37 protein-coding genes and 2 pseudogenes (1 of these 39 cut by a window edge) are annotated in these 43,733 nt (G+C 55.9%); 27 read left to right on the top strand and 12 right to left on the bottom strand.

Translation table 11 applies throughout. From position 1 onward, the window contains the following. The 6 genes from LOC70_RS11725 to LOC70_RS11750 all read left to right on the top strand — a co-directional run. A protein-coding gene (locus LOC70_RS11725; protein WP_230253764.1) for an aldehyde dehydrogenase family protein crosses the window boundary here: on the top strand, positions 1-1,127 show its 3' portion. The gene continues 301 nt to the left of window position 1, outside the view; the window shows 1,127 of its 1,428 coding nt (coding positions 302-1,428); the start codon falls outside the window, past its left edge; it ends in the stop codon at positions 1,125-1,127. A gap of 1 nt (position 1,128) precedes the next feature. Then, entirely contained in the window at positions 1,129-1,437 is a 309-nt protein-coding gene (locus LOC70_RS11730) for a EutN/CcmL family microcompartment protein (RefSeq protein WP_230253765.1), read from the top strand. A gap of 48 nt (positions 1,438-1,485) precedes the next feature. Continuing rightward, positions 1,486-2,133: a hypothetical protein gene (locus LOC70_RS11735; RefSeq protein ID WP_230253766.1), complete on the top strand. Its 648-nt coding sequence runs from the start codon at positions 1,486-1,488 to the stop codon at positions 2,131-2,133. Continuing rightward, positions 2,130-2,432, top strand: a complete 303-nt coding sequence (locus LOC70_RS11740; RefSeq protein ID WP_230253767.1) for a EutN/CcmL family microcompartment protein — start codon at positions 2,130-2,132, stop codon at positions 2,430-2,432. The genes LOC70_RS11735 and LOC70_RS11740 overlap by 4 nt, the downstream gene beginning before the upstream one ends. A 75-nt stretch (positions 2,433-2,507) precedes the next feature. Continuing rightward, a complete protein-coding gene (locus LOC70_RS11745; RefSeq protein ID WP_230253768.1) occupies positions 2,508-3,374 on the top strand; it encodes a class II aldolase/adducin family protein in 867 nt (288 codons plus the stop codon). Positions 3,375-3,552: 178 nt separating this feature from the next. Further along, a complete protein-coding gene (locus LOC70_RS11750; RefSeq protein WP_230253769.1) occupies positions 3,553-4,488 on the top strand; it encodes a lactate/malate dehydrogenase family protein in 936 nt (311 codons plus the stop codon). 142 nt (positions 4,489-4,630) lie between these two features. Here LOC70_RS11750 and LOC70_RS11755 read toward each other — a convergent pair whose 3' ends face one another. The 6 genes from LOC70_RS11755 to LOC70_RS11780 form a co-directional block, all read right to left on the bottom strand. Continuing rightward, a complete protein-coding gene (locus LOC70_RS11755) occupies positions 4,631-5,980 on the bottom strand; it encodes a DUF1015 domain-containing protein (RefSeq protein ID WP_230253770.1) in 1,350 nt (449 codons plus the stop codon). Between the two features lie 48 nt (positions 5,981-6,028). After that, positions 6,029-7,069: an N-acetyl-gamma-glutamyl-phosphate reductase gene (gene argC, locus LOC70_RS11760; RefSeq protein WP_230253771.1), complete on the bottom strand. Its 1,041-nt coding sequence runs from the start codon at positions 7,067-7,069 to the stop codon at positions 6,029-6,031. A 243-nt stretch (positions 7,070-7,312) separates the two neighbouring features. Next, complete coding sequence (locus LOC70_RS11765) at positions 7,313-7,777, bottom strand: response regulator (RefSeq protein WP_230253772.1); 465 nt, start codon at positions 7,775-7,777, stop codon at positions 7,313-7,315. Next, positions 7,774-9,600, bottom strand: a complete 1,827-nt coding sequence (locus LOC70_RS11770) for a sensor histidine kinase (RefSeq protein WP_230253773.1) — start codon at positions 9,598-9,600, stop codon at positions 7,774-7,776. Before LOC70_RS11770 ends, LOC70_RS11765 begins: the two co-directional genes overlap by 4 nt. Before the next feature lie 101 nt (positions 9,601-9,701). Continuing rightward, positions 9,702-10,988, bottom strand: coding sequence for an ABC transporter substrate-binding protein (locus LOC70_RS11775; RefSeq protein ID WP_230253774.1), 1,287 nt, complete (start codon positions 10,986-10,988; stop codon positions 9,702-9,704). A 489-nt stretch (positions 10,989-11,477) separates the two neighbouring features. Then, positions 11,478-13,274: a 30S ribosomal protein S1 gene (locus LOC70_RS11780; RefSeq protein WP_230253775.1), complete on the bottom strand. Its 1,797-nt coding sequence runs from the start codon at positions 13,272-13,274 to the stop codon at positions 11,478-11,480. A gap of 288 nt (positions 13,275-13,562) precedes the next feature. Between LOC70_RS11780 and LOC70_RS11785 the strand changes: the two genes are divergently transcribed. Then, positions 13,563-13,817: a hypothetical protein gene (locus LOC70_RS11785; RefSeq protein ID WP_230253776.1), complete on the top strand. Its 255-nt coding sequence runs from the start codon at positions 13,563-13,565 to the stop codon at positions 13,815-13,817. Positions 13,818-14,210: 393 nt separating this feature from the next. Next, positions 14,211-15,212, top strand: a complete 1,002-nt coding sequence (locus LOC70_RS11790; RefSeq protein WP_230253777.1) for a LacI family DNA-binding transcriptional regulator — start codon at positions 14,211-14,213, stop codon at positions 15,210-15,212. A 180-nt stretch (positions 15,213-15,392) separates the two neighbouring features. Here LOC70_RS11790 and LOC70_RS11795 read toward each other — a convergent pair whose 3' ends face one another. The 4 genes from LOC70_RS11795 to LOC70_RS11810 form a co-directional block, all read right to left on the bottom strand. Beyond that, a complete protein-coding gene (locus tag LOC70_RS11795; RefSeq protein ID WP_230253778.1) occupies positions 15,393-16,886 on the bottom strand; it encodes a DUF389 domain-containing protein in 1,494 nt (497 codons plus the stop codon). Next, positions 16,883-17,620, bottom strand: coding sequence for a glucosamine-6-phosphate deaminase (nagB, locus tag LOC70_RS11800; RefSeq protein WP_315857250.1), 738 nt, complete (start codon positions 17,618-17,620; stop codon positions 16,883-16,885). Before nagB ends, LOC70_RS11795 begins: the two co-directional genes overlap by 4 nt. Before the next feature lie 79 nt (positions 17,621-17,699). Continuing rightward, the gene (locus tag LOC70_RS11805) at positions 17,700-19,106 is read right to left on the bottom strand and encodes an HD domain-containing protein (RefSeq protein WP_230253780.1); all 1,407 of its coding nucleotides are present in this window, start codon (positions 19,104-19,106) and stop codon (positions 17,700-17,702) included. Between the two features lie 11 nt (positions 19,107-19,117). Continuing rightward, positions 19,118-20,074 carry a hypothetical protein gene (locus tag LOC70_RS11810; RefSeq protein WP_230253781.1) on the bottom strand — a complete coding sequence of 319 codons (957 nt, stop codon included), beginning with the start codon at positions 20,072-20,074 and terminating at the stop codon, positions 19,118-19,120. A gap of 763 nt (positions 20,075-20,837) precedes the next feature. Between LOC70_RS11810 and LOC70_RS11815 the strand changes: the two genes are divergently transcribed. The 15 genes and pseudogenes from LOC70_RS11815 to LOC70_RS11885 all read left to right on the top strand — a co-directional run bounded on the left by LOC70_RS11815 (position 20,838) and on the right by LOC70_RS11885 (position 37,516). After that, positions 20,838-21,782 carry a GDP-L-fucose synthase family protein gene (locus LOC70_RS11815; protein ID WP_230253782.1) on the top strand — a complete coding sequence of 315 codons (945 nt, stop codon included), beginning with the start codon at positions 20,838-20,840 and terminating at the stop codon, positions 21,780-21,782. Between the two features lie 314 nt (positions 21,783-22,096). Further along, complete coding sequence (gene gmd / locus LOC70_RS11820; RefSeq protein ID WP_230253783.1) at positions 22,097-23,107, top strand: GDP-mannose 4,6-dehydratase; 1,011 nt, start codon at positions 22,097-22,099, stop codon at positions 23,105-23,107. Between the two features lie 349 nt (positions 23,108-23,456). Then, the gene (locus tag LOC70_RS11825; RefSeq protein WP_230253784.1) at positions 23,457-24,782 is read left to right on the top strand and encodes a nucleotide sugar dehydrogenase; all 1,326 of its coding nucleotides are present in this window, start codon (positions 23,457-23,459) and stop codon (positions 24,780-24,782) included. Positions 24,783-25,147: 365 nt separating this feature from the next. Further along, positions 25,148-26,143 carry a GDP-mannose 4,6-dehydratase gene (locus LOC70_RS11830; RefSeq protein ID WP_230253785.1) on the top strand — a complete coding sequence of 332 codons (996 nt, stop codon included), beginning with the start codon at positions 25,148-25,150 and terminating at the stop codon, positions 26,141-26,143. Between the two features lie 510 nt (positions 26,144-26,653). Then, positions 26,654-27,700, top strand: coding sequence for a dTDP-glucose 4,6-dehydratase (rfbB, locus tag LOC70_RS11835; protein ID WP_230253801.1), 1,047 nt, complete (start codon positions 26,654-26,656; stop codon positions 27,698-27,700). 47 nt (positions 27,701-27,747) lie between these two features. Then, positions 27,748-28,626, top strand: a complete 879-nt coding sequence (locus tag LOC70_RS11840) for an SDR family oxidoreductase (RefSeq protein WP_230253786.1) — start codon at positions 27,748-27,750, stop codon at positions 28,624-28,626. 140 nt (positions 28,627-28,766) lie between these two features. Continuing rightward, on the top strand, positions 28,767-29,681 hold the full coding sequence (gene rfbA / locus LOC70_RS11845) for a glucose-1-phosphate thymidylyltransferase RfbA (protein WP_230253787.1): 915 nt from the start codon (positions 28,767-28,769) through the stop codon (positions 29,679-29,681). 168 nt (positions 29,682-29,849) lie between these two features. Then, positions 29,850-30,878, top strand: a complete 1,029-nt coding sequence (locus LOC70_RS11850; protein WP_230253788.1) for an SDR family oxidoreductase — start codon at positions 29,850-29,852, stop codon at positions 30,876-30,878. Positions 30,879-31,016: 138 nt separating this feature from the next. Continuing rightward, the gene (locus LOC70_RS11855) at positions 31,017-31,580 is read left to right on the top strand and encodes a Uma2 family endonuclease (RefSeq protein ID WP_230253789.1); all 564 of its coding nucleotides are present in this window, start codon (positions 31,017-31,019) and stop codon (positions 31,578-31,580) included. 34 nt (positions 31,581-31,614) lie between these two features. Next, positions 31,615-32,079 (top strand): acyltransferase, encoded by a 465-nt coding sequence (locus LOC70_RS24625; RefSeq protein ID WP_390889033.1) that lies wholly within the window; start codon positions 31,615-31,617, stop codon positions 32,077-32,079. A 3-nt stretch (positions 32,080-32,082) separates the two neighbouring features. Further along, positions 32,083-32,499 (top strand): sugar 3,4-ketoisomerase, encoded by a 417-nt coding sequence (locus LOC70_RS11865; RefSeq protein WP_230253790.1) that lies wholly within the window; start codon positions 32,083-32,085, stop codon positions 32,497-32,499. Beyond that, positions 32,496-33,617 (top strand): DegT/DnrJ/EryC1/StrS family aminotransferase, encoded by a 1,122-nt coding sequence (locus tag LOC70_RS11870; RefSeq protein WP_230253791.1) that lies wholly within the window; start codon positions 32,496-32,498, stop codon positions 33,615-33,617. The genes LOC70_RS11865 and LOC70_RS11870 overlap by 4 nt, the downstream gene beginning before the upstream one ends. Beyond that, a complete protein-coding gene (locus tag LOC70_RS11875; RefSeq protein ID WP_230253792.1) occupies positions 33,610-34,566 on the top strand; it encodes a hypothetical protein in 957 nt (318 codons plus the stop codon). Before LOC70_RS11870 ends, LOC70_RS11875 begins: the two co-directional genes overlap by 8 nt. Further along, positions 34,563-36,116, top strand: coding sequence for an O-antigen translocase (locus tag LOC70_RS11880; RefSeq protein ID WP_255715994.1), 1,554 nt, complete (start codon positions 34,563-34,565; stop codon positions 36,114-36,116). Before LOC70_RS11875 ends, LOC70_RS11880 begins: the two co-directional genes overlap by 4 nt. 296 nt (positions 36,117-36,412) lie before the next feature. Further along, positions 36,413-37,516, top strand: a pseudogene (locus tag LOC70_RS11885) (ISAs1 family transposase). A 485-nt stretch (positions 37,517-38,001) separates the two neighbouring features. Here the strand turns inward: LOC70_RS11885 and LOC70_RS11890 are convergent. Both LOC70_RS11890 and LOC70_RS11895 read right to left on the bottom strand, forming a co-directional pair. Further along, positions 38,002-38,802, bottom strand: coding sequence for an IS5 family transposase (locus tag LOC70_RS11890; protein WP_255716000.1), 801 nt, complete (start codon positions 38,800-38,802; stop codon positions 38,002-38,004). Positions 38,803-39,022: 220 nt separating this feature from the next. Further along, a pseudogene (locus LOC70_RS11895) lies at positions 39,023-39,847 on the bottom strand (IS5 family transposase). Positions 39,848-40,076: 229 nt separating this feature from the next. Between LOC70_RS11895 and LOC70_RS11900 the strand changes: the two are divergent. The 4 genes from LOC70_RS11900 to LOC70_RS11915 all read left to right on the top strand — a co-directional run bounded on the left by LOC70_RS11900 (position 40,077) and on the right by LOC70_RS11915 (position 43,576). Then, positions 40,077-40,400 (top strand): hypothetical protein, encoded by a 324-nt coding sequence (locus LOC70_RS11900; RefSeq protein ID WP_230253793.1) that lies wholly within the window; start codon positions 40,077-40,079, stop codon positions 40,398-40,400. 57 nt (positions 40,401-40,457) lie between these two features. Next, positions 40,458-41,501, top strand: a complete 1,044-nt coding sequence (locus tag LOC70_RS11905; RefSeq protein WP_230253794.1) for a transposase — start codon at positions 40,458-40,460, stop codon at positions 41,499-41,501. Positions 41,502-41,629: 128 nt separating this feature from the next. Beyond that, complete coding sequence (locus LOC70_RS11910; protein WP_230253795.1) at positions 41,630-42,625, top strand: glycosyltransferase family 2 protein; 996 nt, start codon at positions 41,630-41,632, stop codon at positions 42,623-42,625. Continuing rightward, positions 42,626-43,576, top strand: a complete 951-nt coding sequence (locus LOC70_RS11915; RefSeq protein WP_230253796.1) for a glycosyltransferase family 61 protein — start codon at positions 42,626-42,628, stop codon at positions 43,574-43,576. It begins immediately after the preceding gene. The last annotated feature ends 157 nt before the right edge of the window (positions 43,577-43,733 follow it).

The following is a 43,733-nucleotide window of genomic DNA, read 5'->3' on the forward strand; positions in this document are numbered from 1 at the left end:
AGAAACTGCGGACGCTCGGCGAACTATCGCCCGGTACCGAGTTCCTGCAAACCAAAGCCTTCTCTGGCGACCATGGTTTGGCCATCATCGAACGAGCCCCCTTCGGTGTCATCGCGGCCATCACGCCCGTCACTCACAGTTTGCCAACCATCACCGGCAATGCGGTCAGCATGATCGCGGGCGGCAACGCGGTTGTTGTGAACCCTCACCCATCAGGCCGTCTCGTTGCTGCCGAAGGAGTTCGCCGTTTCAACGAAGCCATCGCTCGCGAAGTCGGCATCGACAATCTAATTTGTGTGATCGCCGAACCGACGCTGGAAAGTGCATCGGAACTGTTCGGCCATCGCGACGTCGCGCTGATCTGTGTTACCGGCGGCCCCGCCGTTGGTCGTGCCGCTTTGAACAGTGGCAAGCGAGCCATTGTGGCCGGTCCCGGCAACCCGCCCGTCGTCGTGGACGAAACCGCCGACCTGGACAACGCGGCTCGCTGCATCATCCAAGGTGCCTCGTACGACAACAACTTGTTGTGCATCGCCGAAAAGGAAGTCTTCGTCGTCGATTCGGTCTTCGACAAAATGATGGCTGCCATGCGACGCGCGGGTGCGGTTGAGCTGAACCAATCGCAAATCGCGAAGCTGACTTCCGTCGCAATCGCTCAAGCCGGTGACGACAACCATGACGTCGCTGCGAAAGACTACATCGGAAAAGACGCCTCGGTATTGGCCGCGGCGGCCGGCGTCAAAGTTCCCGAGGAATGCGAACTGGTCTTCGGCGAAACCGACGAACATCACCCGTTTGTCAGCGTTGAACAAATGATGCCGTTCGTTCCCTTTGTGCGAGCCCGCGACGTCGACCACGCCATCGCGATGGCCAAGGAATACGAACACGGCTTTCGCCACACCGCGATCATTCACTCGCGCAACGTCCACAACATGACCAAGATGGGCAAAGAGTTGGACACAACGCTGTACGTGAAGAACGGTCCCTGTATGGCGGCTTTGGGTTTGGGCGGCGAAGGCTACCTGTCGTTCTCCATCGCGGGACCGACCGGCGAAGGCGTCACCACTCCCGACACGTTCACCCGCGAACGACGTTGCAGCATGATCGACGAACTGCGAGTGGTCTGAGATGCAACCGGCATGCGTCATCGGTCACACCCGCGCGACCGTCAAACACGAATCACTCCAAGGGCAACGCCTGATCATCGCCCAACCGACCGGCGTGGATGAGAAACCCGATGGGGCACCTTTGCTCGTGTTGGACGAACTCGGGTGTCGCATCGGCGACCGCGTGATGTTGACCAGCGAAGCCGGACTGATTCGAGACATGACCAGCTCCGAAAAATGCCCCGCACGTTGGAGCGTCATGGGGCTGATCGACGAACCCGTCAAGCAAACCAAACCAAAGCCAAAACGCAAAGCAACTCGCAAAAAGTAACTTTTCTCTCGACTACCAGATTTCAACTCACCTCGTCAAAAGCACCCCATGGCCTCCCACGCAACCCATCACGCCGCCCTCGCCAACGTCGACATCGCGTCGATCGTTGAAAAGGTCATGCGCCGGTTGCAGGAACAATCGCACACCGAAACGAAATCCACCAGCGACGCTCACGTCATCACCGACCGAGTCATCAGCGTCGAAACCATCGAGCATTTGCCCGCCGGTGTTCGTTCGATCGAAGTCGCGGGTGGAATCATCACTCCGGCAGCGAAAGACGAACTGAAATCACGCGGCATCACGCTCGCGAGCTCGACGATCTCCACATCGATCGAAACCGGAGCCACCAGCACAGGCAAACGTTTCGTTCACCTCCAAACCGACCTCACGTCACGCGACATTCGCGACGCCTGGGTTCGTCAATTGAATTCGCGTGGCGTCGATCATTGCCCACGAGCACAACGCACGGTCATCGCGACCAAGCATCCCGCCAAAACACTGCTCGCTCAGATTCAATCGGGTGCCCAAACCGTCCTGATCACGCGACTTTCGGACATTCAGCGGTTTGCTTCCGAGGTCTCGGCAGACACCTTCGTCTTGGACATGGAACGATTGAACCTGATCGAACTGGTCAACGCGGCGGGGTCGATCGCTCGTTTGCCCAAGCGTTCACAGACCGTGGAGGCCACACGATGAAGATCGCTCGAGTGATCGGAACCGTCACGCTGTCTCGCATGCATCCATCCATGCAAGGCTACAAACTTCGCTGCGTCGAAGTCGTTGAAAACGCGGATCAGATCCAAGTCAACGATCCCAAAGCCAAACCGATCGGCGGCGAGACGATTGTCGCGTGGGATCTCGTTGGCAGCGGCCCGGGTGACTGGGTCGCTCTGGCGGAAGGCCCCGAATCGGCCGCACCGTTTCGCCCCGATGTCAAACCGACCGACGCTTCCATCGTCGCAATTTTGGATCACAGCGAAGTCGCCTCCACCTAACCGAACAACTGGATCACGTCGATCCGATTCCCAAACCATTCCTCCCTTCACCTTTTCTGACTCGGACCACCTGTCATGCAAAACATCCACAAGATCAAACAAGACATGTGCGACATCGGTCGCCGAATCTACAACCGTCAATTCGCGGCGGCCAACGACGGCAACATCACCGTCCGAGTCAGCGAGAACGAAGTGCTTTGCACACCAACCCTGCACTGCAAAGGCTTCTTGACGCCAGACGACATTTCCATGATCGATATGACTGGCAAGCAAATCGCCGGTCGCAAGAAACGAAGCAGCGAAGCTTTGCTGCACTTGGAAATTTACAAGCAGCGTGACGACATCAAGTCGGTCGTTCACTGCCACCCGCCACACGCCACCGCTTTCGCGATCGCACGTGAACCCATTCCACAGTGCATCCTTCCCGAAGTCGAAGTGTTCTTGGGCGATGTGCCGATCACGAAATACGAAACTCCCGGCGGACAATCGTTCGCCGACACGATCATCCCGTTCGTCGACAAGACCAACGTGATGATCCTGGCGAACCACGGCACGGTCTCCTACGGCGAGACCGTTGAACAAGCTTACTGGTGGACCGAGATCCTCGACTCCTACTGCCGCATGTTGATGCTGGCCAAACAACTCGGCAACGTTTCGTTCTTGAACGAAGCCAAATCGCGTGAGTTGTTGGATCTGAAACAACAGTGGGGCTACAAGGATCCTCGCAATACAGCCGAGTACGAAGATTGCGACATCTGTGCCAACGACATCTTCCGCGATTCGTGGAAAGAGTCCGGCGTCGAGCGTCGTGCCTTCGCCGCACCACCGCCAATCAAGACTTCCAGCTCGACCGCATCGGCAGCCCCCGCCGGTGTCAACGAAGAACAGTTGGTCAAGCTGATCACCGACGAAGTCATGCGTCAAATGAAAGCTTCCAGCTAGCGTTTGCTCCTCGCAATCCGCGGGTTCGCCAGAACTCTGGAAACAGCAAACCGTAGCCGGATTCGCCAGAATTCGGAATCCTAGCGTCAGGGCGCAAGCCCTCCGGTCCCCCACCGGGCGGCTTGCGCCGCTCCGCTAACAACCCCAACCATCACTCACATCCAACTCAATTGATCTCATGAAAGTTTCCATCATCGGTGCCGGCGGACTCGTCGGATCCTGTGCCGCTTACGCATTGCAGTGCGGCGGTTTGGCTCGCGAAATCGCGTTGTTGGACGTCAACGTTGAAACGGCGGTGGGTCACGCGTTGGATTTGCAACACGGATCGCCCAGCACCGCTGACCAAACGATCGTCGGTGGTGGCTACGAACACATTCCTGACAGCGACATCATCTGCATCACGGCAGGCCTGCGCCGCAAACCGGATGAGTCGCGTTTGGACTTGATCAACCGCAACACGGACTTGTTCGTCCAAATCGTTCGGGACGTGAAAGCCGCGGGACCCAAGTCTTCGGCCATCGTTCTGGTCGTCAGCAACCCCGTCGACATCCTGACTTACGTCGCCGCCGGCATGCTGGGTTTGCCCACCAAACAAGTCATCGGACTGGGAACGCAACTGGACACGATTCGGTTCTGTTCGTTGATCGCTGAGCAGCTGAAGGCACCGCCAACGCAAACCAAAGCGTTGATTTTGGGTGAGCATGGCGACACGATGGTTCCGATTTGGAGCAGTGCCGCGATTGGTAGCTTGCCACTTGAAAAATTCCCCGGCTGGAACCCTTCGCTCGCCAATCAACTGTTCACGCGGACGCGAGGCAGCGGCGCCGAAGTGATCAAACGCAAGGGCGGAGCGGGCTTTGCCGTCGGCATCGCCATTCGTGACGTGATCGACGCGGTGATTCTGGATCGCCAGTGCCTGTTGCCGGTCAGCTCGGTTCAATCCGGATGCTATGGCATTCATGACGTGGCGTTAAGCGTCCCCACCGTGGTTGGACGAACTGGCGTGATCGATCAACTCGAAATCGATCTGTGGCCCAAAGAGGTCCAAGGCCTCCGAGCCAGCGGTGCTGCACTGCGAAAGACTTTGGATACGGTGTTGCCAAGAATCTCCTGACCCAAAGTAGAACGATTGCCCCCAATCGTTCCGCCGATGCACTCGACACGCCGAACCGCGTCGCCAACGCGGCATCGTGGTTCGCACGCCGCGACTCGCTCAACCAGTCAAACTTCACTCCGGAACAGTTGAGACAGCTGTTCTACTCTGACGGTTCCAGGCGGTGAAACGCGAGTCCGCTCAGCAGTTTCGGATAGAAGTACGTGCTCTTGGCCGGCATGCGTTCACCTTCCAAACTGATCGCTCGGACATGGTCCAGCGTCGCTGGCATCACCAAGGCCGCCAGCGTGTAGCTTCCCTCGCCTTCTGATTCGGCGAGCGTTCTCTCACCTCGCAAGCCCTTCACCACCTCCGCCACATCGTGAACGTAAGTTGGCTTGGTCGAACTCCCGATCGACAAACACTGCTCCAGCACCAAACGATGCAGCAGACTCACGCCCAAACCACGCCAAGTCTCACTGCGGTTGGCTGACAACTCACTCATGCGTGCGTGAGCCGCTTCGTTGGCATGTGCCATCACCCAAGTCTCATCCTCCGCTGCGTACATCGCCATCAACGATTGATCACCCGACAAACGCATTCGCATCCAAGCGTCCTGGGCCGCGGTGACTCCACCGGTCAGTTGCTCGCATTCGAACAGGCTTCCCAGAGCGTCCACCAGTTCATCAGCCCGAAACGATTTGCTTCGCAGTAATCGGTGAGTCGGCAAGACAACCATCCCCGGGTCATTCATACCAACCAACATGGTCATCACGTAGTTCGCGGGATGATCTTCATCGAGTCCACCAGCCTGCTCCGCGATGAAGTCTCGATAGGCACACGCGGTTTCGTAGCGATGATGACCATCCGCGACGAACATCGATTTGTCCGAAAGTGAACGAGAAACCTCGTCGATCGCTGCAGCATCGGTGACCGCCCAGACCTGGTGAAGAACGCCCAATTCATCCGTGGCCTCCATGATTGGATCGCCCGATTTGGCGGACTCCAACTTGTCGATCACGCTCTGTTCCGCGTCCTCGTACAGTCCAAAGATGGGACTGTTGTTCTGGCGAGTCGCCTGCATGAGCTTCAGCCGGTCTGCTTTCGCCTTGGCGTGCGTTTCTTCATGAGCGTGCACACTGCCGGTTCCAAATGACTCCAACCGCACTCGGCCCAGAAAGCCCCGACGGGTGAGTTTCTGCGTTTTGCCATCGGAATCGACCTCAAAGGTCTGATGATAAACGTAGAAAGCCGGTTCTGAATCCTGAACCAACACACCTTGCCGCAGCCATTGTTCAACAAAGGCACCGGCACGGTGATAGGTCTCATCCAGCTCGTCCCCCAATTCCTCGCGATTGAGGATCACGCGAATGACATTGGACGGATGCCGTTTGTAGAGTTGATCCTGCAAGTCTGGATCAATCACGTCGTACGGTGGAGCCACCACTTCGGAGAGCGAACGAATGTGCTCCAAGTTGTATCGAACCGCAGCGAACGGGGTGACCTTGGGCATGCAGATTCCTTCCCAAACAAACAATGGCAAATGGAGATTAGAAACGGATCAGACCAGCAGCCCATCCGTTTCCGGCAAACCAAACATGACGTTCATGTTCTGAACGGCCGCACCGCTGGCCCCCTTCGTCAGATTGTCGATGGCACAAACAATCACCACACGATTTCCCGAATGGCGAACCGTCATTTGCACATGATTCGTTCCCGCAACGTGCTTCGTCGCAGGTAAATGATCCACCACATGAACATACGGTGCGTCGGAATAGGTATCACGCAGCAAACTCATCATCGAATCAACCGCCGCATCGATGCCCCCGGCCTTCGCCGAAGGTTTGACGTAGATCGTCGACAAAATCCCCCGGTCCATCGGCGTCAAATGCGGCGTGAACATCAGCTCGATCGGAGTCCCTGAGATTCGTTCGACCAAGTCCATCATTTCCGGTGCATGGCGATGAGTCCCAACGGCATAGGCGGCGATCGATTCGTTGGTCTCGCAATACAACGTGCCCAGTTTGGGTGAGCGACCGGCACCCGACACGCCCGACTTACTGTCGACAATGATGTCATCGGTTTCGATCAGTCCCGATTGAACCAAAGGAGCCAAAGGCATGATCGCCGATGTCGGATAGCACCCCGGATTCGCCACAATATCCGCGGTCTTGATCTCATCGGCGAAGAACTCAGGCATCCCGTAAACGACGTTCCCGATTCGCTCCGGCCAAGGATGCTTCACACCGTACCAGTGCTCGTACGTCTGCAGGCTAGACAAACGGAAATCAGCGCTGAAGTCGATCACTCGCATGCCAGCTTCCGCCAACTCGCGAACGCTTTCTGCGGAAGCACCATGCGGCAAACAACACATCGCCACATCCGCCGCTTTCGCGATTTCGGAAGCGTCCAGCGGCTGCAACAGGACGTCGCATCGCCCAGCCAACATGGGATGAATCTCAGAAAGAGGCTTGCCCTCGTCTTGCCGGCTGGTTGCGACCACAAGATCGGCCCGCGGGTGCGTGAGCAACAGCCTTGCCACTTCCAACGCGGTGTAGCCGGTAGAACCAATCAGAGCGACGCGAAGATTTGATGACGACATGAAGGCAATTGTGATGGGGCGGTGGGGTGCGCGGCAAGCATCTGCGCGGCCATGAGCAGCCCGCGAGACACTTCAAGCATTTTTGCCCATGACGAAGCACGCGACGATGCGATGGACAAATTCTCGCCGCAGTTGTCGCTTTTTCCACCGTCCTCGGCAAGCCACACGATAGACGCCAATTCATCAACTGACGTTCGCGGGCCAATGGCGCGACCAGATTCCGCTCTTCGGGTTGCTTTCGGTTCAGTCGGCCTGGCCGCCGAGCGTCGGAAAGACCAAACGTCCGGCGAAATGACGAGCCATCTCCAGCACCGAATTCAAATCGTCTTTCTCGAAATAACCAGCGACATTTTTGTCATAGGCCAAAGCAATGTCACGTTTGTGACGCGACGTGGTAACGACAAACACAGCCAAGCGTTTCAGCGAATCGTCACGCCGCACCTCGGCCAGGAATTCATGCCCATTCAAACCAGGCATGTTCAGATCCAGAAACGCGAGAACCCCCACGTTTTCATTTCCATCCACCATTTCGCGAAGCTTTTCCAACGCCGCACGTCCGTCCGATGCGTGCACCAATTCGCAATCCACTTGATTGCGTTTCACGGCACGGCGAAACGCTTCCACATCCACCGCATCATCTTCGATCAGCAGAAACGTGGGGCGTCTGGTTTCTTCGTCAGTCATTGGCTCGGAAGAGAACGAGTTCATGTAGCTACGTTGATTGGTGATTCGTCTGTGGAACCTTCACTCGTCGATTGATTCTTCAATTCAATCTCTATCGGCCAAGTGAACGAAAAAGTCGTCCCCTTTCCAACGGAGGATCGCAACTGGATGTTGCCACCATAATGCTCGACGTGCTTCTTGGCGATGGCAAGTCCCATGCCGCTGCCCTCGGAAACGTCAGGAGCAACGCGTTGATACATTTGGAAGACTTTCTCGTGGAAGCGAGGATCGATACCGATCCCATTGTCCGCAACTTCCCATTTGTACCAATCGCCTTGTTTTTCACAACTGACATCAATTCGACCATTCTGGCCTTTGTCGTTGTACTTGACTGCGTTCGTGATCAAATTGAGCAGAACCTGTTTCAACGGCGTACGGACCGTGTCGAAGGTCGGTAGCTCTTCCCAATTGACCTGACAACCATCCGACGTATCCGCCATCTCAACGATGGAACTGACCAATTCTTCGCAATCCACGGTCTCGGGTTGGGCATCCACTCGGCCGACGCGGGAATAGTTCAGCAAATCGTCTAGCAAACATTCCATGCTTCGGACGCGCGATTGCATGTGCGTCAGATGCGATTGCGAGGCTTCGGGAAGGATGTCCTCGCAGTCTTCCTGTACCCAGCTTGCTAAATGTTGGATCCCTCGCAGTGGCGACTTCAAATCGTGAGAAGCAATGTACGCGAAGTTGTCCAATTCGCGGTTTGATTCCACCAATGCGTCCGCTTTCTTCGCCAACTCCTCGCTCAATGACTCGGACCGTTCGAGCAACTGCTTCGTTTCTTGGTTCTTGTCGCTAAAGACGCGAGCCGCACTGATCATTTGGGCGATCTCATCGGTACGTTCACCGTCAGTCGCAATTGACATCGTCTCGCCAGCCGCCAAACGCCGGAACATGTCGGTCAAACGACCAATGGGACCAATCACCGCCATCGACAGACTGGTGGCCAACAAGATGGCCAGCAAGACCGCACCAAATGCGGCGATCACAGCAATGATTCGAGAACGTTGGAACGATGCTTCACGGTTGCGTTGATTCAATACCTTCTGCTGCGAGACGTAGTCTTTCAACTTGGTGGACTGGTAGCTGAACTCAGCGATCTCGCCCGCCATCACGACGTTCGAATAAACCATGTAACCGCGAGTCGCCTGAAACGCTCGAGTCCCGACGCGTTGAAATGCCTGCAAGCTGGCCAACACGTCGCCGATGATCTCTTGAACATCATCCTGCTGATTGGATTCCATTTCTTGCAGCGTGCGACACAACTTACGTGACTTATCCAAGTTTGCCGCCGCAATGTCGAAGCTTGGCGTTTTCGGATTGTTGAAATACTCAAGCAATGCTCGGTGTGCCGACACGTAGGCTCCGCGAGCCCCACCGTGCACGACGATCTGTTGCTCATACTCCACAGGATCTTCCATAAAGTACGCACGCAAGCGATTGAATGCTTGCCGTGTTGTTTCCGCGACCTCAGGCAGCTCGACTTGTACCAATCGCGAACGAAGTTCACGTTCTTCCGCCGCCAGTTTTAGCTGTTCATTCAGGACCTCCAAGTGCCCCTTCATTTGATCCAGCGTGTCTTGAACTCCGAGGTCATCGGCATTCACGTTCTCAATCTCATTCGTCAATTGACTCTGCAGGCTCAATGCAGCTCGATACTGAGACGCTGCACCGGTCAACAGGTATCGCTCGCTACGCGATTTCAGCTCCTGCACTTTGCGATCAATCGCTTCGATCGCGATCGAGGTATTCTCGGCACGTTGGTATTCTTCAAAGCCCTTCAAAAGTGCGGACTGTCCACTCACGCCAATCCACGTGCTCAACACACACAGCGCAACGAAGCACGCACTCGCCAAGTAAATTCTTTGGCGGAGAGTTTGTCTTCCTAAGAGAGCAACCATGGCTTTCATCCGGATAAAAACTCATTCCAGTGGCGCAGGCTGGTTTCGTACGTTTTCATCACCGTGTTCCAAACGGCAACGTTGCTGAATCGCTTGACGTAAGAACCGCCGTCACGTTGTTGCCCTTTGCGAACAACCGTTTTCCCCGACGTGCCTTTCAAGTCCTCCGCCGCGGGCTTGCCTTGATACCAATAGTCCCACTCCGCTTCGCTCAGCTCTTCACGTGAGCGCTGCGGGTTGGAGATGTAGTATCCTTGGCGTGCAATGAAGGCGCCTGGCCAACCGGACAACCACCAATTCATGTATTCGTAAGCCGCGTCCTTCACCATGCCCGTCGTCCGCGACGAAAGGCACATGACACCGTGCCAAGCGCGGTAGCCTTCTTTGGGAGATGCGTAAACGCAATCGATCCCGCGTCCGGTCAAATCAAAAACCGCGGGTGAGAACATGCTTTCGATGACCGCTTCTCCGCGGCTCATCAAATCGACCGATGCCGGCACGCTGCTCCAAGTCCCACGAAAATGTCCTTTGCGTCGATAGCGTTCCAAGATGCCGAAAAGCTTCTCGAGGTCTGATTCGGTCAGAGCACCGATGTCTTCGAATTCGGCCAATCCTTTTGCTTGGACGGCCAACGCCAAGTCGAACAATCCAATGGTGGGCTCGTTCACAATCGCAACCCGGCCTGCCCAACGTTCATCCAGCAACCAACCCCAGGATTCCGTTTCAAATGGCTCGCCTCGTGGAACCACCGCCGCGTCGTAACCAAACGAGTCGACATTGTGCACGTACGGAAGAAACGTCACGTGATCCGTTGCGGAGCCACCCAGCGATCCATCCGGCTGAATGAACAGCAATTTGTTCGGAGCATCGCCGGCACCGATCTTCGCCTTCGGCGTCAGCTTCCCGACTCGCGTGAGCGGATTGATTTCGTCCCAATAGCGAATGCGATTGCGTTCGATCGGCTGAATGGCGCCGGCCTGCCACAACACTCGGATGCTGTTGGACCACTGCTCGTACAGATCAAACGTTTCGGGTCGGGTGGAAGCTTTGTGGAGCACCTCGGCACTTCCACCCGGACTGAATTCAAGTTTGATCCCAAGATCCGCTTCTGCCCGAACGCGTAAATCTTCCTGCAACGTCACGTGTGTCCCCAACACCCGAACCGTTGGCTTGCTGGGAATATGAATCGTCGGCGTGGACAGATCGTTCGATCGAGCCACCTTGGGTGCACTCGCAACCGACGCGGCAGAAGCCAGCGTCATGCCCAGCATATTGCGTCGATTGATTTTCATTGGATCGCGGATTGAAAGGAAAACGTCGATGTCGATCGCGATGGCGAGCGACTCTCCTTGCCCGAACCCTCCACATCGCAAACGTGAACCACACGCGAATCGTCTTCTTCGGCAACATCAACGATGGCCAATTGACCGGACCAATTGATTCGCCACTTGAACGTCGTGCGAGACGCCCCAACTGTTGGAGGGTGTTGCACGGTGCGACGCCGAACGATTCGCTTCCTCATCAATATACGGCGCAAAAGAAAACGGGCGTTTGAAGCAGATCAAACGCCCGTCCCATGTGTCAACTGTTCAATGATCACTGTGCTCAAAACGATCCCACCCGCACTCAGCCGGGCAAGTCGTCCGAGACCTCTGAAGGGAGCGACTGCCCCGCTAACAGTGACGACCGATTCCAACCGAGCAACCCGACGCGAAAAGTGACGGGTTGGACTCGATCAGAAAAATTTTTCGCGAAAACGCATTTCTGCGTCTCGCCATGGATCACTCGGAATCCGAAGTTGGGATCAACGGACCAGCCGATCCCAAACCGCCCTTCAGGTCGCCTTCGTCCATCGGAGTCGGCATGCCCGATTCGGCAGCTTCCGCTGCAGCGGCGTTCTTCTCTTGCTCCTCGCTCCAGTCGACTCGTTTGAGCGACAGACCGATTTTGCGTTCGTCGGTATCGACGCGAAGAACTTTGACCTCGATTGGATCGCCGACCTTCACGACTTCTTCTGGATCCTCGACTTTGTGCTCGGCCAATTCGCTGATGTGCAACAAACCTTCCAAGCCGTCTTCGAGACCGATGAAGACACCGAAGTTGGTGATCTTGGTGACCTCACCCTTGACCAATTGGCCAGGCTGATACTTGTCTGGAATGTCGCCATCCCATGGGTCGTTGTCGAGTTGCTTCAGACCCAAAGCGATCCGGCGACGTTGCTCGTCGACGCTGAGGATACGGCACTCGATCTCTTGGCCCTTCTCCAGCACTTCGCTCGGGTGAGCGATCTTGCGGGTCCAAGACATGTCGCTGACGTGCAGCAGGCCGTCGATGCCTTCTTCCAACTCGATGAAGGCACCGTAGTTGGTGAGGTTGCGAACCTTGCCTTTGACGTCTTTGCCTTCGGGGTAACGCTCGAGGACTTCGTCCCATGGGTTTTTCAGCGTTTGCTTCATACCCAGCGACAGTTGCTGACCTTCGGGATCGACACCCAAGATCATGACATCGATCTTGTCGCCAATGTTGACCAATTCGCTGGGGTGATTGACGCGTTTGGTCCAGCTCATTTCGCTGATGTGAACCAGACCTTCGATGCCGGGTTCCAGCTTCACGAACGCACCGTAGCTCATCACGTTGACGACTTCGCCAGGATGCACCGATTCGACCGGGTACTTGGTCTCGATGTTTTCCCATGGGTTGCGGTCTTTTTGCTTCAGACCCAAAGCAATCTTTTGCTTTTCGCGGTCGATGTGCAGGACCTTGACTTCGATCTCTTGGTCGATCGACAGCATTTCGGTTGGGTGACCAATACGCTCCCAAGCCATGTCGGTGATGTGCAGCAAACCGTCGATGCCGCCGAGGTCGACGAATGCACCGAAGTCGGCGATGTTCTTGACAATCCCCTTGCGGATTTGGCCGACTTCCAATTCCTGCATCAAGTAAGCGCGATCTTCTTCGCGTTGACGCTCGATCAGGCTGCGGCGGCTGATGACGATGTTGCGACGGGTGTCGTCGATCTTGAGCACTTCGGCTTGGACCACACGACCGATGAAGTCGCCGATGTCGCCGGGACGACGGATGTCGACTTGCGAGCCTGGCAAGAACACGTTGACGCCGATGTCGACGAGCAAGCCGCCTTTGATTTTGCGAATGACGGTACCGGTGACCACCTGGCCCTCGGCAACCGTTTCCATCATCGCTTCCCATTCGATGATCTTCTCGGCTTTTCGCTTGGACAGCGAAATCATGCCATAAGGATCGTCGGCCGCGCCGAGCTCATCCTCCATCTCTTCGATCAGAACCTTGACCGTGTCACCGATCTTCGGCGGGTCCTCTTCGGGCCCCCACTCATCCAGCCCGACCGTGCCTTCACTTTTGAAGCCGACGTCGACGAGAGCCCATTCGTCGTTCAGTTCGACAATGCGGCCGTCAACGATTTTTCCGGAGTTGTAATCTTGCTGCTCAGCAGCAATCGCGTCGAGAAGCCACTCTTCGGCTTCGTCCTCCGGGGCGAGCAGCGCCAAATCGCCGAGGATGTCGTCGTCTTCGAGGGAGCGGATGAGGTTGCGGTTAACCATAAAAACGTTACCGATGGTGAAATCGTACCGATCGGGCTCCGGCACTGACCCGTCGATCCGTCACCTGGGTTGGTGGTGTGGATTGTGAAAAACAGCCGGAAATAGGCGGCGAAACGGACTTTTCGCGGCGCCTAGCCGAGAAGCCTACCAAAGTCGGAATTTCGTCACAATGCGTTTGTTGGTCTGGACACCCCGCCGGCGATTGTTTTACAGGCGGCAAAGCGTGAGGCGTGACACGCGAAAGCTTGCGAACACATCGACACCAACCCACCAGCAGACAATATGAACATGAACTTTTTCGATTGGCTCCGTGACGGCGTGCGTCAATCCGTGATCTTGGGCGTCAGCGACGCGGTCGAGCAAATCGGCACTCCCGAAGAAGGCTCGGAGATCAACCCTCAAGTCGCCGCCCTGCTGCAAGAGCCGACTTCGGGCAAGCGAGCCCTGCCCGCCAAACGAGGCACCCGCGCGACCGGACGCAAAGCCGCTCCGAAAAAACGCCTGGGCAAATCGCTGCAAGAGCTGAATCCACCAGCCAAGTAATCGCCCGCAGCGAAATCCACCAAGCAGTAGCGAAACTCGTCAAGAGTTTCGTCAGCCTGTCGCGAGGTAGCGAAACTAGTTGAGAGTTTCGTCCCGCCTGTCGAAAGGGTAGCGAAACTCGTCTAGAGTTTTGTCCTGCATGCTGTGACGCCGAAAGTCTTGACGACTTTCGCTACGAATTGATTTTCGTCTCCATCGCCGAAGATCATCATCGCCAACACAAGTAGAGAAACTCGTCAAGAGTTTCTGCCCTCCGCCGAATCTCACCACCCGATTCCCTCGCACTCCACCGCAAACTCACCTCTCCCTGCGCGGCTCATGATAGGATGATGCATCCGGTTCTCACCCGAGAACCTGCCCACCATCCCCCCTGCAACAACGAGTCAACGACGGATGCCGAAAGGACGGATCACGATCCAAGACATCGCGGATCAAGCGGAAGTATCCAAGAGCACTGTTTCGCGAGTCCTCAACAGCCCCGCGATTGTCCAAGCCGACAAACGCGATCGCGTTCTGGCGACGATGGCGGAACTGGGTTACCAACCCAACCAAGTCGCTCGATCGCTGGCCGGCGGCCGCTCGATGACCATCGGCATCGTGACGCAGAATATCGGCACGCCCTTCTATGATTCCGTTGTGCAAGGCGTCATGCAGGGGCTGAACGGCACCGGTTTTTCGCCGATCGTCGGCGACGCGATGCTCCAGCAGAACCTCTACCTGGATGCCGCTCGAACGCTGCTCGGCCGAAACGTGGACGGTTTGGTCCTGATCGCGGGCGACATCCCCGCCGAAATGATCGACGAGCTGAACCAGCAAAAACCGACGCTGGTTGTCGGTCGCGAAATGCCGGGTTGGGACGGAGCCAACATCGCGACGAACAACTTTCAAATTGGCGCCAACGCGACGCAAACGTTGATCGACCATGGCCACCAGAACATCGTTCACATCGCTGGCCCAAAAGACCATGTCGACGCGATCGGACGGCTGAACGGCTTTCGCCACGCGATGCAAGAAGCGGGGCTGCCGATCACCGACGACCATGTCATCTACGGCGACTTCCACGCTGACTCCGCCGCCGATGCAATCCAAACGCTTCAACACCGCGGCGTGGCGTATTCGGCCATTTTCGCGGCCAACGATTTGATGGCGGTGGGAGCTCGCTACGCTCTTTACGAACGCGGGATCGATGTTCCTGAACAAATCTCCTTGATTGGGATCGACGACCACCCGGAATCGAAGTGGATGATTCCGCCGCTGACCACGGTTCGCCAACCAGCGACCGAAATGGGTCAAGCCGCCGCGACGGCGATCATCGCGATGATTAACGACGAAAAACCGACGCTTCCGCAACTCGGCGGCGAGGTGGTGCTGCGGAAGTCGGTTCGCAGGGTTTAGGTTGTTGGGGTGTCTTCTCGGTGGGGGACCACCGAGCTACGGGTTGGTCTGGGTAATCGATGTAGGCCACGTCTCACGTGGCGCCCCGGCCGATGCTTCGACAGAAGCGAGGCGTGAACTCTTTCGACCGACGAAGACAACGGTCTCGGTGGGGGACCACCGAGCTACAGGTTGCGGCGTCTATCCAAACAACCATGTCTCCAGGTGCAGCATCCACACCAGTACCAGTAACAACAGCGTGACCAGCGAGACCGTCATGCGTGTCGCCCACTTGTGGCCGGATTCCACTCGCAACCCGCGTGCGTACAGCACGAACGACGTTCCGATCATGATCGTCAGCACATTCACGCAGACCAAAATCAACGGGCCGAACACCGGCCAGCCCTTCTCGGTCGACTCCCAGACGTTGAACGCGGCTTGCAATCCAGCCGTCGAAATGGGCGGCACCAGCGCCGCCGCGATCGCCGCTCCGGCCAGCGCCGACGACAAGTGACTTCGTGTCCTCGCATACGACGCGGCCATCCCGCCAACCAATCCAACGCAAAAGTCCAACGGAGACGGATTGCAACGTCCCCACATTTCATCTGTCACGACCGGATGGTGAACCAAACGCACCAACCAGCCAAACAAGAAACTCGAGAAGAACGCCCCGGCAAAACCAAACGCGATCGTCAATAGCGAACGCTGAAACAACGGCCGGTTGCCGTGAGCCAGCGACAAACCAGCTCCCATGATTGGCGTCATCAATGGTGCGATCAGCATCGCACCGATGATCACCGCCGCGGAATTTTGCAGCAAACCAAACGCGGCCAACATCGCCGCCGCGGAAATCAACCCGAGGAACTCTAAGTTCGGCTCGGATCCTTCCTCCAGCGATTGAGCCAACTCCAATCGAGCTTCACGCCCCATCGGCTCGGCGACGTGACTGGCCCAATAGCGAACGCCAGCGAACAAGGACTGCTGCCAACTCTCTTTCCGGCTGACCAACGCCACCGAAGCATTGCTGGCTCCCGACAACAACGCCCGAGCCACCTCATAGTGATTCTCCGTCGACGGCCGCGAACCAAACGCCACCCAAATCAAGTCCCCGGCATCACAGCGTTGGCGTTCCAATTCCAACCCACGACTCACCAATCCGCTGGTCTTCAAGCGGTCATCGTCACCAGCCTTCTCTGTCTTCTCAAATGCCGCTTCGACCCAAACATGGTCGAGTTGCAGGCCAGGCTCAACACCCAGCAAACGCCGCGAAATCCAACGAGTCGCCTTCATCGATGCATCATCCATCGAGAACACCTGACCGGCCGTTGTCGGTGGCGGACCTTTGCTGCTCAGCCAAACCGACTTCACCCCACAACGATCAAATAGTGACGCTTGAAAACGATCGTCGTCCACGTCGTCGATCATCAACAACAAACGCGAATCCCAATCCGATATCTGTCGCGTGACGGCTTCGACATCGCTGTCCACCAACGCCACCTTGCCGGGCGTACCGCCAGAAGGCCTCTCACCCCAAAGCGACTGCAGCCCTTTGCCACAATGAGCCTCCAACGTTCGATGGTCCAAACCGAGAACCAAGATGTCGGCTCGCAGTTTCATCTGCTCGGCAAACTGACGCAGCCACGGCAAGCCGTCCGCCAGTTGCTTTTGCGAACCGACCAACAGCGTCACGCTCATCGCGAGGACTCCAGTTCGCTAGCAGCGGCTTCGTCCAAGATGAAGGTCACATCCGGATGCCGCTGCAAAAACGATGCTGGCAAGTCCGGCGTCACCGGCCCGCCAACAGCCTGTTGAACTGCGTTCGCCTTGCCCGCCCCGGTTGCGATCAACACAATCCGTTTGGCGTTCATGATGCTTCCGATGCCCATCGTCACGGCTTGCCGAGGCACCTCGTCCGGTGAATCGAAGTAGCGTGAATTGGCCTCAATCGTTGCCTCCGCCAACTCAACAATTCGCGTCACGCTATCGCCCGCAGACCCAGGCTCGTTAAACCCGATGTGCCCGTTGCTGCCCAAGCCCAAAAGCTGCCAATCAATCCCGCCGGCTTCGTCAACCAAGCATTCATAAGCCTCGCAAACCCGCGATCCGCTGTGGCCCCCAGCTTCGACCGCAGCCCCGTCCGGCAAATGAGTCTTTTCCAATCGCACGTCGGTCACATCGAAGAGATGCCGACGCATGTACGCGTGATAGCTCTGCGGATGCTCGGCCGACAAACCGACGTACTCATCCAAGTTGAATGTCGTGACTTGCGATAACGACAACGCTCCCGAACAAACACGCTCGGACAGAATCGCATAAGTTCGCTCGGGTGTTCCGCCCGTTGCCAACCCCAACACGGAAACGGGATTGAGCTGAACTTGATCCGCAATTAAATCCGCCACCCGCTGTGAGGCACTTTCGTGGTCCGGCATCACTTCCAAACGAATCAAGTCCAATCTCCTTCTTGGGGCTGAACGATGAACGAGGCGATCACGCGGCAACGACCAGCATTCATGCCCACTGACTTTCGGTCTCGCTGACCGCTTCCGCCAACCACCGACGCATGTTTTCATCCTTCTGTGGCAAGGCGTCTCGCACCCACTCTGGCACGAAGACGCGAACCCGTTTGACGTGGTTGTCGAACTGGCGGTTCGCTAGCACCGAAGCCACCGGCGAGACATCCCCCAGCGTCGCGACCTCGCCGGAACGCAGAACAATGTCGATGTTAATATCGACCTCCAACTTCACCGGCGGTGCATCAATCAACACCAACTCCGGTGCAACCGTTTGGTCAATGGACTTGCTGATCCGTTTCGCCAGCGGCTCCGAACAAGCCGCCAACCACCAGTACGGCCGGCGAGCCAGCATGTGGTGCATGTCTCCGCCTGATTCCACATTGAACTCTGCCGCCCGCTTCAGCAGTCGACGTGTCGGACCAAACAGTCCGCTCACCAATTCTTGCACCGGCCCGCCGCGCCGCTCGGCAGCATCGTTCAGACGACTCACCCAAGCCGACTCGCTCAGGTCCATCCAATCGATGATCGAGATGACTTCGCTCTGCGCCTCTTTTCTGCTCAAGCTCTCGTCGACCTGCTGCAGTTCGTGAATCGCTCGCTGAAGCATCGCGGTGGCGGATCGCACCGCGTGGTGCCAATACACTTCGCTGAACATCACATAGCGTCCAAACACCATCATCTCGGCCGCCGTGCGTCCCTTTTCGTGGATCGCCAACTTTGGTCGACGCGGGTGACGAACCAGCGATGAAACAATCCGCATCGGATCAAAGTTTCGCCCGTAGGGCACGCCCGCGTGCAAGCTGTCACGTTGCAGGTAGTCGAGCTTGTCGACATCGATCGGCCCGCTCAGACAACTTGCGAAAAAGACCAGGGCTTCGGAGGCATTGGGATCGCCTGAGCTTTCGTACTTTTTCGGACAAAGGATCGCCATCACATCGTCCGCATCGCACGACCAATCCGTTTCCAATGCCTCTGCGATCGGTCCGGACCGTAACATCGCGTCGACGCGTTCCTCATGCCGCGGCAAATTCGTTTGAGCCATGTCCTCGATCGGGTGGCAAAACGGCCAATGCCCCGCATCATGGACCAACGCCGCGACCAGAAACGCCTCCACAAATCGATTTTCGCGAGCGACATCGACCTGGTCCGTGGGTGCCTCGGACAATTGCCGCAGGAACTGCAACGCCCACGCGTAGACACCGAGAGAATGCTCCAACCGGCTGTGCGTCGCACCGGGATAGACCATCGACACCAATCCGAGCTGACTGATCGACGCCAGGCGTCTCATGGGAGCCGTGTCAATCAACCGCTGGACACGATCCGTGACCGGCACATCCATCGCCGGAGGAATCCGCAACCGCGAAATCGCCCGATCCGCCGATTGAAGCTCAGGAATCCCCATCCCCCAACCGCTCAAACCAACGTCCCGAGTCGCTCGGCACCCGCCGTTGCCATGGTTCCCGCCGTTGCCCAAGTCCCCGCCGCCCAGCTTCCCGCCGGACGAACCGAAAGATTGCCGCCCCGTCGCCATTCGCTCCACGAAAGCAACGTCTTACCACCTTCGTTCGAATCAATCTCACGCCCCGACAAAGCCGACTCCATCGACCGCACGTCCCACCGCCAAACAAAGTCCTCCTCGAACTCTTCCTCTTCCCAATCTGGATCGAGTTCTCTCCGCTGCCCAGGCTTGCCGGCCAAAGTCACGCCAGCCACCAACGCCAACAAAATCACGACGACGAAGTACATGCCTGAATGAGCCAGCCCGTTGATGAACTCCAGTTCGAAGGTGCCGACGGAGGCGAGGGCCCCAAGAACCAGCATCACGCAGAAAACGATCCCCAGCGTCGTCCATGTCATCTCATTCGCATGATCCAGCTCCAGCACATACGCCGGCACGAAGGCGTAGACCAACCAAATCACGGCGAAGATGGCCGAGCAAATCAGGACTCGATTGCGAAGTTCCACCCCCGCGTAGGGTTCCAGTTCCGCATCGTGCACGAATCCGTAACCGGTCCGGACAATCGGTGGTGCGAGCAGCAGAATGCCCAGAATTTGAGCCCATAGTGGTGCTCCGCCCATGGCAAATCGGAACCCCAGGGCGAGAAACAGCATCCCAAACACCACGCCGATGGCAATGTAGAGATGCGTTCGGGTGAAATCGGTGTCCGTGCGGGTCAGCGGCTTCAGAACGCTTTGACCCTTGGAATCCTTCGGGCCGTCGTCCTCGGGCGCGTGGATCGTGACCGCTTCGGAGGCATCCGGGACCTTGATCGTTTTCTTGCAGGCCGGGCACGGGCCCGATTTTCCCGCGAATTTGTCGCTGACCTGGAACCGTTTCAGACAGTTGGGGCAAGTGACTTGAATCGGCATGGGGGGCGGCGAACCAGACGTTGAAGAGCGAGAAAAGAAGCTTGCACGAACCCGGGTTTCCAGCCTTCATGACGGAAAGTTGGGTTGTGCGGAGAGCTTAACAGAAAATGAATCCGTTTACGCCAGCACTGATGACTTCCTCGATTCACAATTCGATGCTCTGATTAATCTCTCGATTAACCACGGGCTCCCCCGTCCCAGCTCGCGTCCGCGTGCTAAGGAATGGGTGAGTCTTCTTCCTCTGTTCGCGTTTGCAATCCAACGCCCCTGGACATCTCGTCCGGTGGTTGGGTTGCTAGCTGCCAGAGGAGGTGCGAAACGGCTTTCTGAAGCTAAAATGAGCTTGAGGAAACTACGTTTCCGTTCGTGCAATGATTGCAGTCATCCCAGGCCGCAAGCAGAGCAACGAGTTTGAACCGATCCGAATCATCCAGTCGTGAAAAGTCCGGTTAGGCGACGAATTCACACTGGCTGAACTTTCCGGCCCGCCGGTGGTGACAATGAAACAAGTGTCACCCACGTGGACGAAGTCCGCGCAAATCTGCTTCCCGTCGCCGAATTCACCAAGGATTTGGTCCCCACCAATCCCCCCGTAGCTGAATTCGTCAAGAATACGGGCCTCACCAATCCCCCCGTAGCTGAATTCGTCAAGAATACGGGCCTCACCACTCCCCTCGTAGCCGAATTCGTCAAGAATTCGGTACCGCACCGAAGCCCCCGCCTTTGGCCCTGATTCCCTGCGGCCCTTTCAACTTCCCCCAAAATGCCCCAAAAGATCTTCGTCGCCGGACATCGCGGAATGGTCGGATCGGCCATCCTCCGCCGGTTCGCTGAGCGAGACGACTTGCAAGTGATCATGCGGACTCGGTCCGAACTAGATCTCTGCAACCAAGCTGCCGTGGGCGGATTTTTCAAGGCAGAACAACCCGACGCAGTCATTTTCGCCGCGGCCAAAGTCGGTGGCATCCACGCCAACGCGACTTACCCCGCCAACTTCGCCTACGACAACGTCATGATGGCGGCCAACGCGATCCACGCGGCTTACGAAAGTGGCGTGCAGCGATTCCTTTTCTTGGGCAGCACCTGCATCTACCCACGGATGGCACCGCAACCGATCGAAGAAGACTCCCTTCTCACCAGCCCGCTGGAGCAGACCAACGAAGCCTACGCCCTGGCCAAAATCATGGGGCTGAAGCTGTGCCAGTACTACCGCCAGCAACACGGCGTTCTGTTCCACAGCGCCATGCCAACCAACTTGTACGGCCCCGGCGACAACTACCACCCGGATAACTCGCATGTGATCCCAGGTCTGATTCGTCGCTTCGACGCCGCCGCGCGAGAAAACGCTGAATCCGTCACCGTATGGGGCAGCGGCAAACCGCGCCGCGAGTTCCTGCACGTGGATGATCTCGCCGCCGCCGTTGACCACTTGCTTCAGCTTTCGGATCCACCGGACTGGGTGAACGTCGGCACCGGAGTCGACCTGACCATCGCCGAATTGGCTCAGAAGATCGCACAAGCCACCGGATTTGAAGGCGAAATTGTCCAAGACGCCAGCAAGCCCGATGGCACCCCGGTTAAATGCACCGACATCTCAAGAATCCGAGGAACCGGTTGGCAACCCACGATCCAACTCGACGACGGCCTCACCCAAACCGTCGCCGACTACCGCGAACGATCCCAATCCGGAGCCGTCCGTTCGGTCTAGCCTGCCCCGTAGCCGAATTCGCCAGAATTCGGAATCTGCACAAACCTGTTACACCCCACCGCGTCACGGATTGTCGACTTTGCCGTAGGTTGGCCACTCTTGGCCGACCTCCAAGCCCGACGGGCAAGAGTGCCCATCCTACGTGCATCGAACCCACACTGGCAATAATTGAACGACGCCCAACAAGTCGTCCCTCATTTACAATCCGCCGCGTAAGCCCCGCATTACCTCTGATCCCGTAGCCGAATTCGTCAAGAATTCGGGCCCCTGAACCTGTGGCCCTGACTCCCTGAGCCCCTTTCACCCAACACCCCATGTCCAAAACAGCACTGATCACCGGCATCACTGGCCAAGACGGCTCCTACCTCACCGACTTGTTGTTGGAAAAGGGCTATCAAGTCCACGGGATCGTTCGCCGCAGCAGCACGTTCAACACCGACCGGATTGATCACGTCTACCAAGACCCCCACGAGTCCACCAATCTGCACCTGCACTATGGTGACCTGACCGATGGCCAGAACATGACCAACTTGGTCTTGGACATCCAGCCAGACGAAATCTACAACCTCGGTGCACAATCTCACGTTCGCGTTTCTTTTGACTCGCCCGTCTACACGGTCCAAACCGTTGGCCTCGGTTCGCTGAACGTGCTCGAAGCCGCGCGTCAACTGAACAAACAAAAACCGACTCGCGTCTACCAAGCCAGCAGCAGTGAAATGTTCGGCGATGTGATTGAGACCCCGCAAACCGAAACGACACCGTTTCAACCACAAAGTCCTTATGCCTGTGCCAAGGTGTATGCCTTTCACCAAACGGTGAACTACCGGCACGCTTATGACTTGTTCGCCAGCAACGGCATCCTATTCAACCACGAATCACCACGCCGTGGCGAAACCTTCGTGACTCGCAAGATCACGCGTGCCGCCACACGCATCAAGCTCGGACTACAAGACAAACTGTATCTCGGAAACCTCGATGCCAAACGTGACTGGGGCTATGCCAAGGACTACGTCGAAGGCATGTGGCGAATTCTTCAGCACAGCGAACCAGACGACTTCGTGCTGGCCACCGGCGAGACACAAACTATTCGTCAGTTCCTCGACTACACGTTCGAAGCCCTCGAACTCGATTGGAACGACTACGTCGAGATCGACCCACGGTATTTCCGTCCAACGGAAGTCGACTTACTTCTCGGCGACTACTCCAAAGCCAAAGCCAAACTGGGCTGGGAACCAGCCACGAGTTGCAAACAACTCGCCGAACTGATGGTCGAGCACGACCTCGAACTCGCCAAAAACGAGTTCGCCCAAAAGTCGCTCTCATAACAATTCCTTAATGTAGCCGGATTCGTCAAGAATCCGGACGTCCAAAAACGCCTACATCTCGCCCCACCGAGCCAGCGCATCCCACCTCGTAGTCGAATTCGCCAGCCCGGAACGTTCCCCCATTCGTAGCTGGATTCGTCAAGAATCCGGATCCATAACAACGCTCGAAACAAGACTCCCCCGACGCAACTAACCCAATCGAGCGAATTCCCGCTCCGCCGCAGCATTCATCGCCGGATGTGCGTCGCAGACCCTCCTAAATTCCGCCTACTAACAGACCTTTCGGCTGCCCGCGGCAAGCCCAGAGCCAACCCCACTTTTCTGTCCGCATAAAAACACTCTTCTCTTCATGCCAACAGACTTCCTTTCAAGGATTCAAGATCAGAGCGCCACGGTCGGTGTTGTCGGACTCGGATACGTCGGCCTCCCACTGGCGCTCGCCTATGCCGCCGGAGGATTCAAAACCGTCGGTTTTGACATCGACGACAAAAAAACCACCGCAATCAACGCGGGCAACAGCTATATAAAACACATCGACGCCGCGTCGATCGCATCGGCCGTTCATTCAGGAAAACTCGCCGCCACGACCGACTTCAGCCAACTCCGAGAAGTCGACGCCATCATCCTTTGCGTCCCAACGCCGCTCGACGAACACTTCGAACCCGACCTGTCTTACGTCGTCGGCACCATCGAATCGATCCTCCCGCACCTCCGCTCAGGGCAAACCATCAGCCTCGAAAGCACCACCTACCCCGGCACCACCAACGAAGAACTCGTCAGCCGCATTGAAGCCGCGGGGCACACCGTTGGATCCGACATTCACGTCGTCTACTCGCCCGAACGAGAAGATCCCGGCAACCCTGAGTTCGCAGCGACCAACATCCCGAAAGTCGTCGGTGGTCACACGCCCGCCTGTTTAGAAGCCGGCAAAGCACTTTACGGCAGCGTCTTCGACCAAGTCGTCCCCGTCAGCAGCACACAAGTTGCCGAGCTGACCAAACTGCTCGAAAACATCTACCGCAGCGTCAACATCGGCTTGGTGAACGAACTCAAGCTGGTCGCGGACCAGATGAACATTGACATCTGGGAAGTTATCCAAGCCGCCAGCACCAAACCTTTTGGATTCAAAGCGTTCTACCCCGGCCCTGGACTGGGCGGTCACTGCATCCCGATCGACCCGTTCTACCTGACCTGGAAAGCACGCGAGTATGGCGTCCATACCCGGTTCATCGAGCTGGCCGGCGAAATCAATCGAGCCATGCCCACGCACATCGTCCGTCGATGTGCGGACGCCCTCAACCAACACAAAAAGCCACTCAACGGCAGCAAAATTCTTCTCATCGGCTTGGCCTACAAACCCAACGTCGACGACGATCGAGAATCACCCTCGTACGAACTATTGGACCGACTGACCGACCAAGGTGCCGAGGTCGACTACCACGATCCTTATGTTCCCGTCATTCGCCCATCGCGTGAGCATTCCCACTGGGCCGGTAAACCCAGCGTCGAGTGGAACCAAGCCACCATCGAAACTTATGACCTCGTGCTCATTTCCACCTGGCACGACAGCCTCAACATAGAAGAACTGGCAACTTGGTCTCAACAAATTGTCGACACCAGAAACGCCTCCGCCACCTTGCCGCCAGAACTCAAAACCAAAGTCCTCAAGGCCTGACCAAATGTAGAACAGTTGTCCCCAACTGTCCCCCCAAACCCGTAGCCGAATTCGTCAAGAATTCGGAAGCACCTGAACCAACAAAGCCAAGTCACAACCTGTCCGCAAAACGTAGGTTGGCCACTCTTGGCCGACCTCCAAGTCCCGACGGGCAAGAGTGCCCATCCTACAAATGGTCAAACACCGCTGACGACAATCCCGACCCGCAATCCCGCACCTCCAGAGTAGAACAGTTGTCCCCAACTGTTCCCCAAACCCGTCGCCAATCTCACCCAGAATTCCGCCCCCTCAATCGAATCCATCCAGCATTCCCTCGCGACTCCCATTACTGAGTCCCTGTGGCCCTGCCCCCCTTTCCCCTCCCCATGCCCACCGCCCTTCTCACCGGCATCACCGGCCAAGATGGCTCGTACCTCACCGAGCAACTGCTCGAAAAAGGCTACACCGTTCACGGGCTCGTCCGTCGGACCAGCAACACCGTCCGCTCGCGTCTCGACCCGTTGTTCCACAACAAAGACGTCTACAACAAACGGCTCTTCCTTCACTACGCGGACCTCGACGACACCACCACGATCCGACGAGTCCTCATCAAGACACAACCCGACGAGCTGTATCACCTCGCCGGCCAAAGCCACGTCGGCGCCAGCTTCGAGATCCCCGAGTCGACTTGCCAATTCACAGGAATGGGCACTCTGAAGATTCTCGAGATCTTGCGTGACCTCGAAAAGCAACCTCGGTTCCTACACATCAGCAGCAGCGAAATCTTCGGCCGCCCCGACGAATCACCACAAAACGAATGCACCCCCATGCGACCGGTCACGCCCTACGGCGTCGCCAAAACCTTCGCCACACAAATGGTGCAGCTCTACCGGGAATCGTTCGGTTTGTTCGCCTGCAATGCCATCTGCTTCAACCACGAATCACCTCGACGCGGTGAATCGTTCGTCACCCGCAAAATCACCAAAGCCGCTGCGGGAATCTCTTTGGGTCTTCAAGACGAAATCGTCCTCGGATCGCTCGACGCCAAAAGAGACTGGGGAAGTGCGCCCGAATACACCGCCGCCATGCACTTGATGCTCCAGCAAGACACCCCGGACGACTACGTCCTGGCCACCGGCCAGCCGCACAGCATCGAAGATTTCCTCGAAGCCGCCTTTCAAAGCGTTCGCCTCGACTACCGGGACTACCTCCGCCAAGACCCCAAGTACATGCGTCCCGCCGAGGTCACCCGCCTCGTCGGCGACTCCACCCACGCCCAAAACCAACTCGGCTGGTCGCCAACAACCACCGCCCTCGACCTCGCCCAACAGATGACCACTGCCGACGTTGCATCGCTCAAGCGAGTGGCTTCTAGCAACTAGCCAGTTCCGTAGCCGGATTCGCCAAGAATTCGGGACTCTCCGTCATCCGTAGCTGGATTCGTCAAGAATCCGGAAGCACCTGAACCAACGTCGCCAAGTCACGCCTTGCGAAAATCACCGTAGGTTGGCCACTCTTGACCGACATACACGACCTGACGGGCAAGAGTGCCCATCCTACAGACGTTCGAACATCGCTAACGACCACCCGGCCAGCACGGATCTACTAGCCCTAATCGCTGAAGCGATTGGCTTCTAGCAACTAGCAACTAGCTTCATCACCCCGTAGCTGGATTCGTTAAGAATCCGGATCTCACACACCCTAGACACCCCACTCCGCAGCGTCAGCAAACCCCACGTGTATCCGGATTCGCCAGAATCCGGACCACCACCCGCCGCCATCAACACCTCCGCCGCTCCTCACTACTCCCCTGATTCCCCGTGACGCTTTCAACTCCCCGCCGCCTTCTCATCACCGGCGGCGCCGGCTTCATCGGCAGCAACCTCGTTCGCATGGCTCTCGCCGACGGCCACCAGGTCCTCAACGTCGACGCCCTCACTTACGCCGGCAACCTCGCATCGCTCTCTGACGTCGAATCCAATCCCAACTACCGCTTCGCCCAAGTCGACATCACCGACGCGACCGCTGTCGACCACACCATTGCCGACTATAAACCCGATGCCATCATGCACCTGGCTGCCGAGAGCCACGTCGATCGCAGCATCGACGGCCCCGGTCAGTTCATCCAAACCAACGTCATCGGCACGTTCAACCTGCTGCAGTCCAGCCTCAAACACTACCGCTCACTCGAGGGCGATGCCAAAGACCGGTTCCGTTTCCTGCACGTCTCCACCGACGAAGTCTACGGCAGCCTCGGCGACAAAGGGCTGTTCACCGAAACCACACCCTACGATCCCCACTCGCCGTACTCTGCCAGCAAAGCCTCCTCCGACCACCTCGCACGAGCCTGGCGAGACACCTACGGGTTGCCCGTCATGGTCACCAACTGCAGCAACAACTACGGGCCCTACCAATTCCCCGAGAAGCTCATCCCAGTTGTCATCCTCAAATGCCTCCGCGGCGAGCCCATTCCCGTCTACGGCAAAGGCGAAAACATCCGCGACTGGCTCTACGTCGAAGACCATTGCCGAGCCTTGCTGACGGTCATTGAAAAAGGCACCCCCGGCGAGACCTACAACATCGGCGGCAACAACGAACAGAGAAACATCGATCTCGTCCACCTCCTATGTCAAATCATGGACGAGCTTTGCCCAAGGGAAAAGAGCAGCGATTCACGAGCTACGAGCAGCGAGAAAGAAAACGACTCGCAACTCGCCACTCGCCACTCGCAACTCATCACCTTCGTCACCGACCGCCCCGGCCACGACCTCCGTTACGCCATCGACGCGTCAAAAATCGAACACGAACTCGGTTGGGAACCCTCCGAAAACTTTGAATCCGGCTTCCGCAAAACCGTCCAGTGGTACCTCGACAACCAACCCTGGTGGCAAAACATCCTCTCCGGCGACTACCAACTCGATCGCCTAGGAACGTCCTAGCTCCTAGCTCCTAGCTCCTAGCCCTCAGCCCTCAGCCCTCAGCCCTCATGATTCTCCTCCTCGGCGGTACCGGATACGTCGGCAATGCTTTTCAGCAATTGCTGACGCGAAACGATCTGCCCTACCGGTCAGTCTCTCGGTCAGAGTGCAATTACGCTGACGCGAAAGCCCTGGCACGCTTGATCGACGAAACCAAACCGCACTTCCTAATCAACGCGGCCGGCTACACCGGCAAACCCAACGTCGACGCTTGCGAAGTCCACAAGGCGGACTGCCTCGACGGCAACGCCATCTTGCCGGGCACGATTCGAAAGGCTTGCGAAGATGCCAACTTACCTTGGGGACATGTCTCATCCGGTTGCATCTACACGGGCCGTCGGCACGATGGCGCTGGCTTCACGGAAGACGACACGCCCAACTTCAGCTTCCGCACCAACAACTGCAGTTGGTACTCAGGCTGCAAAGCCCTCGGAGAAGAGATTCTTGCCGATTCGCGGCAAACCTATATCTGGCGACTGCGGATCCCTTTCGATCATCGCGACTCCCCCCGCAACTACCTGTCCAAGCTGGTTCGCTACGAACGTCTGCTGCAAGCCGAGAACTCCATCTCACACCTGGGCGATTTCGTGAAGGCTTGCTTGTCCTGCTGGCAGCAACGCGTCCCGTTCGGAACCTACAACGTCACCAACACCGGACATGTCACAACAAAGCAAGTCACAGAGCTGATTCAGAAACACCTGCTACCGGAAAAGAGCTACGACTTCTTCGCGAGCGAATCCGAATTCATGCAACTCGCGGCCAAAACCCCGCGGTCCAACTGTGTCATGGACAACAGCAAACTGATCGCCGCCGGTGTCCCAATGCGAGACGTCGAAGACGCAATCACCCAATCGCTGGAAGAGTGGCGGGTTGCGAGCAACGAGTAGCGAGCACAGAGAAACCAGACTGAACCAACCCCAATCACGACTCCACTCGCCTGAAACTCCCCTCGCCCCGCTTCGGGGAGAGGGGGCGGGGGAGAGGGGACCAGGGAATCCACCAGCCACCAGCTACCAGCCACTCGAAAATGCCTTTCGCCACTTCCAACCAACAACCAACCGCAATTTCATCGCGAAAAGGCATCATCCTTGCCGGCGGCTCTGGAACCCGTCTTCACCCAATCACACGCGCCGTCAGCAAGCAACTGCTGCCGATTTACGACAAACCGATGGTCTACTACCCGCTCAGCACATTGATGCTGGCCGGGATCCACGACATCCTGCTGATCTCCACCCCGCACGACCTGCCGCAATTCGAACGACTACTTGGTGACGGGACCCAATGGGGAATCAACCTGACTTACGCCGAACAGCCGAAACCTGAGGGCCTCGCTCAAGCCTTCATTATCGGTGCCGAATTTGTTGGCAATGATCCCGTCGCCTTGGTCCTCGGTGACAACATTTTCTACGGCCAAGGCTTCCGCAAAACGCTCGAAAACGCAACGAGTAAGCCCAGCGGCGCGACGGTGTTCGGCTACCAAGTCACCGATCCGGAGCGTTACGGCGTGGTCGCCTTTGATGAGAACGGCACCGTCACAAGCATCGAGGAAAAGCCGGCGAAGCCGCAATCCAACTACGCGGTCCCCGGGCTGTACTTCTACGACAATGATGTCATTGAGATCGCCGCCAACCTAAAACCTTCCGCTCGTGGTGAACTGGAAATCACTTCGGTCAACGAACACTATCTCCAACGCGGCGACCTCTCCGTCGAACTCTTCTCTCGTGGTTTCGCTTGGCTCGACACAGGCACGAAAGACAGCCTGCTGGACGCATGCAACTTCGTCGCCGCGGTCGAAAAACGCCAAGGTCTGAAGATCGCGTGTCTCGAAGAAATCGCGTACGAACAAGAATTCATTGACCGCTCGCGCCTCATCGATCTCGCTGAATCCTACAACAACGACTACGGCGACTATTTGCGAAGAGTCGCAAACGGTAGCAACTAGCAACTAGCAACTAGCAACTAGCAACTAGCAACTAGCAACTAGCAACTAGCAACTAGCAACTAGCAACTAGCAACTAGCAACTAGCAACTAGCAACTAGCCTCTCGCCTCTCGCCTCTCGCCTCTCGCCTCTCGCCTCTCGCCTCTCGCCTCTCGCCTCTCGCCTCTCGATGCTTTTCTCCCAAATCACGTCCGACCTGCGACAATCCCCCAAGACTTGGCTCGTCACCGGCGTCGCCGGGTTCATCGGATCCAATTTGTTGGAAACGCTGCTCAAGCTCGACCAAAACGTGATCGGGTTAGACAACTTCGCCACCGGGCACCGGCACAACCTGGACCAAGTCCAACAACTGGTCTCGTCTGACCAATGGACGCGATTCCGATTCATGGAAGGCGACATCCGAGAACTGGGTGATTGCCAAACGGCCGTCGCCGGCGTCGATCACGTGCTGCATCAAGCCGCGTTGGGCTCAGTACCACGATCGATCAACGATCCGATCACCAGCAATGACACCAACGTCAGCGGCTTCCTCAACATGCTGACGGCGGCGCGAGATGCGGGCGTTACCAGTTTCACCTACGCCGCCTCCAGCTCCACCTACGGCGACCACGAAGCACTGCCCAAACAAGAAGACATCATCGGCAATCCCTTGTCTCCTTACGCGGTGACCAAGTATGTGAACGAGCTGTACGCCGACGTCTTTGCTCGTTGTTACGACTTCCACGCGATCGGTTTACGATATTTCAACGTTTTCGGCCCACGCCAGGATCCAAATGGAGCCTACGCGGCGGTCATCCCCAAATGGATCGACGCGGTGCTGGGCGGGCGAGACATCACTATCAACGGCGATGGCGAGACCAGCCGAGATTTCTGCTACGTCGACAATGCCGTGCAAGCGAACGTTCTCGCAGCCACGTCCGAGGCCTCAGCCCGCAATGCCGTGTACAACGTTGCCAAAGGCGACCGCACAACGCTGAACCAACTGGCCCGCCGCATCATCGAAGAGCTGAAAACACTCGGACACGATGTCACCACCACCATCTCCCACGGTGAATTCCGTCCCGGCGACGTCCGCCACAGCCAAGCCGACATCAGCAAAATTACCGGAGCACTTGGCTACGCTCCTCAGCACGACGTGAATCAAGGCCTAGAAATCACATGTCGCTGGTTTGCCCAACAATTTGTTGACGCAAGCTAATATCCACGCAGGCGAGTCTTCGTCACACAAATTCGCAGGACGAAGAGACAACTGATAAACTGCGAATCCAGACCGTTGCCGCATCACCCGTCCGCTCCGATGGTCTGCTCGCAACTCGTCTTTCGCCGTTCCTTTCACATGACCAACACGCTTCATCTAACGCTAAGTGAATACGATACGATGGTCAGGCTTGGGGCCTTTGATCACGTTGACCGAAAGGTCGAGCTGATTCGTGGAGAACTCGTCGAGATGAATCCGGCCGGTCCGCTGCATGATTACTTGATAACCTACTTGAACAACTGGTCGGTGCGTCATACCGATCCATCTCAAACACTCGTCACATCACAAACCGGCTTGGATTTGCCTGAGCAAACCAGTCGCCCTGAACCGGATCTGATGTGGCTCCGCAATGCCAGCTACCGTGCTAGTCATCCAAACGCTAGGGACGTGCAATTGGCGATGGAGGTTGCGTACACCAGTCTCGGGTATGACCTGGAGAATAAACGCATCCTTTACGCAACAGCCGGGATCATCGAATACTGGATTGTCGATGCCATGGCGAAGTGCATCCATGTGTTCCGAGATTCGGACGGGGGCGACTACCAAACTCGATTTGTTGTGACCTCCCGAGATGAATCGCTCAGCCCACTCATCGCCCTCGACGCCAAGCTCAACCTGCAAGACCTTTTCGAAGGCAACTAGCAACTAGCAACTAGCAACTAGCCTCTCGCAAACATTGATTCACCCAACTTCCGACTGCCAATCGAAGAGAATCGGTCACGGCACCCGAATCTGGCAGTTCACCGTTGTTTTGCATGACGCAAAGATCGGACGTGACTGCAACATTTGCTCTCACTGTTTCATCGAAAATAATGTAGTGATTGGGGACCGTGTTACAGTGAAATGCGGCGTCCAATTATGGGACGGCCTGCGGGTGGAAGATGACGTTTTCATCGGTCCCAACGTGACATTCACCAACGACAAGCACCCAATGAGCCGTTCCGCTGAATGGATGTGCTTGCAAACGCTCGTGGAATCAGGAGCGTCGATTGGTGCAAATGCGACAATCCTTCCAGGAATCACGATTGGGAAAGACGCAGTGGTGGGCGCCGGAAGTGTGGTAACGAAAGATGTTCCTTCGGGGGCAACCGTCGTCGGTAACCCAGCCCGCCCAATACGGTCCATAAACAGCGAAGCTTAGCGAATGTCGCTTTCCAATTGCAAGCTGATTGATCTCCCCAAGATAACCGACCATCGGGGTAACCTCACCTTCGTCGAGGGCGGTTCGCACATCCCATTTGACATCGCTCGGGTTTACTACCTGTACGACGTGCCGGGCGGCGCCGAGCGAGGCGGTCATGCACACAAGGATTTGCACCAATTAATCGTCGCGATGTCGGGAAGTTTCGACATTGTTCTCGATGATGGTGTCAACAAGAAACGATTCCATCTAAATCGTTCGTACTTCGGATTGTACGTCGGCCCCATGATCTGGCGTGAGATGGACAATTTTTCGTCCGGCTGCGTCTGCATGGTGCTGGCTTCCAATCGCTATGACGAATCCGACTACTACCGGGACTACAGCGATTTTAAGAAAGCGGCGGAAAACAACAAGCAATGAGAGTACCTTTCCTAGAGTTGAAACCAGCCTATCTCGAATTGAAAGAAGAGTTCGATGCGGCCTACCACCGCGTCATGGATTCGGGGTGGTACCTGCTAGGAGAGGAACTCTCTTCGCTCGAAGCGGAATACGCGTCATATTGTGAAACCGATCACTGCGTGGGGGTCGGCAGCGGCCTTGATGCCTTGACGCTGGCGCTCCGCGCGTACGGCATCGGACCCGGTGATGAAGTGATCGTTCCATCGCACACATTCATCGCGACTTGGCTGTCCGTCACCCATTGTGGGGCCACCCCCGTTCCGGTCGAACCCCGCCTTGATACTTACAACATTGACGTGGAGAAAATCGAGGCCGCGATCACACCGCGGACCAAAGCCATCGTTCCAGTGCATCTGTATGGCCAGCCCGCTGACATGGATCCGGTGATGGAAATTGCCGACAGACATGATCTGGTCGTCATCGAGGACGCAGCACAAGCTCAGGGGGCCCGGTACAAGGGGCGCCGTGTGGGATCACTGGGGCACGCCGCCGCGCACAGCTTTTACCCCGGCAAAAACTTGGGTGCCTTTGGTGATGGCGGTGCCGTTACCACCGGCGATCAACGGATTGCGAACCGCGTACGATCGTTACGAAACTATGGCAGTGTCAAAAAATACCACCACAACGAAATCGGCTTCAATTCCCGACTGGACGAACTGCAGGCCGCCTTCCTCCGCGTCCGCTTGCGGCACCTAGATACCTGGAACCAGCGTCGCCGCGACCTCGCCGCCACGTACCTATCCGAACTCTCGCCACTCGCGACTCGCCACTCGATTCTAATTCCCACCGTCCCCGATTGGGCCGCCCCCGCCTGGCACCTCTTTGTCATCCAAATCGAGACTCGGGACCAATTGCAAGAAGAGCTGAAGCAAAAAGACATTGGCACCTTGGTGCACTACCCGATTCCCAACCATCATTCGAAGGCATACGAGCCCTACCGAGAACTCTCACTACCGATTGCGGAAGGACTCGCAAGCAAAGTCTTGAGCCTACCGATGTCCCCGTCAATGGACCTCGACTCTGCCAAAACGGTCGTGCACACACTGACAGCGAGCAAACGCAACACAAACGATGGTTAATAACGAAACACAACGCTTTCTTGTCCACATCGGCCTACCTAAAACGGCGACCACTGCGGTTCAACGCTACATCCTTCAAGTCCTACCAACCGACAAATTCAACTTCATCGGAACGCGACAGCCACGCAATGCGAATTGCTCGCCGCTCTACCAGCAGCTGATGAAAGCGATAGAGTGTGAAACAGGGGAATTCGACCAACGCGTGCCTGAAGTCAAAGAAGCACTTGCAAAATTGCCAACCGACGTTTTGCACATCCTATCCGACGAGATGGTGACGGTTGACACGAAGGTCCCCTGGCAAACAAAGCTCAGCCGCCTCGCAACGATCATGGAAGGGACGCAGTGCCGCCTGCTCGTCACGGTGCGTGACCCAAGCAAAGCGGCCTTCTCACTCTATGTAGAACTCTATCGATCCATACAGCAACAGCCCCCCTGCTTCGATGACTTTCTTCAATCGAACCAAGCTGCTATCTACGACTACAGCGTACTTTTCACCACTTTAGAAAAGCTTTTCCGTGGCAACTGGTGCTTCATCCCATTCGAGTCAGTGAAGCAAGGGCGGGACTTCCTTCACAGCTTCGAGAACCTTCTCGATTGTAAGGTTCCTCTGCAAGGCTTGCCGAAAACAAACGACAAATCGCGTTCCGGCGACGGAATCAAAATCGCCCCACTCGCCCTGGAAGCCTGGCTAGGAAAAGCGATTCAAAAAACCCAAATCTTTCCTGCCAAATTCACGCTTCGCATTTTGCGTCGCCTACTCCTGACGCTCCCACTTCCAATCGACCGCACCCCCATACCGGGGACAAGTTGCGTCATTCCATTTCCGGATTGGGCGCTCTGCGAAGAAAGATACCAAGAGTCCAACCATTGGCTTCAACAGGAAGATTGGCTTCCAATGAATGCAACTCAGCAAATCAGCGACCGCCCTGTCGCGGCAAACAAACATTGACGTCGACTACGAACAACCACAGCATTGAAGTCGCCGCCCCAGCGGAAAGCAACACCTATGCAACGGCAGTTCGATCTACTTCGATAGTTGGTGGGGCTCAGGCCATCAATATGCTCATCGGCCTAATAAGGACGAAGGCAGTCGCGGTGCTAATTGGGCCCACCGGCGTGGGTCTACTAGGCATTTACCAAACGGTGACGAGCATGACGTTAACTTTGGCCGGTCTTGGCATCCAAACAAGCGGAGTCCGGGAGATTGCGAAGGACTTTGGAACCGGAGAAGAAGAAAGCATTGGGAGAACGGTGCGAACGCTCCGGCGTGTGTGCTGGCTGACTGGCTTCGCCGGGATGCTACTGCTCGCCGGACTCGCACCTTGGATCAGTGAAGTCAGCTTCGGCACCCGTGACTACACATGGTCAATCGTGGCGGTATCATGCACCATCCTTCTCGGCAATATAACTGCGGGCCAGAGCGCGATTATCCAGGGAACGAGAAGGATTGGCGACCTCGCACGCATCAACGTGATCGGAGCTTTAATTGGAACCATCACCGCTGTCGCGTTCTATTACTGCTTGGGCATAGAAGGAATCGTCCCAGCGTTGATCACGATGTCTGTCATTTCTCTAGTCATCTCTAGCTACTTCGCACAGAAGATCCCAATTGCAGCCCTTCTACCGAAATGGCGGGAAACATGGGATCAATCAAAGTCGCTGGTCCGTTTTGGACTAGCAATGGTCTACACAGGCGTAATCAGTTCTCTAGTCGCCTATTTCACACGGGTACTAATTATTCAGGAACTCGATCTCGCCTCAGTCGGGATATACACCGCTGCATTCACATTGTCTGGCATGTTTGTCAACTTTGTCCTCCAAGCGATGGGCGCGGACTACTATCCGCGACTGACGGCCGAAGCCTCCGATCCAGGCCGCATGACACAGATCATAAACGAACAGACTGAAATTGGTGCGATTCTCGCGTTCCCTGGACTGTTGGCAACGCTAGCGTTCGCGCCGCTAATAATCTCGATATTCTATTCGGCAGAATTTGCTGAATCGGCATCGATGTTAAAATGGTTCGCCATTGGCTGCATCATTCGAGTCTTTCAATGGCCGCTCGGTTTTGCCTTGCTGGCACTCGGCAAAGGGGCTGCGTTCGCACAATTACAGTCAGTACTGCATGGACTGCACCTTGCGTTCATCTGGTTTTTCCTTCGATCCTTCGGAATCACGGGAGTAAGCATTGCTTTTGCCATGATGTACATATGCGGATTTACTATCGTTCTCTGCGTGGTAAAACGAGCAATTTATTTTAAGTGGTCTGCCAATGTAAAACGCCAGATTACTTGGATGCTTCCAGTCGCTGCTGCGGTGCTTGCACTAACAACATGGTTGCCAAAGTATCTCCACCTGCCTCTTGCTACAGGAGTGACAGTCGTGAGTTCTGCTGTCTGTGTTCGCGAACTATGTAGGTGTGTGGGCCCCAACCATCGCATAACAAAATTCGTACAACGACTGCCGGGCTGTGCCTGGTTGCTGCCAAGAGCAGTTTGACTTGTTTTTCAAACGAACTGGACCTTCAAGCGGCCAAGATTTACACTGCCGCATTCACACTGTCCGGCATGTTTGTCCAGTTCGTGCTGCAAGCGATAGAAACGGAGATTTGCGCAAGGCTGACCGCCTTGTCCGACGATTACGCCGCGATGCGACAACGAATCAATGAACAAACCGAGGTGGGCCTGTTCCCACGGCGATCGCATCAAGATCTTGAGGAAGTATTCGGTTGCCAGTTGTCTTGGTGAAGGGCGATTGCGAAAGATTGAGCAATCTCGTTTGAATCATGCCCTGCTATGGAGACGGCAATGTTCTCGCAAATCGATGTGTTTCATGACTGCTTCGAACAAATTGACGACCCTCGGGTTGCCGGTCAAACGACTCATCCACTCCACTCTATTTTATTGCTCGTCGTTGCAGCGATGATTGCCGATGCTGACGACCCCGAGGAGATCGAAGACTTTCGAAAGGAACGCATCGACTGGCTGTCGCGGTTTGCTGATTTCTCCAACGGCATTCCGTCGCACGACACGATCGGCAGGGTGATGTCGATGATCGATCCGAAACAGTTTCAGCAGGCTTTGATCGATTGGCACACCGGACTGATCGAAGCCTATCAAAACGCCGAGCAATCAGCCTCAAACAACAACGGCCCGATTCACGTCGCCATCGACGGCAAGACGTCGCGAGGCTCCTACACCACCGCCGACAAATCCGATGCATTGCATTTTGTTTCGGCGTGGGCAACCAAGCATGGTATCACGCTCGGCCAGACTGAGGTCGCTTCCAAGAGCAACGAAATCACAGAGATCGACAGAGTGTGATCACGCTTGACGCGATCGGTGCCCAAAAAAGCGATTGCCGCGAAGATTATCCAAGGCGGTGGCGATTACATCTTCGCAATCAAAGACAACCATCCAAAACTTGCCACAGCGATTCGCAAACACTTTGAGCTCGTTCACGAAGAAGGTCTGAAAAAGCACCGAGTCAAGTCAAAGCAAACTGTCGACCATCGTGGTCGTCGTCGCGAGGAGCGTTTCTACGCGGTGTGTTCGATTCCTGAGTCTCTTCGGTCTCAGGCGAAGCACTGGGCAGGTGCCAAGAGTATTCGGCAGGCGATCACTCAGATTGAGGAAGCAGGCCAGTGCCGTGTGGAGGTTTGACACTTCCTGCTGACTGGTGATCCGACAGTCGGCCTGCTCGCAAACAGCGTTCGCGGTCACTGGCAAATCGAGTCGATGCATCGGGTACTGGATGTCGTGTTCCACGACGACGACAGTCGCATTCGGACACGTAACGCGACGGACAATTTTACGTTCATTCGCCGGTTCATTCTCTCGCTATTGAAGCAGGACACTTCGAATCACAGCCTGAAGCGAAAGCGAAAACTGGCAGGCTGAAACGTTGATTTTCACGAAACGCTCCTGTTTTTAAACTTCATCTGATGCGATCGCCGTGGGCCTGTTCCTAGCGTTCCCTGGTCTGCTCGCCATCCTCGCCTTGGCACCATGGGCTATTAGACTTTCTACACTGCCGAATCTCCCCCCCGCGGTGGAGATGTTGAAATGGTTTGTCGTCGGTTGCATGGACCGCGTTCTGTCCTGGCCGCTGGGATTTAGCTTGCTGGCCACGGGCAAGGCAAACTCTTCGCATCAACCGAAACAATTTGCTCACGGCTTTCACGTAGGAATCGTTCTACTGCTCATTCAGCGGGTCGGCCTAAACGGGGCCGCAACCGCTTTCGCGTTGCTCTATTTTGCACACACCGCTGGGATGCTTGCCATTACCAAACTGACCATCGACTTCCGCTGGTCCCGAGCCGTGCTCATCCAAATCGCCTGGATGACTCCGCTGGCTCTTGCCGTTTTCTTTCTGAGAAGGTGTTTTAAAATGCCATTTTTCGTTTGGCGAGTCGTCGGCTCATCAGGTCAATCATTGCGATGTAAATGACAGTCTCGGATGTTTCGGTTAGGCGTTCGTAGTCTTTGGAGAGCCTGCGATGTCGATTCATCCAGGCAAAGGTGCGTTCGACAATCCAACGCTTCGGTAGAACAACAAAGCCTTTTGCATGGACCGGCCGTAGAACGGTTTGAAGTAGAAGACGGCAAGCGGTCTGCACCCAATCGGGTATTCCGCATTTGCCGTAGGCGCTGTCTGCAAAGACAACCTTGAGTCGGCCATACTTGTCTTTGATCCTGTGTAGCACAAAGTGGGCTCCTTCGTAGTCCTGAAAGTCCGCTGCATGCACAACAACGACCAGCAGCAACCCCAGCGTGTCGACCGCAATGTGGCGTTTGCGACCGGTGATTTTCTTTCCCGCATCGTAGCTTCGCTGTTCACCGCCCTCCGCCGTTTTCACCGATTGGCTATCAATGATTGCGACCGTTGGAGTTGGTTTCTTTCCTTCGGATTTCCGTACTGATTCCCGCAGTCGATCGTGAATGCGCTGCCATGTTCCATCCATCCGCCAGCGGCGAAAGACACCATACACCGTGCTCCAATTCGGAAAGTCGAAGGGCAGATACCGCCATTGGCATCCCGTTCGGTTCCAATAGAGAATAGCATTGATGACGGCCCGTCGATCGATTGGCTTGCGCCCAAATTTTTTCGGCGTTGGTAGCAGTTTCTCGATCAATCGCCATTGTTCGTCCGAAAGATTGCTGGAATATTCCTTGGTCACATTCATCGCTACAGCTCCATCCATGGGAAATGTTTTTGCACCCGGGGCTGTAGCGATTTTTTTACGTCACGGCAATTTCAAAACACGTTCTGAGCCTGATTCTAGGTAACCTTATAGTTGTAGTATTGGGAAGTATCCTGTCGCTAGTCGCTGGGCACATCTGTTTACGACAGCTTTCAATCGGGTGCAGTCGGGCTGGTAGCAGCGATCCGGATGGAATAAGAACCTATCCGAAAACCCCGAGTCTGCTGTAGATGAAGTAGGCAAACGCGAGGTGAAGACCGGCAATGTGATTCTGAACGTTTTTGTCCCATCGAATGAGGATGGCTCGAAAGCGATTGAGCCAACCACGAGTTCTTTCAACCACCCACCGCCGAGGACGCTCGCCGGAGGCTCTGTCCAACTCACGTTTATCTTCTCCTCGGCTGCGGATGTGCGAAGTATAGCCATACACGGATTCGATGAGCTCGCGGACCGCAGTCGAATCATACGCTTTGTCCAAGCACAGATTCTCCAACTGACTGACTTCAGCGGCTGCTCGGTCGACGCAGTCAGCGATGGTCTCCTGGAGCAGTCGTGTGTCGTGAACGTTTGCTCCACCGACTGCCAGGCAAACAGGGATGCCAGAAGCGTCGGTTTGTAGTGATCTTTTCGTCCCCAGTTTGCCGCGATCCGTCGGGTTTTTGCCGGTCTTTTCGCCTCCCAGCGGTGCCTTGGTCATCGCACCATCGATACCCTGCCATTGCCAGTCCAAGCCAATCAACTCGTCATAAACTTTGACCGCAAGATCCCACAGCTCATCGAAGACTCCAAGCTTGGCCCATTGCTGATAGTACGCGTGAGCGGTGCTTGCAGGAGCAAATTCTGGTGGAATCGCGTTCTATTGGCATCCCGTTCGCAGACGATAGAAGATCGCGTCGGCGACTCGACGTAGGTCAGCACGTGGTCGACCACCGTTCGCGCTGACCGGATACGCTGGAAGAACTTGCTCCATTTGCTCCCACAATTCATCTGGCATGCGATAGTTGTCAAAACTCCTTTGCCCATCCATGGCGGGCCCTCCTTGGGTTTGAGTACCTGTGAAACACCAACTCAAGGATGGTCCGCTCTTTTCATGCCAACTGAGTTTTCGGATAGGTTCTAAGTGCGGGGTTGCTATTGGAGAAAAACGGCGTCCGTGTCCCAATGCGTGTTTTTGGTTAGCAGGCCAAACACCTCACCAGGAACGGACGCCATGAAGAGTTCTACCAGATCTTTGAATTCACTCCAACGACTTTGCAGTGCTCTTGATCCCAAGTTCATCAGCCAACTGCTCGCTGTCATTTGGAGAGTCATCGCAGCGGTACAATCTTTTTTCCACCGCCGAGATCACGCCCGCCAGTACCGATAAGTTTGAGCGACGCCTGGAACGCATCGTTCGTGAACTCGCTCGCCTGGTCATGCAACGAACCATCCAGGAAATCGAATCGATTCACCGCGACCAGACCGTCAGTTCATTCGACCTCGATGGCGAAAGCTACCGTCGCAACCGACGCACCGCCAACACAATTGACACGCGTTTTGGCCCCATCTCGCATGAGCGATGGTACTTTCAAAACACGTAAGTTAGAACGTCCGGCATCGCTCCCCTGGATGTCAGGCTGGGGATCGTCGCGGGACGAATGTCGCCGGCACTCGCGGAGGTGACCGGTCGCTTGGCCGATGACCTTCCCCAGCAAGCCGCCAGGGAAATGCTTGCGGAACGTATCAGCGTGACACCCTCGGTGGAAGCCTACCGCCGAGTCATCGCTGACTTGGCCACGCAAGTTCGATCGGTGCATGACGACGAAGCGACCCGGCAACTGATCGCCTGGATCGACGAGGCTCGTCAAAGCAAAGGGAAACACGACGTTTTACTGCAAGTTGGGCGTGACGGAGTGTTCGTGCAATCGCGTCCGTGTTGGGAAGAAGCGTCCTGTGCAACGATTGCCGTTTACGATCGCAATCGCAAGCGAGTCGGGACGATTTACTTGGGCCAGATGCCTGAGAGCGAACAACCGACGATGACTCGGCGATTGACCGAAGTGATCCAAGGTGTGCTGCGTGGAGCGGGTGCGGAGGCCTTAAGACTTCGCTATGTCACCGACGCCGGCTGTCACCCGCAGGCTTACTACCGCGATGTGCTCTGCAAGATGAAACACCCGATGACCGGTCGACGGTTGAAGTGGACTTGGTGCGTCGATTTCTTTCATGCTTGCGAATACGTTTCGCAGTTGGTCGCTTCGCTCTTCGGCAGCGGAACGGGCAAGGCACACGCTTGGGCGAAGCAACAAAGACACACGCTACGTCACGAGAACAACGGGATCAAAAAGGTGATCGCTCGAGCGGCACAGCAAAAGCGGCGTAGTGGACCCAAAGGGACCAAGAAGGACTTTGACACGGCGTTGAATTACTTAAAGAAGTACAAGGCACACATGGACTATGCGGAACGCAGAAAGAAGGGCGACCCGATCGGCAGCGGAATCAACGAGGCGGGCTGCAAAGTGATTTTCAATCAGCGGTTGAAGCGATCCGGCATGCGATGGCATTGCGTCACAGGGCAGTACATCGTCGATCTCCGGACTGCAAACCGAAGCGGCATTTGGGGCCGGATCTGGAAGCGACTGATCTGTTCCCCAGCCGACCTACCACCGATATCCTATCAATCGACAAACCAAACCGTTTGAAATCCAATGAAATCGCTTGCTACCAGACCGACTGCATCCTTTCAATCCAACTTGAGCCCGAGCATCGGCTGGCAATATTGTTTTCAAGACTTACCATTGTCACGCGATTAGCGGAACGTAACTAACAAATGCGAACAAGCGAAAACATAGATCACAGCCCCGGAACGCAACCATTGGTCACCTTTGCTTTATTTGCGTACAATCAGGAGCAATACATAGAACAGGCTATCGCTGGAGCGTTTGCTCAAACCTACGAAAATCTCGAGATCATATTGTCTGACGACGATTCGTCAGACCGCACCTACCAGATCATGTGCGACGCTGCAAACTCGTACTCCGGTCCACATCGCGTTGTGCTAAACAAGAACCTCCAAAACTCAGGGATCGGGGCTCATGTCAATAGACTAATGGAATTGGCACATGGTGAACTTGTGGTCGTCGCCGCCGGTGACGATATATCACTGCCACAAAGGACAAGTAAAATTGTTGAGTGCTGGATGCAGAACGACCAACGTCCCATGTCTATTCACTCCGCTTGTATCCGCATCGACGCCGATGGAAATACAGTCAACACGAAGCCACCAACTTGGACAGATCGCTGGAGTGACATAGGCTACTTAATCAAGGAACAGCCAACGGTGGAGGGCGCGACCCACGCGTGGGACACAAAAGCCTTTCGTCGCTTTGGTCCTCTGCTGCCCGATATTGTGTATGAAGACAAGGCGATGGCGTTCCGAATGGCGTTGGTTGGGGATGTGAAGTTCATCGAATCGCAACTCGTCAAATACCGCGTCTCAGTAGGAGTTACAAGGGACTACGGGCGAGATGACTTCCGCAGACAAGTATTTGGCCCGAGCGCGGCACGAAGGCTGACAGTTGCAAAGCAAATGGAAATCGATCTCCAAAATTATTGTGACTCACATCCGCTACTTCCTTTCGCAAGAAGGTGCTTAGCATATAGAGAACTTGTATACGCATTCCCTGATTCAAACGCACGACATAAGTCACGTAGGAATGCTCGATCGAAAGGCGTTTCGATTTTCCAGATTGCAAAGCTATACATTTACTTCTACTTTCCGAGATTGTCTGCTCGACTACTATCGCGACGAAAATCCGCCATCTAAATGCAAGATCCTCCTGACCAAAGAACGCTCCAGTCACACCGCAATGTTTTTGTAAGTCGATCTGGAGTCGCGTTAAAATGGCCGATGAGTCTTGTAACTGAATCTGTGTGGCCTAACCATCCTACAGGCCATTTTTACAGATACGCTGTTGCAAAACGTTTTCTCTCGAAGACGAAAAAGTATGGTGGCGATAAAACGTATGCATTCATCCACAATCATTGGTCGCGTGGTTACCACCACTGGGTTGTGGAATCGCTCGTACGGTTGATGCACCTGAACAACGAGCTATCTGATCCGGTGAACATTCTCATCCCAGAAGATTACCCGGTATTTGCTCACCAGAGTCTTGAGTTATTGTGTGGCGAGCATGCAGTCGAACGAATTCCTTCTGGCAAGAATGCAAGAATTCCCAACGCCATAGTTGCTGCAAATCCGGCTTACAAAGTGTTCATTCCGGACACGATTGCGAGGCTCCGAGAATGGGTTTGGCTTGCGGCTCTACCAGAAAATCGCGAGAAGCATCCACATAGGCGAATCTATATCAGTCGTGAATTCGCGCAGATGCGACGCGTCGAGAATGAGCGGCAGGTCCAAGCGGCCATGCGTGCGGCAGGTTTTGAAATTATCCATACCGAGAAACTAAGTTTTTGCGATCAAGTTGTATTATTTTCCGAAACCAAAATCCTAGCGGGAATTCATGGTGCAGGCCTTACGAATTTGGTCTTCATGCGTCCTGGAACACAATTGCTAGAGTTTCGCCGATCACCAATTGCTGGCAAAAAAACTTGGAACCATTGCTTTCGGGATCTTGCAGCCGCTGCAGGCGTGCGACATTCCCTACTTGACTGTGAAGCTGGAACAAATGATGCAAAATGCCTAGCTCGCGCAAATCTTATCGTTCACACTGGCCAACTCGCCGCGTCGCTTCGACGGCTTGAGAGCGATACTTGAAGCCAAACAATGATCAGGCGACTTTCTATAGCAATACTGCACTACACGCAACGTCTTAGAGCCTATCCGGAAACCGATTCAGGTTGTAAGTCGATATTTGAACGGAGGTTGGTCGCCAGCGGGTGCAAGTCTTCGGAGCATCCGTCCGATTGATGCG

Origin of the sequence: Rhodopirellula halodulae, assembly GCF_020966775.1 — a bacterium.
Lineage (GTDB): Bacteria > Planctomycetota > Planctomycetia > Pirellulales > Pirellulaceae > Rhodopirellula > Rhodopirellula halodulae.

Coding starts and splice junctions, on each gene's coding strand:
- LOC70_RS11730 (WP_230253765.1), top strand. CDS start 1,129: ATGCAACCGGCATGCGTCATCGGTCACACCCGCGCGACCGTCAAACAC.
- LOC70_RS11735 (WP_230253766.1), top strand. CDS start 1,486: ATGGCCTCCCACGCAACCCATCACGCCGCCCTCGCCAACGTCGACATC.
- LOC70_RS11740 (WP_230253767.1), top strand. CDS start 2,130: ATGAAGATCGCTCGAGTGATCGGAACCGTCACGCTGTCTCGCATGCAT.
- LOC70_RS11745 (WP_230253768.1), top strand. CDS start 2,508: ATGCAAAACATCCACAAGATCAAACAAGACATGTGCGACATCGGTCGC.
- LOC70_RS11750 (WP_230253769.1), top strand. CDS start 3,553: ATGAAAGTTTCCATCATCGGTGCCGGCGGACTCGTCGGATCCTGTGCC.
- LOC70_RS11755 (WP_230253770.1), bottom strand. CDS start 5,980: ATGCCCAAGGTCACCCCGTTCGCTGCGGTTCGATACAACTTGGAGCAC.
- argC (WP_230253771.1), bottom strand. CDS start 7,069: ATGTCGTCATCAAATCTTCGCGTCGCTCTGATTGGTTCTACCGGCTAC.
- LOC70_RS11765 (WP_230253772.1), bottom strand. CDS start 7,777: ATGAACTCGTTCTCTTCCGAGCCAATGACTGACGAAGAAACCAGACGC.
- LOC70_RS11775 (WP_230253774.1), bottom strand. CDS start 10,988: ATGAAAATCAATCGACGCAATATGCTGGGCATGACGCTGGCTTCTGCC.
- LOC70_RS11780 (WP_230253775.1), bottom strand. CDS start 13,274: ATGGTTAACCGCAACCTCATCCGCTCCCTCGAAGACGACGACATCCTC.
- LOC70_RS11785 (WP_230253776.1), top strand. CDS start 13,563: ATGAACTTTTTCGATTGGCTCCGTGACGGCGTGCGTCAATCCGTGATC.
- LOC70_RS11790 (WP_230253777.1), top strand. CDS start 14,211: ATGCCGAAAGGACGGATCACGATCCAAGACATCGCGGATCAAGCGGAA.
- LOC70_RS11795 (WP_230253778.1), bottom strand. CDS start 16,886: ATGAGCGTGACGCTGTTGGTCGGTTCGCAAAAGCAACTGGCGGACGGC.
- nagB (WP_315857250.1), bottom strand. CDS start 17,620: ATGCCGGACCACGAAAGTGCCTCACAGCGGGTGGCGGATTTAATTGCG.
- LOC70_RS11805 (WP_230253780.1), bottom strand. CDS start 19,106: ATGGGGATTCCTGAGCTTCAATCGGCGGATCGGGCGATTTCGCGGTTG.
- LOC70_RS11810 (WP_230253781.1), bottom strand. CDS start 20,074: ATGCCGATTCAAGTCACTTGCCCCAACTGTCTGAAACGGTTCCAGGTC.
- LOC70_RS11815 (WP_230253782.1), top strand. CDS start 20,838: ATGCCCCAAAAGATCTTCGTCGCCGGACATCGCGGAATGGTCGGATCG.
- gmd (WP_230253783.1), top strand. CDS start 22,097: ATGTCCAAAACAGCACTGATCACCGGCATCACTGGCCAAGACGGCTCC.
- LOC70_RS11825 (WP_230253784.1), top strand. CDS start 23,457: ATGCCAACAGACTTCCTTTCAAGGATTCAAGATCAGAGCGCCACGGTC.
- LOC70_RS11830 (WP_230253785.1), top strand. CDS start 25,148: ATGCCCACCGCCCTTCTCACCGGCATCACCGGCCAAGATGGCTCGTAC.
- rfbB (WP_230253801.1), top strand. CDS start 26,654: ATGGCTCTCGCCGACGGCCACCAGGTCCTCAACGTCGACGCCCTCACT.
- LOC70_RS11840 (WP_230253786.1), top strand. CDS start 27,748: ATGATTCTCCTCCTCGGCGGTACCGGATACGTCGGCAATGCTTTTCAG.
- rfbA (WP_230253787.1), top strand. CDS start 28,767: ATGCCTTTCGCCACTTCCAACCAACAACCAACCGCAATTTCATCGCGA.
- LOC70_RS11850 (WP_230253788.1), top strand. CDS start 29,850: ATGCTTTTCTCCCAAATCACGTCCGACCTGCGACAATCCCCCAAGACT.
- LOC70_RS11855 (WP_230253789.1), top strand. CDS start 31,017: ATGACCAACACGCTTCATCTAACGCTAAGTGAATACGATACGATGGTC.
- LOC70_RS11865 (WP_230253790.1), top strand. CDS start 32,083: ATGTCGCTTTCCAATTGCAAGCTGATTGATCTCCCCAAGATAACCGAC.
- LOC70_RS11870 (WP_230253791.1), top strand. CDS start 32,496: ATGAGAGTACCTTTCCTAGAGTTGAAACCAGCCTATCTCGAATTGAAA.
- LOC70_RS11875 (WP_230253792.1), top strand. CDS start 33,610: ATGGTTAATAACGAAACACAACGCTTTCTTGTCCACATCGGCCTACCT.
- LOC70_RS11890 (WP_255716000.1), bottom strand. CDS start 38,802: ATGAATGTGACCAAGGAATATTCCAGCAATCTTTCGGACGAACAATGG.
- LOC70_RS11905 (WP_230253794.1), top strand. CDS start 40,458: ATGTCGCCGGCACTCGCGGAGGTGACCGGTCGCTTGGCCGATGACCTT.
- LOC70_RS11910 (WP_230253795.1), top strand. CDS start 41,630: ATGCGAACAAGCGAAAACATAGATCACAGCCCCGGAACGCAACCATTG.
- LOC70_RS11915 (WP_230253796.1), top strand. CDS start 42,626: ATGCAAGATCCTCCTGACCAAAGAACGCTCCAGTCACACCGCAATGTT.